Raw genomic sequence first — 43793 nt, 5'->3', positions numbered from 1 at the left:
GCGCATCGACCCGCGGCTGACCCGCCCCAGCGCGGTGCGGATGGCCGAATCTCAGGTGCATGCGCTGCTGCGCGGCATCGCCGCGCCCACCGCCCTGCTGCTGGCGCAGCCGGCCACGCCCTACCTGCCTGCCGCGATGATGCAGGCACGCGCCGCCTGCGTGACGGACATCGCGGTCAGCCACATGGAAGGCGGCCATCATCTGCACCTCGAACACCCGCAAGCCGTCGCCGACTGGATGCTGGGCCACCTGCCCCCGCCGCGCTGAGTTCCCGCTCGCGGCGAGTCCGTTACCGTTGGCACATTCGTCCGCCATGCACGGCCGTACACTGCATCCATGCAACACTTGGCACGCACCAACTTCGGCCGGCCCGAACGGCTGCACACGAGCGGCGGCCTGCGCGTGTCGGTGACCAATTATGCCGGCGACTCGGCGCTGCCCTGGCACGAACACGACGACCCCTACCTCTGCCTCGTCGCCGCCGGCGGCTACACGCAGCGCGCCGCCGGAGGCGATACCGAGTGCAGCAGCGGCCTGTTGCTGGTGCATCCGCAGGGCCATCGCCACGCCAATCGTTTCGCCAGTTTGGGCGCGCGCTGCCTGAGCATGTTTCTTTCGGCCGAACTGGCCGCCGACACCGGCGTGCGGCGCCTGCTCGGCGATCATCGCCTGCTGCAGCTGCCCGATGCGGTGCACCTGCGGCAACGGATCGAACGGGAGCTGGCCGCCGGCGACGACGCCGCGGCGCTGGCCCTGCATGCGGCAGTACTCGAACTCGTCGCCCACGCCTGCCGGCAAGGTCATGCGCCGAACCGCCCTGGCTGGCTGCCGCGCGTGCTCGAACGCCTGCACGACGATCCGCTCGCGTCGCCGTCGCTGCAGGAGCTGGCGACACTTGCCGGCGTGCACCCGGCGCATCTGGCGCGGCGCTTTCAGCAAACCCAGGGGGTCTCGGTGGGCGAATACCAGCGCGGGCTGCGCATCGCCATCGCGCGCAAGGCACTGGCCGAAGGCAGCCGTCCGATCGCCGCGGTAGCCGCCGAGGCCGGCTTCGCCGACCAGAGCCATTTCGCCCGCGTGTTCAAGCGGATGACCGGGCAGACGCCACGTGATTTCCGCCGGGGCGTGCAAAAAGCGTCCTGATCGGTCAAGCGCGTCCTAGACGGCTTTTGTGCCGCCGCGCCAGCATGAGATACCCCATGGAGATTCCGACCATGCCGCACCGGCCATCGTCATTGCGTATCCGTCTGTTGCTGTTCGCGGGGCTGTTGCTGCCGGTCGCCTTGCCAGCCGTTCCGGCCAGCGACGGCGCCATCGCATTGTTGCAGCAGTTGCGCCAGGCCCATGGCGGCGCCCGCTGGAACGCCATCGGCGCGCTGATCGCCGATGGCCAGGAGACCGGCGAGGGACTGAGCGGCCCCGTGCACGCCGCCGTCGACCTGCGCACCGGCCACTTCGCCATCCGCGCACGCAACCCGATGTATCCGCGTGCTGATGGCCTCGACGCGCAAGGCCGCTGGCACCAGGACAGGTCGGGACTGATCCATCCCCTGGATTCCGCCGAAGCCCGGGCGATGGCGATCACCGAGAGCTGGGTCGAGCGCTTCGGCGTGCTCACCGCGCCGGCCGCCGCCAGCTACCGCGCCGTGCCCGACGCGACGGAGAACGGGCGCCGCTTCGCCCGCGTGGAGGCGACACCACCGGGCGGCCGCCCCGCCACGTTGTGGATCGACAAGGCCACCCACCGGCTCGATCGCGCGGTGTGGTCCGGTTCGTTCCTGGTAATGACCCGGCGCTACGCGGATTACCGGACCGCGCAGGGTCTGCAGCTGCCGTTCCGCATCAGCAACGTCGGCGCCACCCTCGGCGGCGCCACCGACAGCGACAGCGACGACGTGATCGAACGCTACCAGGCGCTGGCCACCATGCCGGGCAATGCGCTCGAACGGCCCGACGGCACGGTCCGCGACGTCAGCATGCGCAACGGGGCGAGCCGCGCGATCACGCCCATGCATTTCCAGGGCAGCGTGGTGCTGGTGGAGGCCAGCATCAACGGCAGCCGGCCGATGCCCTTCATCCTGGATACCGGCGGGCACGCCATCCTCACCGAAGAGACGGCTAAGCAGCTGGGCCTGGCCAGCCAGGGCAAGGGCGTCAGTACCGGTTCCGGGCCGGGCTCGATGCGCCTCGCCTACACCCGGGTCGCGATACTGACGATGGGTGCGGCGGATATCCGCGACCAGCCGTTCCTGGTGATGCCCTTCGGCTACGGCTTCGCCGAGCGCGGCGACCAGGCACCGATCGCCGGCATCCTCGGGCTGGAGATCTTCGAGCGCTTCGCGGTGACCTTCGACTACGACCACGGGCAACTGGTGTTGCAACCGTTCGACCACGGCACGCCGCCGCCCGCGGTGAAAGGCAATGCCCTGCCACTGCGCTTCACGTTCGACATGCCGCTGGTCGACGCCAGCGTGGACGGCAGGCGCGGCGTCTTCGGCATCGATACGGGCAACTCGGGCTTCCTGCTGCTGTTTCCGCAATGGGTCGAGCGCGAAGGTCTGCTCGCGCACTACGCCGAGGGCTACCCGCAGCCCACCGGCGGCGTGGGCGGGGCCTTTGTCTCGCGCATCGCGCACGTACGCTCGATGCGTCTGGGTGGGGTCGAGCTCGGCGATCCGCTGGCGCAGCTGACCCGCGCCGATGCCGGTGCCGTCGGCAACCCGACCGAGGCCGGCAACATCGGCCAGGACCTGCTGTCGCGCTTCAACGTGCACTTCGACTACCGTCGCCAAACCATGACCCTGCTGCCGCGCAGCCAGCCATCGCCGCGCCGCTTCGCCACTGCCGGGTTGCGTGCGGCCAAGGTCGACGCGCAGCACGGCGACCGCTTCACGGTGAGCTGGGTGGTGCCCGGTGGCCCCGCGGCCGAAGCAGGCCTGCACAAGGGCGACGAAATCGTCGCGGTCGATGGCCAGCCGGTGCGCGCGATCGGCAGCGAAAGCTTTCGTCAGGCCAGCCATGCCCAGGCCGAAGGCACCATGCTGACACTGAAGCTCGCCGACGGACGCAGCCTGCGCATCGCGATGCGCGACCTCGCGCCGCGCTGAACGCCAGGACGCACGCTGGCGGCCATGGCGCCCTGCGCGCCGCGGCCGTCCACACTACGGCTGCTTCAGGCCCAGCACGGCCAGACCCTGCTCGAAGCGGATATCGACCGGGATATGCGCCTGGTCGAGCCGCTTCAGGTCACCGGCCAGTTCGGCGTCGACGGCGCCCATCTGATCGGTGAGCTGTTTCGCGGCTTCGTAGTCGCCGTTGCCCTGGATGGTCAGCAGTTTCGCCGACAGTGCGTTCATCGCCGCGGTCATCTTGTCGAAGTCGACGCGGTAGCGGCCGGTGTTCTCATCGCGACTGAACGCGCCCTGCTGCTTGAAGAAGTTGAAGCGCACCATGTTCGCCTTGGCGTGCGCGTCGGACGCGCCGAAGCGCACCGAGCGCAGGATGCCGGCGAGGAAGGTGACGTAGTTGTCCATCAGCTTCGCCTTGTCCAGCTCGCCCTTGTCGGCGAGCTTGGTCACCATGTACAGGCCGAGGATGTCCGCCTTGCCTTCCTCGAAGCTGGAGGCCTGGTCCTTCAGCGCCTTGCGCACGGTGCCCTTGCCGTCCAGTGTCTCCTTGATGCCCAGGCCGTGCGCCACCTCGTGGAACATGGTGTTCTGGAAGAACGCGTCGAAGCTGAGGTTGTGCTGCTGGTCGTCGGCGATCAGCTCCCTGGCGATCGGCAGCATGATCTGCTCGAACTTCGCCTGCATCACGTTTTCCAGCTGCAGTCGGCGCGTGCCCTTCTTCAGCTGCACCTGTTCGTCGTTGGGCAGGTTGATCGCGATGGTCTTGGCGCCGGCGTTGGCGTCGCCGCCGTAGTAGACCGCGAAGTAGGCGTTGAGGTCGGCGTCGGCGCCGGGCTTTTCGGCCTTGTACTTGTCGGCTACCGGCAGCTCGCGCTGCAGCTCGGGCAGGTATTTGGCGAAGCGCGCCAACTTCGCGCTCCAGGCCTGGTCCTTGATCAGCACATAGGACTCGTAGCTGGCCTTGTAGCCGTACAGCTGGTCCTCGTAGGTCTCGATCGGGCCGATCACGAGGTCGATCGGGTTGTGCTTCATGTCCATCCAGGCGAAGTCGCTGGCCTGGTAGTCATCGCTCAGCAGTGCGTCAGCGCGCAGCATGAGGTATTTCCTGAAGCCGGCATCCTTCGCCAGCTTCGCGGCCTGGCGCAGCAAGCCGGCGGTCTTCTCCAGCTCGGCCTTGTACGCCTCGTGGTAGGGCACGGTGACCAGCTGCCCCTGCGCGTCGCGGCGCAGCAGGGTGTACAGCGCGGTCTTGTCCTTCAGCGGGGAGGCGTCGAACTCGGCCTTGGTCATGTCGGCCGGGTAGAACTGCGCGCCGAGTGGACGCGCGCCGACACCATCGACGAACGGCTTGTCGTTGTCCAGCCGGTTCCACGGGCCGTAGTTGATCTCGGCGAACTCGCGCGTGGCCGGGTCGGCGATCTTCTGCAGCAGCGCGTCGCGGTCGCCCCACGCCTGCTTCCAGTACAGCGCGTTCATGCTGTCGGCCGCCTCGACCAGCAACGCGATCATCTTCTTCTGCCGCGCGTCGAACTTCGACAGGTCGGCAGTGAGCTTCACCGTGGCGTAGTCGGCCAGGTGCTTCTGCACGGCAGTGCTGGTGCCGGCCGGTACTACCGGCGCGCTGGCCGCCGGCGCTGGCGCCAGTTCCTCCTTCGACACCGGTGCCGTGGCGGTGGCGCCCTGGTTGGAGGAACAGGCGGCCAGTGCCAGCAGCAGGCATGCGGGGAGCAGACGTCGGAGCATGGCGATTCCTTGGCGAAGGGTTTGCCCATGGTATCGCGCCGCGTCGGCGCGCGATGCGCGACGGGGGTGCACGTGCCGCGCCGCGGCCGTTCGGCTATCGTGCCCTCCCCATCGCCGCGCCATGCCCATGGACCCGTCGCCGCCGACCGCCGCCGCACCACGCCACCGGGCCGCGCTGGCCTTCATCTACGTCACCGTGCTGCTGGACATGCTGGCGTACGGCATCATCATCCCGGTGCTGCCGCACCTGGTGGAACAGCTGGCCGGTGGCGGCATCGCGAACGCGGCGTGGTGGGTGGGCATCTTCAGCACGGTATTCGCGATCGTGCAGTTCGTGTTTGCGCCGGTGCAGGGCGCGCTGTCGGACCGTTACGGCCGTCGGCCGGTGATCCTGATCTCCAACCTCGGCCTGGCGGTGGACTTCGTGGTGCTGGCGCTGGCGCCCGCGCTGTGGCTGCTGTTCCTGGCGCGCATCCTGCTCGGCATGACCGCGGCCAGCTTCAGCACCGCCAACGCGTACATCGCCGACATCACACCGAAGGAAAAACGCGCGGCCGCGTTCGGCATCCTGGGCAGCGCGTTCGGGCTGGGCTTCATCATCGGTCCCGGCGTGGGTGGCTTCCTCGGCGGCATCGCGCTGCGCCTGCCGTTCTGGGTGGCGGCCGCGCTGGCGCTGTGCAACTTCCTGTACGGCTGCTTCATCCTGCCCGAGTCGCTGCCGAAGGAGCGCCGCACGGCCCGCCTCGAACTGCACAGCGCACACCCGTTCGGCTCGCTGAAGCTGCTGCGCAGCCATCCGCAGGTGCTCGGCCTGGCGGTGGTGCTGTTCCTGGTCTACCTGGCGCACTACGTGCTGCAGACGGTGTTCGTGCTGTACGCGGATTACCGCTACCACTGGGGCCCGCAGGCGGTCGGCTACGTGCTGATGCTGGTCGGCGCCTGCGACGGCGCGGTGCAGGCGCTGCTCACCGGCCGGCTGGCGCCGCGCTTCGGCGAACGCCGCGTGCTGCTGGCCGGCATGCTGTTCGGCGTCGGCGCGTTCCTGGTGATGGGCGCGGCCGACACCGGCAGGGTGTTCCTGCTCGGCGTGCCGCTGCTGGCGCTGTGGGGGCTGGCGATGCCGCCGATCCAGTCGATCATGACCCAGCAGGTCGACCCTTCCGAGCAGGGCCGGTTGCAGGGCGCGATCGGCAGCCTCGGCAGTTTCGCCGGCATCTTCGGGCCGTACCTGTTCGCACAGATTTTCGCGCTGTCGATCGCGCCGTCCTCGCCGGTCCATCTGCCGGGTGTAGCCTTCGCGCTTTCGGCCGCGCTGATGCTGGCTGGCCTGGTGATCGCCGCCCGGGTCACCCGCCGGCTGCCGCCGACTGCGGCGCCGACGCCCGGCGAAGCCGCTCCCCGCGTGCTTCCCGGCGAGCCGCTGGCGCTGCTGACTGCCGCCGCTTCACCCGAACACCCCCTCAAACCAAAGGAAGATCACCCATGACACTTTCCATGTACCAGGTCGCCGTTCCCGTCTTCGTCCGCGCGCTGGGCAACCTCGCCCACGTGCTGAAGAAAGGCGAGCAGCACGCGAAGTCGAAGAACGTCAGCGACGAAGTGCTGCTGCAGACCCGGCTGATCCCGGACATGCTGCCGTTGATCAAGCAGATCCAGATCGCCTGCGACATGGCCACCCGCGGCGCCGCCCGCCTGGCCGGAGTGGAGCCGCAGGGGTTCGAGGACAACGAGACCACGCTGGAGCAGGCCTACGACCGCATCGAGCGCTCGATCGCGTACATCAAGAGCTTCGCGCCGGCGCAGATCGACGGCAGCGAAACCCGCTCGATCCACCTGAAGATGCGCAACGGCGAGATGAACTTCGAAGGCCAGGCCTACCTGCTGCACTTCACCATCCCGAACCTGTTCTTCCACTGCACCACCGCCTACGACATCCTGCGCCAGGCCGGCACCGACATCGGCAAGACCGACTTCATCGGCAACGCCTGAGAGGGTGGCATGGCGGCGAGTCGGAGCAAGGGTCGTCGCCACCAGATCGCAAAAGTGTGATGCAAAGCACATTTTGCGGTCGGCCCATGGCCTGTGTCCTGCAGGAAGGGGAAGCAACTCCCCCACATCCCCCTTTCCCGGAGCAAACGTCATGGAACAGATCAAGTGCATCATCGTCGGTGGCCCGCAGCACGGCTTGGTGCTGCGTCACCCGTGGGACGGGCGCCGCCCGGCCCCGTTGTGCGTCACCGCCGCCGACGGCGAGCCGTGCGTCGTCGCCGCCCGCCGGCACGACCGCAACCGGCGCCCGCAGTACCTGCTGCTGCACCCGCGCGCCACGGGCGAACAAATTCTGACCATGCTGGCGGCCTGAACTGACCCAACGGGTCACTTTCGGGCCGCGCCGCCCGCATTGGCACCGCCCTTGGTCGCAGACAGGATGTCGCAGGCCGGAGCTCCTTGTCGGGCACGCGACGTCGCATCGACAATAGTCCACCGGGCCAGCGCCCCTCGCCGATCGACCCCACCGGGCTCCCATGCTGCGACTGTCCGACCTCAAGCTGCCGCTCGACCACGGCGAGGCCGCGCTCAGCGCCGCGATCCTCCGGCGGCTGGACATCGGCGCCACTGAACTCACCGGCTACACCATCGCCCGCCGCGGCTACGACGCCCGCAAGCGCGGCGCAATCGTGCTGATCTACGCGCTGGACATCGACACCCCGCGCGAGGCCGAGCTGCTCAAGCGCTTTGCCGACGATGCGCACGTGCAAGCCACGCCGGACACCAGCTACCACTTCGTGGCCAAGGCGCCGCCGCGGATCGAACACCGCCCGCTGGTGATCGGCTTCGGCCCCTGCGGGCTGTTCGCGGGACTGATCCTGGCGCAGATGGGTCTGCGCCCGATCATCCTCGACCGCGGCAAGCAGGTGCGCGAGCGCACCAGGGACACCTGGGACCTGTGGCGCAAGCGCCAGCTGCACCCGGAATCGAACGTGCAGTTCGGCGAGGGCGGCGCCGGCACGTTTTCCGACGGCAAGCTGCACAGCCAGATCCGCGACCCGCAGCATCACGGCCGCAAGGTACTCACCGAATTCGTCGAGGCCGGCGCGCCGGAGGAGATCCTCTACGTCAGCAAGCCGCACATCGGCACCTTCCGCCTGGTCTCGATGGTGGAGAACATGCGCGCCACGATCGAGTCGCTGGGCGGGGAGATCCGCTTCAGCCAGCGCGTGGACGATCTGCTGATCGACACCAACGCCAGTGGCGAGCGCCGCGTGCGCGGCGTCACCCTGCCCAGCGGCGAACAGCTGCGTACCGACCACGTGGTGCTGGCGCTCGGCCACAGCGCGCGCGACACGTTCGAGATGCTGCATGCACGCGGCGTGCATCTGGAAGCGAAACCCTTTTCGATCGGCTTCCGCATCGAGCATCCGCAGTCGGTGATCGACCGCGCCCGCTTCGGCCCGCAGGCCGGTCACCCGATCCTCGGCGCGGCCGACTACAAGCTGGTGCATCACGGCAAAGGAATTCAGGGCGGACGCGGGCGTTCGGTCTACAGCTTCTGCATGTGTCCCGGTGGCACCGTGGTGGCCGCCACCAGCGAACCCGGCCGCGTGGTCACCAACGGCATGAGCCAGTACTCGCGCAATGAGCGCAACGCGAACGCTGCGGTGGTGGTCGGCATCGAGCCCGCCGACTTCGCGCCGTTCGATGCCAGCGGCAGCCCGCTGGCCGGCATCGCGCTGCAGCGCGCGCTGGAAAGCCAGGCCTATGTGCTGGGCGGCGAAAACTACAACGCGCCCGCGCAACTCGTCGGCGACTTCCTCGCCGGCCGCGCCTCGCGTGAATTCGGCGACGTGCAGCCTTCGTACCAACCGGGCGTGACTCTCGGCAATCTCGACAGCGCGCTGCCCGACTACGCGATCGCCGCGATCCGCGAGGCGCTGCCCGCATTCGAGCGGCAGCTGCGCGGCTACGCGATGCATGACGCGATCCTCACCGGCGTCGAGACGCGCACCTCCTCGCCGGTGCGGATCACGCGCGACGACAGCCTGCAAAGCCTCAACATCCGCGGCCTCTATCCCGCCGGCGAAGGCGCCGGTTACGCCGGCGGCATCCTTTCTGCCGCCGTGGATGGCATCAAGGTGGCCGAGGCCATAGTTCGAAACATCATGAAAAACTGAAGCCTGTCGGATATTGTCAACGAGCGACGACATAGCTATATTGTCAACGATCGCTGACATTTCGTAATGTCGCCGTACGGCGACTCCGAGGCCATCATGTTCATCCGAACCTCGCAGGACATCGGCGCCCTGCTGCGAGAGAGCCGCAAGAAGGCCGGGCTTGGCCAAGCTGAGCTGGCCCGCCGCATCGGTGTCAGCCGGCAATGGGTGGCGGAGGTCGAGCGCGGCAAGCCACGCGCGGAAATGGGCCTGGTGCTGCGTGCCCTCAACACGCTCGACAACCCGCTGCAAACCGGCTTGGCAACACCTTCCTATGGTCGCGTCGCCGATACGCCGGATATCGACATCGACGCCATCATCGACGCCGCACGGCAGCCGCCGCAGTGACGGTCGACACGCTGGTCGCCATGATGGACGGCACGGCCATTGGCACCGTCGCCCGCGAACGCAGCGGCCGCTTGCGTTTCGACTATGCGGACGCGTGGCGCCGGCATCCTGACGCCCTGCCGCTGTCGCTGTCCATGCCGTTGGTACGAGCGACGCATCCGCATGCCGTGATCGACGCCTTCCTGTGGGGGCTGCTGCCCAACAACGAGCAGACCCTGGCGCACTGGGCCAGCCGGTTCCACGTCTCCGCTCGCAACGCGTTCGGCCTGCTGACGCACATCGGGGAGGATTGCGCCGGTGCGGTGCAGTTCGTGCCAACCGGGCGCCTGTCCGCGCTGCAGGATCAAGTCGTCGATGACATCGGCTGGCTGGACGAAACCGAGATCGGCGAACGCCTGCGCGTCCTGCGACACGACCCTTCCGCCACCCGCCGCGCCACCGACCACGGCCAGTTCAGCCTTGCCGGCGCGCAACCGAAGACGGCGCTGCTGCGGCGCGATGGCCGCTGGGGCGTGCCCGCCGGGCGCACACCCACCACGCACATCCTGAAGCCGGCGACCGCCGCGTTCGATGGTCACGCCGAGAACGAACATTTCTGCCTCGCCCTGGCCCGCCGGCTCGGCCTGCCGGCGGCGCAGTCCGAATTGCACCGGTTCGACGGCGAGCCCGCCATCGTGGTGGCCCGTTTCGATCGTATCGAGCATCAGGGCCGACTGCTACGCGTACATCAGGAAGACCTGTGCCAGGCACTTGCTGTTTCGCCAACACGCAAATACCAGAGCGATAGCGGCCCCGGCCCGCTAGCCATCATCGACGTATTGCGCACCCATTCCAGCGCCCCTTCCGAAGACGTGGATACCTTCATCGATGCGCTGGCGTTCAACTGGCTGATCGCCGGCACCGATGCACACGCGAAGAACCACGCATTGTTGTTTGGTCGCGGCGGCCGCGTTCGCCTGGCGCCGCTGTACGACCTGGGCAGCGCGCTTCCCTACCCGGCGCTGCGCCAGGACAAACTGGCGATGGCGATGAAAATCGGCAGCACCTACCGCCTGCGCGACATCCGCCGGCACCACTGGGAAACGCTGCTGCGCGACGCGCGTGTGGATATCGAACCGGCGCTGGCGCGCATTGCCGGCATGGCCGAGGCCTTGCCCGATCATGCCAGCGAGCTGGCTCGACGCATGCGTGACGACGGCCTCGATCATCCGATCCTGCAATCCCTGCCAGCCCTGCTCGCCGACAGCGCTCGCGAGAAAGGCGGCCGGCTTGCGCAATTCCCCGGCCACGATGATTGACACGAAATAACGTTCAATGAGCGCGATGGCTCATGTCTGTCACGCGACTCCAATCCCCACCCGCTGCCGTAGGAGCCCGCTGGCGGGCGATACTTCTGGGCCGGGATTCGGGATTCGCAAGAGCAGAAGCACCGCCCGCCAGCGGGCTCCTACAAGGGTGGATTCGCAGGATTCCGCTCACGCGGCAGAACCATCACTCCGCCGTCCGACACATCGGATCGAACCACTCATCCGCTTGCCATTGAACGAATGTTCGCCCACGCCACATCCCAGCCAATCCGCTCCTGCTCCAGCCGCACGCGCACGCCCCAGCGGTCGCCGCGCAGGTCCCGGTACAGCGCCTGCTCGGGGGTATCCAGGTACTCGATCGCGTCGGCGCGGTGCGGTTGCGGTTCGGTCACCCACAGCGCGCGATGGGCCAGCAGGGTTGTCTCGTCCATCAGCAGCGACCGCACTTGCGGCAGGTGGCCGCGCAGGTGGCCGAGGATGGCCAGGCCGTGGGTGTCCAGGTCGCCCCAGTAATGCACCGCATCGGCAGCACGCAACCACGGTAGTTCATGCAGGCGATCGACCGCATAACCGCGCGCCATCAGCACCACGGCGCCGGGCAGGTCGTCGAAGGCCAGGCCGGTCTGTTTGTTTTCGACGATGAACACGCGGCGCGCCGGCAACGCCAGCGCAGCCAGCTGGTCGAACGGCGCATGGATGTCACCCAGGCCGCCAGCGCGGGCGCGCAAGGCGGGATCGAGCACGCGCAGGCGCAGTCGATCGGGCTCGCGGCGCAAGCCGCTGGCTCGCCAGAAATCGGTGTCACGGGGCAGATCGGCCAGTGTGCGTAGCCAGTCGCCGAGCAAGCCGGTACGGGTCTCCAGCCACTTGCTGTCGAGCCCGGCCACCGGTAACTGGCGGGCGAACAGGTTCGACGCACGGTGTGCCTGCAGCCACGCCAGCATGTCGCCGAGGCGGATGAACTCGGTTTCCCCGGTGTCGGCCAGCAAAAGGTATTGGCGGCGCAGCCCGGTGGCCAGCGATGGCCAGCGTTGCGTCCACGTCGCGAACCGCGCACAGGCACGCTGCCAGCGCACGGTTTCGCCGAGCAGGGCGGCCAGTGCATTCGCGTCGGGCAGCAACAGCGCTTCCGGCACCACCTGGCGACCGAGCAGGGGCCAGCGCCGCTCGATCCAAATCACCTCACCGCCCGGCCAACTCTTCCACGCCGATCGCCACGCCTCGAACGCCACCCAGTGCGCGCTGGCCTGCTTTTCACCCGGGACCGCCAGCAATACACGCAGCGGCCACTCGCCGCTGCCGCCCAGCCAATCACCGGCTTGGCGCGGCCATTGGCCGCGCAGCAGGGCGACCGCCTGCTCAGGGCTGCGCATCGTCGCCCCCGGGCACACTACGGGGCAGGTCCAGCCGCTGGCTGGCGGCGTCGTATTCGATCATCAGCACGGCGGAGTCGTGGCGCCCGTTGATCTCGACGAAGCAGGCACCACCGATGAACGGCTCCAGCGTCATCACCGATTTCAACGGCGTGGCCACGATCATCTGGAAGCCGAAGTTCTCGAAGATGCGCATCGCCATCGCGGTGAATTCGTTGTCGGCCTTGTCGAACGCTTCGTCCAGCACCACCGCCGCGTATTGCGGCACGCCGCCGTCCTCGTCGCCCAGCTGGTAGCGCAGCGCGGCGGCCAGGCAGGTGGTGGCCAGTTTCTGGCGCTGGCCGCCGGACTTGCCGGCGCCACTGCGGTAGACCTCCAACTGCTCGCCACTCACCGCATCGCGTTCCTCGCCGATGAACTCCACGTGCAGGCGCACGTCCAGCACCTGTTCGCGCCAGCGCTTGTGCTCGGGGTCGGTCGAGGCCAGCCGGGCGACCAGTTTGCGCAGGCCTTCGAACTGCGCCTCGGCGCGTTCGCGGTCGTCGGTGCGCTGGTGCGCCAGCACGTCGCGCAGCTGCTGGCGGAACTCGATCACCTCGGGCAGGCGGCGATCCTCGGGCCGGATCTGCAGGACGCTGCCGCGGTTGAACGGCACTTTCTCCAGGCTGGCGTTGACGTCTTCCATGCGTGCGCGGATCGCCTTGTGTGCCTGCGCGATGTGCGTCTGCAGCGCCACCAGGTTCTGCCCGCTCTGCGTGCGCAGCATGTCGAAGAAACGCGCCTCGTGGGCCGGCAGGCCGTCGCGTTCCAGCCGCTCCAGCCGGGCGAAGAAATCCGCCGCGCTCTGCAGATCGGCCTGCACGTCGCCGGCATCCTGCGGCCAACGGCGGCGGAACGCCTCGAAACCGCTGACGATGCGATGGGACTGCGCACCGGCCTCGGTCTCCAGCGTGCCGATGCCCTGGTTCAGCGCACGCTCCATCACAAGCGTGCGCTCGGCCAGATTGCCAAGGGTGAACGCCGCGCCGGCTTCGCAGCGCGCGTCCAGGCCCTGCTGCTGCAGCGGCGTCAGCGGCTTGGCCGCCACGTCGTCGACGCAGCGGGCGCGCTCCTTGTCCAGCCGTTCGTGTTCGCGCCTATGACCATCGCGTTCGACGCGCACGTCATTCAGAAGGCGCTGCGCTGAAGTAACTTGTTTTTCCTTCGTGGCGATGCGTTCGCCCAGGTCGCGCAGGGTCACATTGGCTTCGGACAACTCGCCCAATTCGATTGCGATGGCATCCAGCCGCGTGAGCAGCGGAGCGACGTCGATATCGCTCCAGCGCAGGTTGGCCAGCGACTGCGCGGCGGCGGCGTGGCTGGCCCGCTGCCTGCGCTCGACGTGGATCGCCGCGATCGCATGGTCGGCATCGGCAATCTGCTGCGCCAACGCGCCAGCTTCGGCCTTGTACAGCGCCAGCTTGTCGCGATTGTCGAAGCCCAGCACCCACTGGCGACGATCGTCGACGGCGTGGCGGTCGTCCTTCTCGTGGCGGCTGCGGCCGTGCTTGATCTGGCCTTGTGCGGTGATCGCGCGATCGCTGCGCTGCAGCGCCTGCACGCTGTCCACGCAGGCGTAGTCGTAGCGGCGCAGCAGTTCCGCGTGCAGCCATTCCTGGTGTGCATGTGGCGCCAGTTCTAGCTTGTACAGCAGCGAGCGTGGTGGCGGCGCGGACACGTTCAGTCCATCCGCAGCGCCGATGCGGTGGTACACCAACTTGCCGCCCAGATGGGTGGCGTCGACCCACGCCGCCACCTTGGCGTAATGCCGCTCGTCCACCAGCAGCGACAGCGCGAAGCCGTGCAGCAGGCGTTCGATCGCGCCGCTCCACGCCGCTTCGTCCGCGCGTACCTGGATCAGCTCGCCGGCGAACGGCAGCGCGGTCTCGGCCAGGCCCACCGCGGCGCACAGCCGGCTGCGCAAGGTCTGCATGTATTCGGGAACGTTCGACGGATGCTTTTCCAGCGCGGAGATCTCGGCACGTGCCCTGGCAAAATCAAGCTCGGCCTGCTTTTTCTGCATGCCCAGTTCCAGCATGCGCTGGTCGGCACTGGCGGCGGCGTCCTGGCCGGCATCGAGCAGGCGGCGCGCCTCGGCGAGCTGTTCGGCGAAACCTTGCGGGCTGGCGGCGAGCTGCCAATCCAGTTGCCGGCACGCGCTCTCGGCCACGCCGCGATGGCGCAGGCAGGCATCGCGCTCGCGCGACACGCTGTCGTGGTCGCGTTGCAGTTGTTCGATGCGGTCACCGCCCTGTTCGCGGTGGCGTGCCTGCAGGTCGCCCAGTTCACGCTGGTGCTGTTCCCATGTCTGTTGACGGCGGCCCTCCTCGCCTTCGAGGCCGCGGTCGAGCGTGTCCAGCTCGGCCAGCCGCGCGTCGAGCAGGCGCAGCCGCCGGCGCTCGCGGTAGCCGTCCATGCCGGCCAGCAGCTCGTCCAGTTCGCTGCGTTCGCGGCGCACGTCCATCAGCCGGTCGTGCGCCGTGCGTGCGGGGCGCAGGGTTTCGATCTGCTCGCGCGCGGTGACCACCGCCTTGTGCGCTTCGTCCAGTTCGGCGAACTCGGCCACCAGCCGTTCCGCTACGGTGAAGGTTTCCGGTCGCTCCAGCATGAAGTCGCGCAGGAAATGGTTGAGGTCGCCCAGGTTCTTCGCCGACTGGGTCTTGTGCAGCAGGCGCAGCGCGGTGTCGTTGCCGATGCCTAGCAGGCGACGGAAGCGTTCGGCGTAGGCGCTGAAAGTCTCGTGATAGTGGACATCGGAAATGCGCTGCTTGAGGCGCCGGATGTCCAGGTCGAAGCCGGCCAGTTCCGTCGCCAGGTCGAACGGCCGCTCGGCGATGATGAAATACTTCTGCACGTCGGCCGCGCTGGAGCTGTTGCCGCGGATCCACAGCAACCGCACCAGCGTGACGCAGCGGCCCAGCGCGTTGCGGTATTCCAGCGCCAGCGCCGACCAGGTGGCGCCGCGACGCAGGTACTGGGTGGCGACCTCGCCCGAATCGTCGTCGTGGCGGTCGGCCCAGGCGCCGCGCACGTAGGACACCAGCGAGCGGTCGCGACCGCTACGCTCGGCCTCCCGCGCGGCGGCGTTGAAATCCACCAGCGCCGGCGGCACCAGCAACGCCGACATCGCGTCGAGCAGGGTCGACTTGCCCGAGCCGGAACGGCCAACGAACAGGAAGCCGCGCTCGGCGATCGGCACCTCGTGCAGGCCGGAGAAGGTACCCCAGTTGAGTACCTGCAGGCGGCGCATGCGGAACTGCTCCTCGCGCGGCGTGGGCAGGTCGGACAGGAACAGGGTAGGAGCGCCATCGGACTTTTTCATTCCTCGTCCTCCTCGCTCTCCACGTCCGCGCCACCATGCCGGCCGGCCAGGTGCTCGCGATAGACCGCACCCAGCGCCTGCACGTCCTCGGCGGAGAACAGCAGCTTCAGCGTGGGCGATACCTCGTGGCGACCCTCGCTGCCGCGGATCGGCTGCAGCACGTTGTTCTTCTTCATCTTCTCGATGGCTGCGTTGAGCTTCCGGACGAAGCCGGCGCGGTCGGTGCCCTGCGGCGGTTCGTACACGGCCAGTTGCGCATGCAGTTCGTCCTCCTCCACCACGGCGCGCTGGCCGTGCGCCTCGGCCTCGGCCAGGCGTTGGCGCAGGGCCAGCAGCAGCACCGAGTCGATGAAGGTAAGCGGACTGGAACGCAGCAGGGTCGGCGTTTCCAGCTCGCCGGTGTCGGCCTGGCGCACGAAGGCCACGCGCAGGTCGCGGTCGAGCACCAGTTCCAGAAACAAGTCGCTCAGGCGCGCGCGGATGGCGGTTTCCTCGCGCAGCAGCACCGGCCACAGCAGCGCATGGCGCTCGGCGTCCACGCTGGGGCCGGCCAGCAACTGGCACAGCACGCGGCGCGCCCCGAACGGCAGGCTGCCGCTGTCGCCGGGAAACAGCGCGGGATCGCCCACGCTTTCCGGCAACGGGTTTTCCGGGGTCGGTTCGTCCCTGTCTTCAGACCAGTTCATCGCGTTTTTCCTTGAGGAAGTACAGCAGGGGAATGCGCGCACGGCGTTCGCGGCCATCCTCGCCGCGCCAGCTCACCGATTCGTGGCGATCGGCCACCAGCATGCCGTGGCGGCTGCCCAGCGCGACGTAGCCGACCACGCTGCCCAGGCCCTGTTCGGCCGGATAGTGTTCGAGCACGGCACCGACCGAGCACTGCGCTCGCTCGGCCAGCAACGCCCGCACGCGCTGCTTCAAGCTGCGGAAGTCGATCTCCGACTGCGCCACCAGCTCGCCCACGCTGTCCAGCGAGATCGCCGCGCCGTCGGCGCGGACGATGCTGCCGTCGACCTGGCCGGTGCGCGGATCGTTGAGCCGCCAGCGCGACAGCGAATGCAGCCGCGCGCTGCTCAGGGTCAGCGTGTAGTCGATGCCCTGGTTGCTGCGTACTCGGTCGCGCAGCTTCAGCGCCTCGGCCTGGGCCTGTTTCAGCAACTGGTGCAGGCGGCGCTGTTCCAGGTAGGCGCGGCTCTGCACGAAGCCCTTCAGGCTGCGCGCGAAATGCTGCAGCACGTCGTGCACGTGGCCGCCGCGATCGAGCAGGGTACGGGTGAGGTGCAGCAGGAAGCTGCGTTCGCGCCGGTCCAGCGCGCGGGCAAACGGGCGGCTGGTCACCGCGTCCACCGCCGCTTCCAGCTGGCCGCTCTGCTCGGCGTCGGTGAGCAGCCGCCAGAACGCGTCGAAACTGCGCCCGGATTCGCTTTCGGCGATCACGTCGACGCCGGCGAACAGCGCCTCCAGCATCTCGCCGCGCTGGCGCTCGTCGTCGATGATGCGTTCGCGGAACTCGCGATCCAGCTGCTGGAAATCGTCGCGCACGTGGCGGAAATCCTCCGCCAACTCGTCGGCCAGCGCGATCACCTCGCGGGCTCGCTCCAGCGCGCGGGTGTCGTCCAGCACGTCGACCCGGCCCTCGCTGACCGCGGCGATCTGCGCATCGATGCGCTCGCGCTCGGCGAGCAGTTCGCCCAGGCGGCTGTGCGGGTCGGCATCGGTCTGCCGCGCCAGTTGCACCAGTTGCTGGATCACCAGCGCCAGCCGGCTCTCGGTGGCCACGCTGCGGCTTGCGTCCAGGCTGCCCAGGAAGCGCAGCGCCGCGATCGCCGGCGCGGTCAGCTCGTACTGTTCCTCGCTGGCCCCGGCGGGAAAGCGCCGCTCCAGCCAGCCGGCCGCCAGCCATTCGGCCACGTAGGCCTGCGCCGCGCGCGGCGCCGCGTGGCCATGCGTGCGCAATTCGTCCAGTTCGCGCGCCAGCCGCTCGTGCAGCAGCGAGGCCGGCAACTGGCGTTCGCCATCGAGTAGCAGCGCCTGCAGCAGGGCGCCAATCAGCGGCGCGTTGTCCGCCGCCAGAAGTTTCCAGGTGGGCTGCTGGCGCAGCCGCTGCCAGGTAGCAATGCGTGCGCGGGTTTTCATCGCGACACCGAATGTCCAAAGGCAACCCCGCCCGCGCCGGACGGAATCTGGTGGATGATTCGACGATGTGACATGTACCTGCCCGCTGGTAGCTGCAAGAATCGCCCGGACCTGGGGTCTGTCCGGGAAACCTTCAGTGTAATCGCTGGTATCTCATCCCGTGCGACGTGCGCCGCCGTACGCCTGACGCGACGGATTGAAGAGACTTGTGCCGCCCCCATCTTTTGCACCTCTCCCGCTTCGGCAGACAACCCATGACCAAGCCCGCTTCCGTCCGCATCGACTTCGTCTCCGACGTCTCCTGCCCGTGGTGCGCTATCGGGCTGGCTTCGCTGCAGCAGGCGCTGGCGAAGCTGGACGGCGAGATCAGCGCCGAGATCCATTTCCAGCCGTTCGAGCTGAACCCGCAGATGGCGGCGGAAGGCGAGGATGCGGTCGAGCATCTGGTGCACAAGTACGGCAGTTCAGCCACACAGATCGCCGCGAACCAGGAAATGATCCGCGAGCGCGGCGCGGCGCTCGGCTTCACCTTCGACATGGAGCGGCGCAAGCGCGTCTACAACACCTTCGACGCGCACCGGCTGCTGCACTGGGCCGGGCTGGAAGGTCGCCAGCTGGTACTGAAGCAGATCCTGCTGTGCGCCTATTTCACCGACGGCGAGGACGTGGGCGCGCACGACACGCTGGTGCGGCTGGCCGTCGAAGCGGGGCTGGATGGCGAACGCGCGCGACAAATCCTCGCTGGCGACGAGTTTGCCGACGAAGTGCGCGCGCAGGAGCAGTTCTTCACCTCGCGCGGCATCCGCTCGGTGCCGGCCACCATCGTCAACGGCCAGCACCTGATTTCCGGCGGACAGCCACCGGAGACGTTCGAGCAGGCGCTGCGGCAGATCGCCGCCGGCGCCTAGAACCGCTCATGCGCCGACGCTGCCCGGCGCCCGCCACTGCGCGATCGGCGCCGGGCGGCCGAGCAGGTAGCCCTGGCCCATTTCGCAGCCCATCGCCATCAACGCATCGCGCTGGGACGGCGTCTCGATGCCCTCGGCGATCACCTGGATGCTGAGCGCACGCGCCAGCGCCAGGATCGCCGCCACCACGGTGGTACTGGAGGTGTTGGCGTCCTTGTCCAGTTCCTGCACGAACGCGCGGTCGATCTTCAGGATGCGCAGCGGCAGCGAGTGCAGGTAGCTGAGCGAGGAGTAGCCGGTGCCGAAATCGTCCAGCGCCGCGCCGATGCCGATCGCGCGCAGGCGCTCCAGCGTGGCGCGCACATGCTCGGGATTGTCCAGCAGCGCGCCCTCGGTGACTTCCAGCACCAGCCGCTGCGGCGGCAGCCCGGTACGTTCCAGCAGCTGGACCAGGCGCCGGTCGAAATGCGCATGGCGCAGGTGCAGCGCCGACACGTTCACCGTCATGAAGCTGTCGTCACGTCCGTGCTGCAGCAGCAGCCGGCAACTCAGCTCGAACATGTGCCAGTCGATCGTCTCGATCAGCCCGCTGTCCTCGGCGATCCTCAGGAAGTCGCCTGGCCGCAGCAGGCCGCGTTGCGGATGGTTCCAGCGGATCAGCGCCTCGTAGCCAAGCGTGCGCCCGCTGCCGTCGAGCGCGCAGATCGGCTGGAAGTACGGCTCGAACAAGCCTTGTGCCAGCGCCTGCCGCAGTTCGCCTTCCAGCGCGAGCACGTCGACCACGTTCTGCGCCAGCCGCTCGTCGAACAACTCGTAGCGCTTGCGGCCCAGCTGCTTGGCCCGGTACAGCGCGATGTCGGCATCGCGCAGCAGCTCATCGGCGGTGGCGTAGCGGGCGTCGCCGATCGCGATGCCCACGCTGGCGGTTACCGGCAGTTCCTTGCCGGCCACCGGCATCGGCGCGTCCAGCGCGTCCAGCACGCGCTGCGCCACGGCGGTGGCCGCCCACGGCAGTTCGTCCTGTTCCAGCAGGATCGCGAACTCGTCACCGGACAGCCGCGCCACCAGATCCGGATGGCGCACGCAGCCGGCCAGGCGCCGCGCCACCTCCTTCAGCACCTCGTCGCCGGCCAGGTGGCCCAGGCTGTCGTTGATGATCTTGAAGCGGTCCACGTCTAGGTACAGCAGCGCGCAGGGGTGCTGCGGCTCACGCCGCATGGCGTCCAGTGCGCGGTCGATGCGCTCGCGCAGGTAGCCGCGGTTCGGCAGCCCGGTGAGTGCGTCGTGCATGACCTGATGGCGCAGCTGGTCCTGCATGCGCTCGCGTTCGCTGATTTCCCTGCGCAGGGCCAGCGTGCGCTCTTCCACCCGCTGTTCCAGTTGTTCGTAGGCACGCCGGAGCGACTCGGCGGAGCGGCGCCGGGTGAGGCTGTTGGCGACCTGCGAGGCGACGAAGCTGAGCAGCTCCTGGTCGGCCGCACCGTACACCACGTCGGCGCGGTAGCTCTGCACGGCAACCAGCCCGATGACCTCGTCGGCCACGATCAACGGCACGCCGAGCCAGTACATCGCGGGAGAACTCATCCGCCCCGGCGCGATCTCGCCGCGCTGCTCGAGTTCCTCGATGTCCGCGTTGTCCACCCGCAGCGCGCGCCCCAGGCGCATCACATATTCGCTCAGGCCGCGGGTCAGCACGCGTTCGGCCGGCGGCGCCAGCACCGCGTCCACCGAGTAGGGAAAGGTCAGCTTGAGCCGGTCGTCGGAGAGCAGCCCGATGAAGAAGTTCTGCGCGTTCAGGAGCTCGGCCACCACCGCATGCACGCGCCGGTAGAACGTGCCCTGGTCGATGTCCTCGGTGGCCAGCTCGGCGAGCTGGAACAGCGCGGCCTGCAGGTGCTCGGCGCGCTGGCGCTCGACGATCTCCTGCTGCAGCCCGCGGTTCGCTTCGGCCAACTGCAGCGTGCGCCGCTGCACCCGCTGCTCCAGTTCGTCCTTGCCCTGTTTGCGCTCCAGCGCGGTGAGGATGTGGCTGCCGACGAACTCCAGCAGGGCAAGGTCCTCGTCGGTGAAGCCGATGTCGCGGCAATAGCTCTGCACCACCAGCGCGCCGCGCGGCTGACCGTCGCGCAGCAGCGGCACGCCGAGCCAGTCGTAGCTGTCCGGACCGATCAGGGTCACCGGCCCCACCACCTGGCGGCGCAGCTCCTCGGCATTGCCCATGCGCGCCTTGCCGTCGCGCATCACGTACCAAGTCAGCGTGTGCTCGATCGCGCCCAGCGGCATGTCCTGGCCGCCGCCCGGGGGGACCGGCTCCTGCTCGTCGACGAAGTACAGGAAGCGGATCGTGTCCTGCACGGCGTCATGCAGCACGATGAAGAAATTCTCCGCATACATCAGCGTGCTGACGATGGCGTGGATGCCGCGCAGCAGGTCGGGCATGTCGCGCTCGGAGCCGGCCAGGTCGGAGATCGCGAACAGCGCACGCTGCAGGTTCTCCGAGCGTTCGAGCTGCTCGTGCGAATCCTTCAGCTCGGCCCACTCCAAGGCCCAGCGCAGGTGCTGGCCGGCCAGTCGCAGCGGCGTTTCCAGCTCCGCGAGGAGGCGCTCGTCGGCATGGCCGGGCTGCCATTCCAGCAACAGCAGTGCCACGTCGGGCTGTGTGCACAGGCGAACCGCCACACGTCGCCCGTCCGGGTGCCGCAACGGCCCGGCCGTGCGGGCGGCCGCCACCAGCCACGACGCATCGGCCGGCGCGAACGACATCGGCGGGCGGCCTTGCGCGGCAACGACCTCGCCCTGCCCCCAGCGCACGCTGGCAGCAACGCAGCCCGGACGCGCCTGCACCAGGTCGGCGATCGCCGCAGCCACCTCTTCCGGCGCATGCGTGCCGATCAGCCGGGCCAGCCAGCTCAGCTGCAGCGATCCACCTTGCGGCGGCCCCGCTTCCATGGCATCGGCATCCTTCATCGAATCCCCAAGCCCGCGCCCGCCAACGCCGGCGGACGGCCCCCGGTCGAAACCCCGCGGCAACGCCGGCATCGGACATGGCGAGCCTGCCCCCATGCGGGCCAACACGCAATACCGATAAACTGCCCCATCGCGTCCGGCTGGCCAACGCCATGAGTCGGCGCCGCCGTGTTTCGGCGTCATCCGCAGCGCAGGTCCCCGCTTCCATCCATGCTTACCGACACCACCAAGGACGCCATCCGCACCGCCTACGCACGACTGAAGGACGGCCTGCCCGGCTTCCGCGCGCGCGCCTCGCAGGGGCGCATGATCGCCGAGACGGCCAAGGCGTTCGCCCGCGCCGGCGGCGTAGCGGCGGTCGAGGCGCCCACCGGCACCGGCAAGTCGATGGCCTACCTGATCGCTGGCGTCGAGGTGGCACGCTTCCAGAAGAAAAAGCTGCTGATCGCCACCGCCACCGTGGCGCTGCAGGAACAGCTGGTGCAGCGTGACATCCCGCTCTACCTCCGGCTCAACGGCATCGAGGCGAAGGTGGCGCTGGCCAAGGGCCGCGGCCGTTACCTGTGCCCGCGCAACCTGCTGATGGCGGCCAACAGCATCCACGACGCGCAGCTGGGCCTGGCCGGGTTCGAGGCGGACCTGCTGTTGTGGGACAAGCCGCCGCAGCCGCGCGACAAGCAGGCGCTGGCGAAGCTGCGCGACGCGTTCGACCGCCGCGAGTGGGACGGCGACATGGACAGCGCGCCGGAGCCGGTCAGCGAGTTGCTGCGCCCGATGATCACCACCAGCGCCGGCGGCTGCACCAACCGCAAGTGCGGCCAGTTCATGGTCTGCCCGTTCTTCGTCGCGCGCCGCGCGGTGGACGACGCCGAGATCATCGTGGCCAACCAGGACCTGGTGCTGGCCGACCTCACCATGCCGGGCGAGGCCGACGGCGGCGCCGAGCCGGGCTGGGGCGGGGTGATCCTGCCGCGCCCGGACGAGACGCTGTACGTGTTCGACGAAGCCCACCACCTGCCGGGCAAAGCGGTCGACCGCGGTGCGGCCGAGGTCCACATGACCGCCAGCGTGCGCCAGCTGAGCCGGCTCGGTCGCCAGGTGCACGCGGCGTACTCGCTGACCGACAAGGAAAGCCTGGGCCGGCTCACGCTGGACGCCGGCGACGCCAGGCTGCAGGAACTCAGCGACGCGCTGGAAGAACTGGAGAAAGCCATCCGCCTCAGCTGGCTGCCTGACCCGGCCGAAACCGAGCCGATGTACCGCGGCTCGCTCGGCCAGCTGCCCGAGCCGTGGGTGGAACAGGCGCGGGCGCTCAGCCTGCTCACCGGCGAGGTGCAGCGCTGGCTGGGCGCGGTGCGCCGCGCGGTGGTGGAGATGACCGACGGCGGGCCGACCCAGGAGGCGCTGTCGCGCGAGCTGGGCATCGCGCTGGAACGCATCGGCCGGCAGGCCGCCTGCTGGCGCGCCTGGTCGGCGGACGATCCGGATGACGCGCCGCCGTTGGCGCGCTGGATCACCCTGGGCGCCGATCAGCAACTGGTTTGCCACGCCTCGGCGGTATCCGCCGCCGGCCTGCTGCGCGAGGTGCTGTGGGGCAACGCCAGCGGCGTGCTGCTGACCTCGGCCACGCTGAGTGCCGGCGGCAATTTCCGCAACTTCGCCGATGCGGTGGGCCTGCCCGACGACGCGCTGACGCTCAGCCTGCCCTCGCCGTTCGACCTGTCCGCGCAGGCGCGGCTCGAAGTGCCCTCGATGCGCACGCTGCCCGACGCACGCGAGGCGCACGCGGAGGAAATCAGCGAGTGGCTGGCGGAAAACCTGGACTGGGACGCCGGCAACCTGGTGCTGTTCACCTCGCGCGCCAAGCTCGACCGCGTGCTGCAGAAGCTGCCGATCGCGCAGGTGCGCAAGGTGCGCGCGCAGGGTTCGCTGGGCAAGTCGCAGCTGGTCGCCGAGCATTGCGCCGACATCGAAGCCGGCAAGGGCAGCACGCTGTTCGGGCTGGCCTCGTTCGGCGAAGGCCTCGACCTGCCGGGCAAGCTGTGCGAGACGGTGGTGATCACCCAGCTGCCGTTCGCCGTGCCCACCGACCCGGTCGGCGCCACCTATGCCGAATGGCTGGAGTCGCGCGGGCGCAATCCCTTCATTGAAGTGAGCATCCCGGAGGCCACCCGCCTGCTCACCCAGTACTGCGGTCGCCTGATCCGCAACGAGAGCGACCATGGCCGCATCGTGCTGCTGGACCGCCGCGTGGTCACCAAGCGCTACGGCAGCGGCATGCTGAAGGCACTGCCGCCGTTCCGGCGCGTCATCGAGAGGACCGCATGATCATCCGCCTGGCCGACCGCCCGCCGCAGCCGTGGAAGAACGGCCTGGGTCGCACGCGCGAAATAGCCGTCCAGCCGTCTGGCGCCGGCATGGACGATTTCCTGTGGCGGGTCAGCGTGGCCGAGGTCGACAGCGCCGCGCCGTTCTCCAGCTTCCCCGGCATCGACCGGGTGATCGTGCTGCTCGACGGCGACGGCTTCACGATGACGCTGGACGGCGCGCGCACGCACGCGTTGACCACGCCGTTCGCGCCATTCGCGTTCCCCGGCGAGGCAAGAGTGGATGTGACGCTGGCCGGCGGCCCCACCCGCGACTTCAACCTGATGCTGCGCCGCGGCCGCGTGCGCGGCGCAGTCGACGTATGGCAGAAGGCGGGAACGCAGATGACGGACACTGCAACCATGCTGGTGTACTGCGCGCGCGGCGCGATCGACAGCGTCGACGGCAGGCTGCACGCGGGTGACGCCTGGCTGCCGGCGTCCGCTGCCGCGACGCTGGACCTGCAACCGGGCGCACTGGCGCTGGTCGTGCGGGTCGAAGCCGTCACCTGACGATTGTCACTATGGCGCCGCACTGCAGCCATCTATAGTCGGCGCTTGCCGTCGCCACCGGAGTCCCGCCATGCCCGTGCTGATCCTCGGCCTGCTGATCTTTCTCGGCATCCACTCGCTGCGCATCTTCGCCGACGACTGGCGCAACCGGCAGCGGGCGCGGTTTGGCGAACTGGGCTGGAAAGGCATCTACTCGCTGATCTCGATCATCGGCCTGGTGCTGATCGTGTACGGCTTCGGCCTGGCAAGGCAGCATCCCGTGCCGCTGTACGTGCCGCCGCTGTGGCTGCGTCACCTCAACGCGCTGTTCGCCCTGCTCGCCTTCGTGCTGGTGGCGGCCGCGTACATCCCGCGCAACCATCTCAAGGCGAAGTTCGGCCATCCGATGCTGCTGGGCGTGAAGATCTGGGCGGTGGGTCACCTGCTGGCTACCGGCATGCTGCACGACGTGCTGCTGTTCGGCGCATTCCTGCTGTGGGCCGTGCTGCTGTTCATCGTGTCGCGCCGACGCGATCGCGCCGCTGGCGCGGTCTATCCGGCCGGCACTCTGGCCGGTGACCTGCTGGCGCTGGTGATCGGCATCGCCGGCTGGGCCGTGTTCGCGCTGTGGCTGCATCTGGCATTGATCGGCGTGAACCCGATGGCGTGAACTTGCGGTGCGGGGGTGCCGAGAGTCACCTGCGCGCGGGTGTCGCGCTGCGCTAAAGTCAGTATCCACCCCACCCCTCCGCGAGGGTCACCGCATGGCTGGTTTCCTGCTCTGGCTGTTGCTGCTGGTGTTCTGCTGGCCACTCGCGCTGCTGGCGCTGGTGCTCTACCCGATCGTGTGGCTGCTGTTGCTGCCGCTGCGGCTGGTCGGCATCACGGTAAGCGCCGTGTTCGCCTTCCTCGGCGCCCTGCTGATGCTGCCCGCGCGCATGCTGCGTGGGCGCCCGGTCTGACCCGCGCGCAAACTTTACAATCCGGAAGAGTAACTTTCCAATCGGCGTGAGTTACTTTACAGTGCCGGCATGGCCCGACCCAGCCGTTCGGCGGAAATCGACGCAACCCTGCTGCGCCTGGTGCAAAAACACCCGGACGATCTCGTCCGGATCGTCGCCGGAAAGCTCGGGCTCAGCCGCGCGGCCGTCGCCACGCGCGTACGCGCGCTGATCGGAGACGGCTATCTTGCCAAGGCCGGTACGACACGTCCGACCTACCGCCCCGGAAACTCCAGACGTGCGGGTTTCCGCCATGCACTCCGTGGCTTGGCCGAGGACCGCGTGTGGTCGAGCGACGTCGCGCCCCTGCTGTCAGGCCTGCCCGCGAACATCTTCGACATCTGTCACCACGGCCTGACCGAAATGGTGAACAACGCGATCGACCACTCCGAAGGGAAACACCTCACGGTCCACGTCGACCGCAATGCCCACCGGGTCGCGATGATGGTCGCGGACGACGGCATCGGCATCTTCCGCAAGATCACCCGTGCGCTGGATCTTCCCGACGAACGACTGGCCCTGCTCGAACTTTCCAAGGGAAAGCTGACCACCGATCCACGGCGCCATTCCGGCGAAGGCGTGTTTTTCACTTCGCGCATGTTCGACCGCTTCCGGATCGCTTCCGGCGATCTGGTCTTCGACCATGCTGACGGGCAGGACGATGACCCGCTGTTCGACACCGACATGCACCAGTTCCGCCACGGTACGACCGTGCTGATGGAAATCCGCACCGACACCACCAGGACGGCCAAGGAGGTTTTCGACCAGTACTCCGGCGGGCCCGACGACTACACCTTCGCCAAGACGGTGGTACCGGTGAGACTGGCCCGGGTCGGTGACGAAAACCTGGTGTCGCGTTCGCAGGCCAAACGCCTGATGCAGCGGGTGGAGCGGTTCCGTACCGTGGTGCTGGACTTCGATGCGGTAACCAGCATCGGCCAGGCTTTTGCGGACGAGGTGTTCCGCGTCTTCGCGCACGATCATCCCGAAGTCGCGCTCGTTCCGGTCCATGCGGTGCCGGCAGTACAGCAGATGATCCGCCGCGCCGAAATCGCCCGCAATGAGGAAAGCGGCCAGTTGCCGCTGCGCTGAGCATGGCCGAAAAACCCTACTCGCCTTCCTGCGAACGCAACCGCGACCCGATCCTCGGCGTGCTGCGCGAACATTTCGCCGGCCGCCGCCACGTGCTGGAGATCGGCAGCGGCACCGGCCAGCACGCGGTGCATTTCGCCGCGGCGCTGCCGCGGCTGAGCTGGCAAAGCTCCGACCGCGCGGAAAACCTGCCCGGCATTCGCGCCTGGCTGGACGAGGCGACGCTGCCGAACACCCCGCCGCCGCTGGCACTGGACGTCGGCAGCGCCTGGCCGCCCGGCCCGTTCGACGCGGTGTTCAGTGCCAACACCCTGCACATCATGGCGTGGCCCGAGGTGCAGCAGCTGTTCGCGCATTTGCCCGCGGTCACCACTGGCGATGCCGTGCTGGCGATCTATGGCCCGTTCAACCGGCAGGGCCACTACAGCAGCGACAGCAACGCCGCGTTCGACGCATCGCTGAAGGCGCGCGGCGCGCACATGGGCATCCGCGACGCCGAGGCGGTGGATACGCTGGCCGCGGCGGCAGGCTTCGCGCTGGTTGACGACGTGGCGATGCCGGCCAACAACCGCTGCCGCGTGTGGCGCCGCCACGGCTGAGCCTCCGCCTGCACGGCACACCTGCACGCCACCGCCGAACCGGGTACAAAGGCGGCATGAAGTCGATCGACACGCTGACCCCCTGCCCCTGCGGCAACCCGGCCGGTTACAGCCAGTGCTGCGGGCCGCTGCACGACGGCGCCACCGCCGCCACCGCCGAACAACTGATGCGCTCGCGCTACAGCGCCTACGTGCTCAAGCGCGAGGACTATCTGCTGGCCAGCTGGCACGCCGACACCCGCCCGGCCTCGTTGCGGCTGGCCGCGCAGCAGCCGCCACCGACCTGGCTGGGGCTGGAAGTGCGCCGCCAGCAACGCGTCGACGACGACCATGCCATCGTGGAGTTCGTCGCCCGCTACCGGCTCGGCGGCGGCCGCGCGCAGCGCCAGCACGAGACCAGCCGCTTCGTACGCGAGGATGGCCGCTGGTACTACCACGACGGCGAGCTGAAGAGCTGACGCTCAGAAACCCTGCACGCCGGCCGCCCGCAGTCGCGCGGCCAGCGCGCGAACTTCGGGACAGGCGAAGAACACCACCAGCTGGTTCGCGCGGCCGGCGCCGATGCCCTCCAGCGTCTGCCAATCGTCCGCTCCGCGCGCGCTCAGCGCGGCCCAGTCGGGCAGCCCGCCCGCCACGTTGGAGGGCGCGCCCAACGCCTGCAGCCAGCGCGCGAACGGACGCTCGCGCGCCGCGGCGAAGCTGCGCGCCAGCAGCGCCGCGCGGCTGGCGCCCAGGCCGGGCACGCTCGCCAGTTGTTCCGGCGTGAGCTCCATCCAGTCCAGCAGGTCATGCACCAGCCCGGCGTCGATCAAGGCCTGCCAGGTATCCGCGCCCAACCCTTCCAGTTGCAGACCCTGCCGACCACCCAGCCACACCAGCCGTGCGCGGAACTGCTGCTCGCAGCCGGGCATCGGCGACCAGCAGCTGAGCGCGTCGTGTGCCGCCGGATCGGGCGGCGTCACAGCCACTCGCTGCTGCGCGCGCCACGCCACCGACTGCAGGCGCGGAATGGTCAGCCCGGCCAGCACCACCTCGACCTGATCGCCGGGGCGGATGTCGAGCTCGCGCCAGCGCTTCAACGAACCGACGCTGACCCGCTGCACGCGATGGTCGTCCAGTTGCACCGGCTCCAGTTCCAGCACCGGGGTGATGCGGCCGCTGCGGCCCACGGTGAACTCCACCGCGTGCACTTCGGCCAGCGCCGAAGCGGCCGGATACTTCCATGCCACCGCCCAGTCCGGCGGAACTGCCTGCCAGTCCGTGGCCGGCGGCCGATGGCCCTGGCGCAGCACCGTGCCGTCGGTGGCAAACGGCATGGCGTGGCGATACCAGCGCGCGCGCCAGCGCTTCACCTCGTCCAGCGTGGTCGCCGGCTGCGTGTACGCCACGCTGTCAGCCAGCCCCATCGCCGCCAGCCCGGCCAGCCGTGCCGGCATGTCGGCGGGGCCGCTGGGCCAGTCCCACACGAACAGGCCGATCTGCGCGGCGCTGCCGGCGTCCAGCGTGCTGCGCGCCAGCGCGCCGGCCACCGCCGAGCGCGCGTTGGCGCCCCCATCATCGGCCTGCACGTGACCGGGCAGGTGCCAGACCAGCTCGCCCTGCAGCACCACGCGCGGCGGCGCATGGGGCAGGCTCTTGGGAATCGCATCGATCGCCTGCGCCAGCCGCATCCAGTCCGAACCGTGCACACCGTCGCCGCGGCTGCTCGCCTGGCGCAACTGGCCGTCAACGTACAGTAGGGTGACCGCCACGCCGTCGGCCTTCGGCTGCACCCACAGGTCGCGGTCGCCGTGCGCGTGCATCCAGGCGCCGACTGCGGCGGCATCCGGCAGCTTGGCCAGGCCGGTCTGCGCCACCGGCGCACGTACCTGGCCGCCGGCGTCGGCGAGCTGCGCCAACGCCGCCGATGCCTGCGCGGGGAAACAACGCTGCCACCCGGCGAGACGCTGCATCGCCTGGTCGTAAACCGCATCGCTCACCGGTGATTGGCCTTCGACGCGGTACGCATGGTTCCAGCCGTCCAGCCGGTCATGCAGCGCGGCCAGCTCCTGCCGCGCCCGCGCCGGCGACCAGTCCGGGCAAGCGGCCGCGTGCACGGGGCCGAGGCCCAGCACGATCATCGGCAGCAACAGGCAGATCGTGCGCATGCGACGCTCCGTTCCGTGGATGGCGTCGGCGAAGCTAGCCGACACACCGCACGACGGTCAGGCGGCGGGGCACGCGGCAGCACGTAGGCCTACGGCGTCAGTCGGTGGCGGTCGGCGACGCGCCGAAGCGCAGCAAGGTCTGGCCGTGGTAGCGGCCGTTCGGCCCGAAGCGGCGCTCCACGATCACCCCGCCGCCGTCGCGGCCGATCGCCACCACGGTGCTGGCGCGGGTGCCGTACTGCTCGCCGCGGATGAACGCCGGCGACAGCAGGCGCTCGCGCTCCAGTCCCACCCCGGTGTCGGGCAACTGCGCGTCCGGCGCCCGCCGTTCATCGGCAAGCGCCTCGAACAGTGGCGCGAAATCCGTGTCGTCGCCAGCGTCGATCCACTGCTGCAGGCGCTGCATCAGCGTGCGGGTCTTCGGCCATGGCGTGTTGAAGTCGGCGTTGGACAGGCCGTGCACGCCGGCGCTCACCGCCTGCGCACGCGACTCGGGTCGGTTGCCGAGGTAGAACGCGGCGTGCGCGTCGAAGGTGAGCAGGTTGAACGGCCGGTAGTCGGCGGCCGTGCGCAGCAGCTGTTGCGCATGCGTGGCGGCATCGGCGTCGCCGCGCAGGAAGTCGGTAGCCAGCAGTCCGCGCGAGGCGCCGAGTTGCGGGTCGCGCGGGTCGCGCACGTTGGTCACCACGCAGCAGCGCCCATCGTCGGTGACGCCCAGCCAGGTGCCACCGGCTTCGAGGTCGCGCCCGCCGACGATCGGCGCATCGTCCCAGCGCGCCAGCGCCGCGCTGGGACGCGCGTGGAACTCGTCGCGGTTGCCGGCCAGCAGCAGGCGCCAGCGCGGGTGCGCATTCCAGGCGAAGGCAATCAGGCACATGCGCGGAACTTACGCCACGCAGGCCATCGCTTCCAGCGGAAGCTCGCCGAGCATCCGCGCGATCGACGCGGCCGCCTCGCGCCCGTCGTGCACCGCGCGCACCACCAGGTCGGCGCCGCGCATGTTGTCGCCGCCGGCAAAGATCTTCGGGTGGCCGGTCTGGAACGGCAGCGCACCCTCACCACTGGCCAGGATACGGCCGCCGGCATCCAGCGCGATCCCGTGTGTGGCGCACCACGCGGGTGGACTGGGGCGAAAGCCGAACGCCTGGATCACCACGTCGGCACGCAGCTCGGTTTCGCCGCCCTCGACGTGCTGCAGCCGCGCGCGACCGTCCGCGTCGCGGCCCACCTCGGTACGCACCAGGCGCACGCCACGCACCCGGCCCTGCTCGCCGAGCAGGGCCAGCGGCTGGTGATGGAACAGGAAACCCGCGCCTTCCTCGCGGCTGTAGCCGACCTCGCGCCGCGAGCCGGGCATGCTGGCCTCGCCGCGCCGGTACACGCAGGTGACCGAAGCAGCGCCCAGGCGCACCGAGGTGCGGTTGCAGTCCATACCGGTGTCGCCGCCGCCGAGCACCACCACGTGCTTGCCGTTGAGGTCGAGCGCGGGCGGCACCGGCCGGTCGTCGAGCAGGCGCTCGGCGTTGGCGACCAGGAACGGCAGCGCGTCGTGCACGCCCTCCAGCTCGCGCCCGGGCAGCTCGCCGTCGACGAAGGTGTAGGCGCCGGTGCCGAGGAATACCGCGTCGTAGTCGGCCAGCAACTGTTCGAACGCGATGTCGCGGCCGATCTCCACGTTGAGGTGGAAGCGCACGCCCATGCCTTCGAGCACCGCGCGGCGGGTGTAGATCACCGTCTTGTCCAGCTTGAACGGCGGGATGCCGAAGGTGAGCAGGCCGCCGATCTCCCGTTGCCGATCGAACACGTCCACCGCGATGCCTGCGCGGCGCAACCGGTCGGCGCACGACAGCCCGGCCGGCCCGGCACCGACTACCGCCACGCGCCGGCCGGTCTCGACCACGCCGGACAGGTCCGGGCGCCAGCCCTGGCGGAACGCCTCGTCGGTAATCGAACGCTCGATGCTGCCGATGGTCACCGCGCCGAAGCCACCCTGCTCCAGCGTGCAGGCGCCTTCGCACAAGCGATCCTGCGGGCACACGCGACCGCAGATTTCCGGTAGCGGATTGGTCTCGTGCATCAGCGTGGCCGCCTCGAACAGCCGCCCCTCCTGCACCAGCTTCAGCCAGTCCGGAATGTAGTTGTGCACCGGGCAGGCGTGCTCGCAATATGGGTTGCCGCAATCCAGGCAACGCTCCGCCTGGCCGGTGATCGCCGGCGGCGTGAAGTCGCCGCTGATCTCGCCGTAGCCAAGCACGCGGACCGCCACCGGCACCGCCTTGGGCGGCTGGCGCGGGAGATTGAGGAACTGGAAGAGTTTGTCGCTCATGGGCGCTGGGAATCGGAAATAGGGAATAGGGAATAGGGCACCATCGAGGCAATGAGGCGGGGAGCGGGTTTCGGCTTCGATCGGCCACCGCCGCGCATCGTGCGGAGGCGCGCGACGCCGCTGCTTTCCCTATTCCCTATTCCCCATTCCCGATTCCCAGCTCTGTTCATGCCGCCCTCCGCAATTCATCGGCCAGCGCGGCGAGGCTCGCCGCCTTCGGCTTGACCAGCCAGAAGCGCTGCAGCAGGCCGCGGAAATCGCCCAGCAGATGCTTCGCCCAGGCGCTGCCGGTGAGTTCGGCGTGGCGCGCGATCAGGCCGCGCAGGTGCTGCATGTGGTGCTCCATGCCTTCCGGCGTGACACGCACGATGTCGACCAGCTCGTGGTTGTAGCAATCGACGAAATTGCGCTCCAGGTCGAGCACGTAGGCGAAGCCGCCGGTCATGCCGGCGCCGAAGTTCAGCCCGCAGGCACCGAGCACGGCGACCACGCCGCCGGTCATGTACTCGCAGCAGTGGTCGCCGGCGCCCTCGATCACCGCCAGTGCACCGGAGTTGCGCACGCCGAAGCGCTCGCCCGCGCGGCCCGCGGCGAACAGCTCGCCGCCGGTGGCGCCGTACAGGCAGGTGTTGCCGAGAATCGCCGCGTCCTGGCTGGCGAAGCGCGCGTCCGCCGGCGGCCGCACCACGATGCGCCCGCCGGCCATGCCCTTGCCGACGCCGTCGTTGGCCTCGCCGGTGAGGTCGATCTGCACGCCGCCGGTGTTCCACGCACCGAGGCTCTGCCCCGCGCTGCCCTCCAGCTGCAGGGTGATCGGCTCGGCCATGCCGTGGTCGCCCCAGCGCCGCGCCACGTCGCCGGACAGCCGCGCGCCGATCGCGCGGTCGGTATTTTCGATCGCGTAGCGGAAGGTGCCGCCCGCGCCCAGTTCGACCAGCGGCGCAGCATCGCGGGCGATGCGCGTGGCCAGCGCCGCCTCGTCGCGCAGCGGGTTGCGTGGGAAGGTGCAGGCGCTGTCCACCGCTACGCCAAGACCGTCCGCGGCGATCAGCCGTGACAGGTCGAGCTGCTTCTGCACGGGCGTGCTGCCTTCGGCCTGGCGCAGCAGCTCGCTGCGCCCGATCAGTTCGCCGAGGCTGCGCACGCCGAGCTTCGCCAGGTGCTCGCGCACGTCTTCGGCGAGCAGGCGGAAGTAGTTCATCACCATCTCGGGCAGGCCGGTGAAGTGCTCCTGGCGCAGCGTCTCGTTCTGCGTGGCGATGCCGGTGGCGCAGTTGTTGAGGTGGCAGATGCGCAGGTACCTGCAGCCCAGCGCCGCCATCGGACCGGTGCCGAAGCCGAAGCTCTCGGCGCCCAGCAGCGCGGCCTTGATCACGTCCAGCCCGGTCTTCAGGCCGCCGTCGGTCTGCAGCCGCACGCGTCCGCGCAGACCATTGCGGCGCAGCGTCTGCTGCGCCTCGGCCACGCCCAGCTCCCACGGCGTGCCGGCGTACTTGATCGAGGTGAGCGGGCTGGCGCCGGTGCCGCCGTCGTGGCCGGAGATGGTGATGAGGTCCGCACCCGCCTTCACCACGCCGGCGGCGACCGTGCCCACGCCGGCATGCGAAACCAGTTTCACCGAGATCAGCGCGTCGGGGTTCACTTCCTTCAGGTCGTGGATCAGCTGCGCCAGGTCCTCGATCGAGTAGATGTCGTGGTGCGGCGGCGGCGAGATCAGGCCGATGCCGGGCTTGGCGTAGCGCAGCCGCGCGATCAGCTCGTTGACCTTGTGCCCGGGCAGCTGGCCGCCCTCGCCGGGCTTGGCGCCCTGCGCGATCTTGATCTGCAGCACCTCGGCGTTGACCAGGTACTCGGCGGTGACGCCGAAGCGGCCGGAGGAGACCTGCTTAATCTTCGAGCTCTTCTCGGTGCCGTAGCGCGCCGGGTCCTCGCCGCCTTCGCCGGAATTGCTGCGCGCGCCGAGCCGGTTCATCGCGATCGCCAGCGCCTCGTGCGCTTCCGGCGACAAGGCGCCGAGCGACATGCCGGCGGAATCGAAACGCCTGAGGATCGCCTCGACCGGCTCGACTTCGTCCAGCGGAATCGCCGCGCCGGCCGGCCGCGGCAGCAGCAGGTCGCGCAGTGCGGACGGCGGGCGCGCATCCACCTGCTGCGCGTAGCGGCGGTAGTCGGCCATCGCGCCGCTGCGCACCGCGACCTGCAGCGTGTCGATCACCTCCGGGTTGTACATGTGGTACTCGCCGCCGTGCACGTACTTGTAGATGCCGCCGGCGCGCAGCGGCTGCGCCTCGTTCCACGCCTCGGCAGCGAGCAGGCGGGCGTCGTGCTCCAGTTCCGCGAAGGCGGCGCCGCCGATGCGCGAGGGCGTGCCGGCGAAACACAGCGCCACCACTTCCGGCGCCAGCCCCACGATCTCGAACAGCTGCGCGCCACGGTAACCGGCGATGGTGGAGATGCCCATCTTGGAGAGGATCTTCAGCAGACCCTTGCGGATGCCGCGCCGGTAGCTGCGGCCGATCTCGCGCGGCGTGCCGTCACCGCGCCGGATGTGGCCGTCGCGGCCCAGCTCGAACAGGCTCTGGTAGGCCAGCCACGGGTAGATCGCGGTGGCGCCGAAGCCGATCAGGCAGGCGAACTGGTGCGCGTCGCGCGCCGTGGCGGTTTCCACCAGCAGGTTGCACTGGCAGCGCAGGCCGCGCTCGACCAGGTGCGCGTGGATCGCGCCGACGGCGAGCAGCGCATGCGCCGGCAGCGTGTCCCGGTTCGGATAGCGGTCGGTGATGAAGACCATCCCGGCGCCCCCGCGCACACCTTGTTCTGCCTCGAGGCAGAATCGGCGCAGTGCCGCTTCCAGCCCTTCCTCCGGCGCATAGCACAGGTCGATCTGCACGGTGGCGTTGACGAACTGCGGCAGTGCCAGCAGCTGGCGCAACTTGCGCTGCGAGCAGACCGGCGAGTTCAGCAGGATCTGCTTCGCGTTGTCCGCCGACAGCTCGAACAGGTTGCCCTCGCGACCGAACTGGGTGACCAGCGACATCACCAGCCGCTCGCGCAGCGGGTCGATCGGCGGGTTGGTGACCTGGGCGAAGCCTTCGCGGAAGCGGTCGAACAGCGGCCGCACCTGGCGCGACATCGCCGCCATCGGGGTGTCGTCGCCCATCGCGCCGGTGGCTTCGGCCTCGGTCTCGGCCAGCACCTTCAACACGCTCTCGCGTTCCTCGCGGCTCAGGCCGTACAGCTTCTGGTAGCGGCGCAGCACCGTGGTCGGCAGTGGCTCGGCGGCGAGACTGGGGTCGATCAGGTCCGATTCCAGGTAGCTCACGCCGGCGCGCAGCCAGTCGCGGAATGGCGCGCGGCTCTTGTTAATCGCGTCGATGTCGGCGTCGTGCAGCAGGCGCTTGCCGGCGAAATCCACCGCCAGCATCTGCCCCGGCCCGAGCCGGCCCTTCGCCACCACGCGCGACGCAGGCACGTCCCACAGGCCGGCCTCGGAAGCGACGATCAGGTGGTTGTCGTCGGACAGCGCCCAGCGCGCCGGGCGCAGGCCGTTGCGGTCCAGCGTGCACGCCGCGTAGCGGCCGTCGCACATCACCAGCCCGGCCGGACCGTCCCACGGCTCGCTGTGCAATGCGTAGTACTCGTAGAAACCGGTGAGGTCCTCGTCCAGGTCCTCGCGCGCCGCATACGCCGGCGGCACCAGCACGCGCATCGCGGTGAGCATGTCGAGGCCGCCGGCCAGCAGCACTTCCAACGCGTTGTCCAGGCTCTCGGAATCGGAGCCGTCCTGGCGCACCAGCGGGCCGATGTCGGTCAGGTCGACCCGCGGCGAGCGCAGCACCGCCTCGCGCGCCTGCATCCAGCGGCGGTTGCCGCGGATGGTGTTGATCTCGCCGTTGTGCGCCAGCAGGCGGAACGGCTGCGCCAGCCGCCATTGCGGCGTGGTATTGGTGGAGAAGCGCTGGTGGAATACCACCGCGTCGCTGGCCAGCGCAGGATGCTGCAGATCCGCGAACACCTCGCGCAGCCGGCCTGGCGCGGCCATCGCCTTGTAACCGATCACGTGCGCCGACAGGCTCACCACGTAGAAGTGCGGGTCGTCCACCAGCGCGGTTTCGGCGCGCCGGCGTGCGCGGAACAGCGCCTGCTCGAACGCGTCATCGTCCATGCCGGCTGCTGCATTCACGAACACCTGGCGCACGCGCGGACGGCTGGCGCTGGCGAGGGGGCCACAGGCCTCCGCGTCGACCGCCACTTCGCGCCAGCCGGCCAGCGCCAGGCCCGCTTCGGCCAGGTGCTGTTCGAACGCGATCGCTGCCGCCTCGCCGCCGGCCGGATCGAGGAACACCAGCCCGGCCGCAAAGCGCTCGCCCGGCACGATGCCGTCCGCCGTCGCCAGCGCGCGCAGCCAGTCCGCCGGACGATGGATCAGCACGCCGCAGCCGTCGCCGCTGACGCCGTCGGCGTTCACGCCGCCGCGATGGGAGAGTTTCGCAAGCGCCGCGAACGCGGTGTCGACCAGCCAGGCGCTGGCGCGGCCGTCGACCTGCGCAACCAGGCCGAAGCCGCAGCTGTCGTGTTCGAACGCCGGGTCGTACAAGGTCGCCGTGCCGCTTGTCGCCATCTCACCCCTCCGGGCTGCGCAGGCTGCCGCGATGCCGGGGGCACCGATCGTTTTGCGCAGGAGCGGCCCTGACTAAAGCACAATTGTTGCGACGCGTCAAAATATTTGTTTGGACGGCTAAACTGCCATCCAGAAAGCATGGCCGTTCGAGGCAGCCGCGAGCCAAGCCGAACCGCCCCGATGCCGGCACCGATCGGCGGGCGTGCGGCCGGCGCGCCGAAACGAGCCAGGACACCATCGCGGCGGGTGCCGCCTCGTCGGCATCCGCTGCCCCCGGCCCGGCCACCATCTCGCCCCGTCCGTCCCGCTCGGGGATAATCAGCCGCATGCCCATACCCGCCCGTGCCGCCGTCCGCCCCGTTCGCCGCCTGATCCTTGCCGTGCTGCTGGGTTGCCTGGCCATCACTCCGCTGCACGCGCGCCAGGACGGCAAGAGCCGCAGCGAGCAAGCCGCGGCCAAGCACAAACTGGCCGAGCTGCAGCAGAAGATGGAAGCACTGGCCCAGCAGCAGGCCGATACCGCCAGCCGGCGTGACCACGCCAACGCGGAGCTGGCCAGGCAGGCCAACGCCCTGGCCAACGCGGCACGCGCGGTACATCAGACCGACGCCGAACTGGCGGCCAAACAGCAGCAGCTGGACGAGTTGCAGCAGCAACGCACGACCCTCAAGCAGGCCCTGGACGGCCAGCGCGCCGCGATCGCCGAGCTGCTGCGCGCCACCTACGCGCTCGGACGCGGCTCGGACCTGCGCCTGCTGCTGGGCGATGAGGACGTGGCGCGCATCGCCCGCGCGCTGGTGTACTCGAAGTACTTCCAGCAGGACCGCGTGCAGCGGGTGCAGCGCCTGATGGACGACCTGGCCCGACTGCAGGAACTGGAGCAGGCGATCAGCGCCGAGCAGCAGGCATTGCAGGCAACCCGGGCCCAGCGCGAGCAGCAGGCCGCCGTGCTGGCCGGGCAACGCGCCGCGCAGCAGAAGCTGGCTGCCGAGACCGACGCTCAATACAAGGACCAGGCGCAGCGCCTGGCCGCGCTGAAACAGGACGCGCAGGCGCTCAACCGCCTGCTCGACAAACTGCAGAAGGCGATCGACGAAGCCGCCGCCCGCGCCGCTGCCGAGCGCGCCGCGGCGATCCGGAAGCACCCCGGGCACAAGCCGCCACCGCCGCTCGAGGTCGGCGGCGCCAGCGCCAACATCCGCGGCAACCTGCCATGGCCGGCCAGCGGGGTGGTCAACAGCTACGGCAACGGCGTGCTGATCAAGGCTTCCGGCGGCAGCGAGATCCACGCCGTGGCCCGCGGCCGGGTGATCTACGCCGGCTTCCTGCGCGGCTACGGCATGCTGCTGATCCTCAACCACGGCAACGGCTGGATGAGCATGTACGGCAACAACGAGACCCTGCTGCACGGGGTCGGCGACCAGGTGGAAGCCGGTGCGGCGATCGGCACCGCCAGCCCGCCCACCGGGGTCAACACCGGCGTCTATTTCGAACTGCGCCGGAACAACCAGCCGGTCGATCCGCGCAGCTGGCTGAGCCAGCACCGTTGACGCGATCGTCGCCGCATCGCAGGCTAGCCGCACGTTCACACTGAATTACCCCGGCCTCTGGTTGTCTCATGCCTGACCACTTTTCCCGTCGCGCTCCGGCGCGACGCTGTTCGCTGCACGGAGTCACACGCATGCGTCTTTCCCCCTCTGGCGCGCCGCTGGGCCTGACGGCCCTGCTGCTGGTCGCGCCATTCCTGCTGGCCGCGCCGAGCCTCTGCGCGCAGAACCCACCGGCCAGCCCGGCCGCGCCGGTCGAGCTGCCGGCCGCCACCAGCAGCGCCGCCGTTCCCGCCACTGCCGGCAGCGTCGACCAGGTGGATCTGGACGACATCCGCAACTTCAGCCGCGTCTACGAGGTAGTGCGCCAGGCCTACGTGGAGAAAGTCGATGACAAGACGCTGATGAAGGCCGCCATCACCGGCATGCTCAGCGGACTCGACCCGCACAGCGAATACCTCGACAAGGAAGGCCTGACCCAGCTCAACGAGGACACCACCGGCCAGTACAGCGGCCTCGGCATCGAGGTGCTGCAGGTCGACGGCGGCCTGCGCATCGTCTCGCCGATCGACGACACCCCGGCGGCGCGCGCCGGCATCAAGCCGGGCGACAGCATCGTCAAGATCAACGGCATCGTGGTCGACGCGCAGAACGTGGACGGGATGTTCAAGGAGTTGCGCGGCAAGCCGGGCAGCAAGGTCGACCTGACCATCGTGCACCAGAACAGCGACAAGCTGATCGACCTGCACCTGGTGCGCGAGAACATCGCGATCAGCAGCGTCAAGGTGCGCGAGCTGGAACCGGGCTACGCCTACGTGCGGATCAGCCAGTTCCAGGACGACACCGCGGGCGACCTGGAGCGCAAGCTGGGCCAGCTGATCGCGAAGAACGGGGCGCCGAAGGGCGCCGTGCTCGACCTGCGCAACAACCCCGGCGGCCTGCTCACCGCGGCGGTGGGCGTCAGCGACGACTTCCTCGACGCCGGCACCATCGTCACCACCCGCGGCCGCCTGCAGGATGCGAACATGAGCTTCAAGGCGCATCCCGGCGACCAGCTCGCCGGCGCGCCGATGGTCGTGCTGACCAACAACGGCACCGCCTCCGCCGCGGAAATCGTCTCCGGCGCGCTGAAGGACAACCACCGCGCGCTGATCATGGGCCAGCGCACGTTCGGCAAGGGCGTGGTGCAGACGGTGTTGCCGCTGGACGCCGACCATGCGGTGAAGATCACCACCGCGCGCTACTACACGCCGAACGGCACCTCGATCCAGGCCGAAGGCATCAAGCCGGACATCGCGCTGGCCGAGCTCACGGTGAACCCCTCCGACCACGGTCCGGTGCTGATCAGCTCGGAAGCCGACCTGCCGAATCACCTGGCCAACGAGAAGGCCCAGGCCGGCACCGACATCAATGACGACGGCAGCGCTGCCGACGCCAAACTGGCCACCAGCGACTACGCGTTGTCGCAGGCGCTGAACGTGCTCAAGGGCATGGCGCTGCGCCAGCCCGCCGCCGTGCGGCGCTGAGCGGCACACGCCAGAGAGGCGGAAATGAAAACGGCCCCTCGCGGGGCCGTTTTCGTTCGACCATGACTCGATGCTCCGGCTCAGGCCGCCGTCGCAAACAGGCCACGCATCTTCTTCATCGCGTTCGCCTCGATCTGGCGGATGCGCTCGGCGGACACGCCGTACTCGTCGGCCAGGTCCTGCAGCGTGGCCTTGCTGGAATCGTCCAGCCAGCGCCGCTGGATGATGTCGCGCGAGCGCGGGTCCAGGTGGGCGAGCGCGTCGTTCAGTGTTTCCATCTGGTTGTCGGCGTAATCCTCATCGGCCACGTTCTGGTACGGGTCGGCGCCATCGTCGACCAGGAACGCCGCCGGCGCCGGCTTGGCGTCGTCGTCGGCATCAACCGGAGCCTCGAAACCGATGTCGCGGCCGGACAGGCGCGATTCCATCTCGCGCACGGTTGCCTCGGGCACGCCCAGGTCCTTCGCCACGGTGCTCACCTCGGCCGCGTTCATCCAGCCCAGGCGCTTCTTGCTTTTGCGCAGGTTGAAGAACAGCTTGCGCTGCGCCTTGGTGGTGGCGACCTTCACGATGCGCCAGTTCTTCAAGATGAACTCGTGCATCTCGGCGCGGATCCAGTGCACCGCGAAGCTGACCAGGCGCACGCCCTGGTCGGGATCGAAGCGCTTGACCGCCTTCATCAGCCCGATGTTGCCTTCCTGGATCAGGTCGGCCAGCTGCAGGCCGTAGCCCGAGTAACCGCGCGCCACATGCACCACGAAACGCAGATGCGACATCACCAGCTTCTTCGCGGCGGCCAGGTTGGCCTCCTCGAGGTAGTCGCGCGACAGCGCCTGCTCCTCTTCCTGGCTCAGTACCGGAATGCGGTGAACCGCGGAGATGTACGCGTCCAGGCTGCCGACGACGCTGGGCAGGTTGCTGGGGGTGATCGCCAAGGCTTGGGACATGGATGGAACCTCCTGCATGACGTCAAAGTTTAGCACTCGGGTGGTTGGAGTGCTAAAGCGCGGGGTTGGTTCCGCGCTTTTAATGAACCGAATAGTACAGATATTTTCCACCCTTGTCCAGCGCCCCATCCGAGTCCACATGAGGTTGCCCGGGCAGCGTTCAAGTGGGCGTGAATTGGCCCTGCAATGCGGCCCGCGGCGGCAACGACCAGTCCACCGGCGCGTGGCCATGCGCCTCCAGGTAGCGGTTGGCGCCGGAGAAATGCCCGCAGCCGAGGAAGCCGCGATGGGCGGACAACGGCGAGGGATGCACGCTCTTCAGCACGCCGTGGCGGCGGGTGTCGATCAGCTGGCCCTTGCGCTGGGCATAGTTGCCCCACAGCAGGAACACCAGACCCTCGCGCTCGCGGTTGAGCGCGTCGATCGCCGCATCGGTGAAGCCTTCCCAGCCCTTGCCCTGGTGGGCTCCGGCGCGGCCTTCCTCCACCGTCAGCACGCTGTTCAGCAACAGCACGCCGCGATCGGCCCACGGCGTGAGGCAGCCGTGGTCGGGGCGCGCGACGCCGAGGTCGCGCTGGATTTCCTTGAAGATGTTCTCCAGCGACGGCGGCACCCGCACGCCGGGGCGCACCGAGAAGCACAGGCCGTGCGCCTGCCCGGGGCCGTGGTATGGGTCCTGGCCCAGGATTACCACCCGCACCGCGTCGAACGGGGTATGCGCGAACGCGGCGAAGATCTCCGGGCCTGGCGGGTAGATCCGCTTGCCGGCCTGCTTCTCCGCACGCAGGAACGTCGCCAGCGCCTGCATTTCGGGACGCATCAGATAATCGCCGATGCGCGCCTTCCACGACGGTTCCAGCCGGATCTGCGCCGCGTCGCTCATGCCCCGGCGGCGTGTTCGCGCAGGTGCCTGGCCACGCGCAGCTGGAACAGCAGCTTGGTCACCAGCAGTTTTTCCTCGACCGGCTTCTCGACCAGGTCGTTGGCGCCAGCCTTGATCAGCGCGGCCTGGTTGGCGGGGTTCTCGTCGCCGGTCATCACCAGCACCGGCAGCCGGCCCTTGCCGTAGCCGAACTCGCCGCGGACGTGCTTGAGCAGGTCGCCGCCGGTGAGTTCACCCTTCAGGCTGACGTCGGTGAGCACCACGTCGGCACCCACCACGCCCTGTGCCTTCGAGGTCTCCAGCAGCGCCAGGGCGTCTTCCACGCTGACTACGTGGCGCACGGTGAGTCCGATCTTCTCCAGCATGCGGCGCGTCGCCAGCGCCACCACGCGGCTGTCCTCGACGTACAGCACCACGCCCTCGGCGGTGTCGTCCGGTCGCACGTAGCCGCGGATGAACTCGGCCAGCGCCTGGAAGCCCAGCGCCTTGTCGAAATAATCGGTGACATGTTCGCCCAGCGAGCGGCGATGCAGCCGGTCCTCGACGTCGCCGGAAACCACCACGATCGGCACGTACGCCTGCGGCGCCGACTCGCGCACGAAGCGCGCCAGCTCCAGCCCGTCCATGTCGGGCAGGCGCAATGCGATGGTGATGAAATCAAACACGCCTTCGCCCAGCACCTGCTGCGCCTCGGCGCCACTGCCGCAACCAGTCACCTCGACCCCGGGCAGCTCGGCCAGCAGCACGCGGGTAATCAACTGGCGCACCACGCGCGAGCCGTCGACCACCAGCACCCGCGGCGCCTCGGTCAGCAGACGGCTGCTGATATTCGTACTCATTCCTTAACTCACCCACCCGACTCGTGGCAGTCCTGCGCCGATGAACCCGCAGGCGCACCTCCTGCACCCGCCGTAACTGGGGATAGTGCACCGGATACGGCACCGGCGGCTGCGATTCACGTCACCCCGGCGCAAGACCGTCACACCGCCTTGCGCAATTGCCACGCGCTGACCAGCCGCGCGCCCAGCCAGCCCAGCGCCGCGGCGACCAGCGGCACCGCCAGCAGCAGCCACGGCGGCAGGCCGCCGACCTGCAGCTTGCCATCGTAAGCCTGGCTCAACCGCGCCACCGGCGCGGCCAGCGCCAGCTCGATCAGCACTGCCAGCAGCGCCGCCAGGATGCCGCTGAACAGGCCGTACCAGATCCCCGCATACAGATAAGGCCGGCGCACGAACGCGCCGCTGGCGCCGACCAGCAGCAGCACGCCGATCTCCTCGCTGCGGCTGGCGATGTCCACCCGCACCGTGTTGCCGACCACCAGCAGCGCCGCCAGCGCCAGCAGCGAAGCAAGCACCAGCACCACGCGATTGCCCACGCCGAGCAAGGCGTCCAGCCGCTGCCGCCAGCTGCCGCTGTCCTGCACCAGGTCGACGCTGCGCAGCGTGCGCACGTCGGCCACCAGCTGCTCCAGCGCCTGCGCGCTCACACCCGCGCGCGGCTGCAACTGCAGCACGTACGGCAGCGGGTTGTCGTCCAGCGTGTGCAGGGCGCCGGAGAAGCCCTGCATCTGCGCCAGTTCGTCCATGCCCTGCTGCGGTGTCTTCACCGTCACCGCGGCCACCTCGGGGCGATTGCCCAGTTGCTGGGCCAGCAGCTGCGCCTGCGGTGCAGCCTGACCCGGCTGCAGGAACACGCTGATCGCCTGGCTCTGGCCCAGCGCGTTGCCGAGTTGCTGCACGTTGCCCAGCAGCAGGTAGAACGCCAGCGGCAGCGCCAGCGCCAGGCCCATCACCGCGATCGTGAGCAAGCTGCCGAACGGGCGCGCGGCAAGCCGGCGCAGGCTCGATCCCGCACTCCAGCGATGGTGTTCCCACCAGTTGCCGATGCGGCTGCCGCGGCTGTGGGTGTTGCGGCCTGACGCATCCGCCGGCGCGTGCAGGGTCTGCGTCGACGCGTTCACAGCACCTCCTGCGCGGCCAGGTCGGCGACCAGGCGGCCGTGGTCGAGCACGATCACCCGCCGCTTCATGCGCTTGATCAGCGGCAGGTCGTGGCTGGCGATCAGCACGGTCGTGCCGAGCTGCTGGAACTCGCTGAACAGGCCCATGATTTCCACCGCCAGCTGTGGGTCGAGGTTGCCGGTGGGCTCGTCGGCGATCAGCAGCGCCGGTCGCGCCACGATCGCGCGGGCGATGCCCACGCGCTGCTGCTCGCCAGTGGACAGGGTGGCCGGCAGTTGGCGCTCGTAGGCCAGCAGGCCGACCTTCTCGAGCGCGGCGCGCACGCGGCGGGCACGCTCGGCGCGCGCGATGCCGCCGATCACCAGCGGCAACTCGACGTTGGCGAACACACTGCGGTCCAGCAGCAGGCGGTGGTCCTGGAACACCATGCCGAGGTGCCGGCGCCACTTCGGGATGCCGCTGTGGCGGATCTTCGCCAGGCTCTTGCCGTCCACGCTGATGCTGCCGTGCGACGGCCGCTCGATCAGCCCCAGCAGCTTGAGCAGGGTGCTCTTGCCGGCGCCGGAATGCCCGGTGACGAAGGCCATCTCGCCACTGGGCACCTCGAACGAAAGCTGCGAGAGCGCCTCATGGCCACCTTCGTAGCGTTTGCTGACTTGATCGAACTGGATCACCGAGCGTCCCCGAGCCTGCGTGTCGTCGTCTCCACGCAAGGATAAGGGAAGCCGGCCGCAAGGTGCGGACTTCCCCGATCGCCGCGATCCGGCACGCGGCGATCGCGGCGCTCAGAGCTTGTGAAGAAA

At 69.2% G+C, this 43793-nt stretch carries 34 protein-coding genes; 19 read left to right on the top strand and 15 right to left on the bottom strand.

From position 1 onward, the window contains the following. The 3 genes from UUA_RS01550 to UUA_RS01540 form a co-directional block, all read left to right on the top strand. A partial coding sequence (locus tag UUA_RS01550) for an alpha/beta fold hydrolase (protein WP_008433664.1) occupies positions 1–268 on the top strand: 268 nt, incomplete at its 5' end. A 69-nt stretch (positions 269–337) separates the two neighbouring features. After that, positions 338–1144: a helix-turn-helix transcriptional regulator gene (locus tag UUA_RS01545; RefSeq protein WP_039953395.1), complete on the top strand. Its 807-nt coding sequence runs from the start codon at positions 338–340 to the stop codon at positions 1142–1144. 56 nt (positions 1145–1200) lie between these two features. Next, a complete protein-coding gene (locus tag UUA_RS01540) occupies positions 1201–3108 on the top strand; it encodes an aspartyl protease family protein (protein ID WP_008433661.1) in 1908 nt (635 codons plus the stop codon). A gap of 54 nt (positions 3109–3162) precedes the next feature. On the opposite strand, the gene UUA_RS01535 is transcribed toward UUA_RS01540, so the two are convergent. Then, positions 3163–4872, bottom strand: a complete 1710-nt coding sequence (locus UUA_RS01535) for a dipeptidyl-peptidase 3 family protein (RefSeq protein WP_008433660.1) — start codon at positions 4870–4872, stop codon at positions 3163–3165. Between the two features lie 127 nt (positions 4873–4999). Here UUA_RS01535 and UUA_RS01530 point away from each other — a divergent pair, with 127 nt between their 5' ends. From UUA_RS01530 to UUA_RS01505, 6 genes are all read left to right on the top strand, one after another. Further along, positions 5000–6358 (top strand): TCR/Tet family MFS transporter, encoded by a 1359-nt coding sequence (locus tag UUA_RS01530; protein ID WP_008433658.1) that lies wholly within the window; start codon positions 5000–5002, stop codon positions 6356–6358. Then, positions 6355–6861: a DUF1993 domain-containing protein gene (locus UUA_RS01525; RefSeq protein ID WP_039953394.1), complete on the top strand. Its 507-nt coding sequence runs from the start codon at positions 6355–6357 to the stop codon at positions 6859–6861. Before UUA_RS01530 ends, UUA_RS01525 begins: the two co-directional genes overlap by 4 nt. A 151-nt stretch (positions 6862–7012) precedes the next feature. After that, positions 7013–7234 (top strand): hypothetical protein, encoded by a 222-nt coding sequence (locus tag UUA_RS01520; RefSeq protein WP_008433655.1) that lies wholly within the window; start codon positions 7013–7015, stop codon positions 7232–7234. Between the two features lie 163 nt (positions 7235–7397). After that, positions 7398–9044 (top strand): NAD(P)/FAD-dependent oxidoreductase, encoded by a 1647-nt coding sequence (locus UUA_RS01515; RefSeq protein ID WP_008433654.1) that lies wholly within the window; start codon positions 7398–7400, stop codon positions 9042–9044. 66 nt (positions 9045–9110) lie between these two features. After that, positions 9111–9431 (top strand): helix-turn-helix domain-containing protein, encoded by a 321-nt coding sequence (locus UUA_RS01510; RefSeq protein WP_008433652.1) that lies wholly within the window; start codon positions 9111–9113, stop codon positions 9429–9431. Further along, positions 9428–10729: a type II toxin-antitoxin system HipA family toxin gene (locus tag UUA_RS01505; RefSeq protein WP_008433649.1), complete on the top strand. Its 1302-nt coding sequence runs from the start codon at positions 9428–9430 to the stop codon at positions 10727–10729. The genes UUA_RS01510 and UUA_RS01505 overlap by 4 nt, the downstream gene beginning before the upstream one ends. A gap of 227 nt (positions 10730–10956) precedes the next feature. On the opposite strand, the gene UUA_RS01500 is transcribed toward UUA_RS01505, so the two are convergent. From UUA_RS01500 to UUA_RS01485, 4 genes are read right to left on the bottom strand one after another with little or no spacing between them, the layout of a single operon-like run. Further along, positions 10957–12111, bottom strand: a complete 1155-nt coding sequence (locus UUA_RS01500) for a Wadjet anti-phage system protein JetD domain-containing protein (RefSeq protein WP_008433647.1) — start codon at positions 12109–12111, stop codon at positions 10957–10959. Next, on the bottom strand, positions 12098–15472 hold the full coding sequence (locus UUA_RS01495) for an ATP-binding protein (RefSeq protein WP_008433645.1): 3375 nt from the start codon (positions 15470–15472) through the stop codon (positions 12098–12100). The genes UUA_RS01500 and UUA_RS01495 overlap by 14 nt, the downstream gene beginning before the upstream one ends. Beyond that, positions 15469–16158: a DUF4194 domain-containing protein gene (locus UUA_RS01490; RefSeq protein ID WP_008433642.1), complete on the bottom strand. Its 690-nt coding sequence runs from the start codon at positions 16156–16158 to the stop codon at positions 15469–15471. The genes UUA_RS01495 and UUA_RS01490 overlap by 4 nt, the downstream gene beginning before the upstream one ends. Further along, entirely contained in the window at positions 16145–17608 is a 1464-nt protein-coding gene (locus tag UUA_RS01485; protein WP_008433640.1) for a DUF3375 domain-containing protein, read from the bottom strand. The genes UUA_RS01490 and UUA_RS01485 overlap by 14 nt, the downstream gene beginning before the upstream one ends. A gap of 254 nt (positions 17609–17862) precedes the next feature. Here UUA_RS01485 and UUA_RS01480 point away from each other — a divergent pair, with 254 nt between their 5' ends. Beyond that, positions 17863–18516 (top strand): DsbA family oxidoreductase, encoded by a 654-nt coding sequence (locus UUA_RS01480; protein ID WP_008433637.1) that lies wholly within the window; start codon positions 17863–17865, stop codon positions 18514–18516. A 6-nt stretch (positions 18517–18522) separates the two neighbouring features. Here the strand turns inward: UUA_RS01480 and UUA_RS01475 are convergent, their stop codons facing one another. Next, positions 18523–21483 carry a bifunctional diguanylate cyclase/phosphodiesterase gene (locus UUA_RS01475; protein WP_039953393.1) on the bottom strand — a complete coding sequence of 987 codons (2961 nt, stop codon included), beginning with the start codon at positions 21481–21483 and terminating at the stop codon, positions 18523–18525. A 210-nt stretch (positions 21484–21693) separates the two neighbouring features. Here UUA_RS01475 and dinG point away from each other — a divergent pair, with 210 nt between their 5' ends. The 7 genes from dinG to UUA_RS01440 all read left to right on the top strand — a co-directional run bounded on the left by dinG (position 21694) and on the right by UUA_RS01440 (position 27491). Continuing rightward, positions 21694–23811 (top strand): ATP-dependent DNA helicase DinG, encoded by a 2118-nt coding sequence (dinG, locus tag UUA_RS01470; RefSeq protein WP_008433633.1) that lies wholly within the window; start codon positions 21694–21696, stop codon positions 23809–23811. Next, entirely contained in the window at positions 23808–24362 is a 555-nt protein-coding gene (locus UUA_RS01465; RefSeq protein ID WP_008433631.1) for a HutD/Ves family protein, read from the top strand. The genes dinG and UUA_RS01465 overlap by 4 nt, the downstream gene beginning before the upstream one ends. A gap of 70 nt (positions 24363–24432) precedes the next feature. Further along, positions 24433–25011 (top strand): NnrU family protein, encoded by a 579-nt coding sequence (locus tag UUA_RS01460; protein ID WP_008433630.1) that lies wholly within the window; start codon positions 24433–24435, stop codon positions 25009–25011. 94 nt (positions 25012–25105) lie between these two features. Further along, positions 25106–25303 (top strand): hypothetical protein, encoded by a 198-nt coding sequence (locus tag UUA_RS01455; RefSeq protein ID WP_008433628.1) that lies wholly within the window; start codon positions 25106–25108, stop codon positions 25301–25303. Between the two features lie 69 nt (positions 25304–25372). Continuing rightward, positions 25373–26434 carry an ATP-binding protein gene (locus tag UUA_RS01450; RefSeq protein ID WP_008433626.1) on the top strand — a complete coding sequence of 354 codons (1062 nt, stop codon included), beginning with the start codon at positions 25373–25375 and terminating at the stop codon, positions 26432–26434. Between the two features lie 2 nt (positions 26435–26436). Beyond that, positions 26437–27033, top strand: a complete 597-nt coding sequence (locus tag UUA_RS01445; protein ID WP_008433625.1) for a DUF938 domain-containing protein — start codon at positions 26437–26439, stop codon at positions 27031–27033. 56 nt (positions 27034–27089) lie between these two features. After that, on the top strand, positions 27090–27491 hold the full coding sequence (locus UUA_RS01440; RefSeq protein WP_008433623.1) for a YchJ family protein: 402 nt from the start codon (positions 27090–27092) through the stop codon (positions 27489–27491). A 3-nt stretch (positions 27492–27494) separates the two neighbouring features. On the opposite strand, the gene ligB is transcribed toward UUA_RS01440, so the two are convergent. The 4 genes from ligB to gltB form a co-directional block, all read right to left on the bottom strand. After that, positions 27495–29180: an NAD-dependent DNA ligase LigB gene (gene ligB, locus UUA_RS01435; protein ID WP_008433621.1), complete on the bottom strand. Its 1686-nt coding sequence runs from the start codon at positions 29178–29180 to the stop codon at positions 27495–27497. A gap of 97 nt (positions 29181–29277) precedes the next feature. Further along, the gene (locus tag UUA_RS01430) at positions 29278–30057 is read right to left on the bottom strand and encodes an NRDE family protein (protein ID WP_008433619.1); all 780 of its coding nucleotides are present in this window, start codon (positions 30055–30057) and stop codon (positions 29278–29280) included. Positions 30058–30066: 9 nt separating this feature from the next. Further along, the gene (locus tag UUA_RS01425; protein WP_008433618.1) at positions 30067–31506 is read right to left on the bottom strand and encodes an FAD-dependent oxidoreductase; all 1440 of its coding nucleotides are present in this window, start codon (positions 31504–31506) and stop codon (positions 30067–30069) included. Positions 31507–31672: 166 nt separating this feature from the next. Continuing rightward, the gene (gene gltB / locus UUA_RS01420; protein WP_008433616.1) at positions 31673–36127 is read right to left on the bottom strand and encodes a glutamate synthase large subunit; all 4455 of its coding nucleotides are present in this window, start codon (positions 36125–36127) and stop codon (positions 31673–31675) included. Between the two features lie 326 nt (positions 36128–36453). Between gltB and UUA_RS01415 the strand changes: the two genes are divergently transcribed. Both UUA_RS01415 and UUA_RS01410 read left to right on the top strand, forming a co-directional pair. Further along, positions 36454–37677 carry a murein hydrolase activator EnvC family protein gene (locus tag UUA_RS01415; RefSeq protein ID WP_039953392.1) on the top strand — a complete coding sequence of 408 codons (1224 nt, stop codon included), beginning with the start codon at positions 36454–36456 and terminating at the stop codon, positions 37675–37677. A gap of 131 nt (positions 37678–37808) precedes the next feature. Further along, positions 37809–39200 (top strand): S41 family peptidase, encoded by a 1392-nt coding sequence (locus UUA_RS01410; protein WP_008433613.1) that lies wholly within the window; start codon positions 37809–37811, stop codon positions 39198–39200. A gap of 80 nt (positions 39201–39280) precedes the next feature. Here UUA_RS01410 and rpoH read toward each other — a convergent pair whose 3' ends face one another. The 5 genes from rpoH to ftsE all read right to left on the bottom strand — a co-directional run bounded on the left by rpoH (position 39281) and on the right by ftsE (position 43664). Next, positions 39281–40147, bottom strand: a complete 867-nt coding sequence (rpoH, locus tag UUA_RS01405; RefSeq protein WP_008433610.1) for an RNA polymerase sigma factor RpoH — start codon at positions 40145–40147, stop codon at positions 39281–39283. Between the two features lie 160 nt (positions 40148–40307). After that, positions 40308–41030 (bottom strand): uracil-DNA glycosylase, encoded by a 723-nt coding sequence (gene ung / locus UUA_RS01400; protein ID WP_008433608.1) that lies wholly within the window; start codon positions 41028–41030, stop codon positions 40308–40310. Beyond that, complete coding sequence (locus UUA_RS01395; RefSeq protein ID WP_008433607.1) at positions 41027–41869, bottom strand: response regulator; 843 nt, start codon at positions 41867–41869, stop codon at positions 41027–41029. The genes ung and UUA_RS01395 overlap by 4 nt, the downstream gene beginning before the upstream one ends. A gap of 140 nt (positions 41870–42009) precedes the next feature. Beyond that, positions 42010–42990: a permease-like cell division protein FtsX gene (gene ftsX / locus UUA_RS01390; RefSeq protein ID WP_008433606.1), complete on the bottom strand. Its 981-nt coding sequence runs from the start codon at positions 42988–42990 to the stop codon at positions 42010–42012. Then, positions 42987–43664, bottom strand: a complete 678-nt coding sequence (gene ftsE / locus UUA_RS01385; RefSeq protein WP_008433605.1) for a cell division ATP-binding protein FtsE — start codon at positions 43662–43664, stop codon at positions 42987–42989. Before ftsE ends, ftsX begins: the two co-directional genes overlap by 4 nt. Positions 43665–43793: the final 129 nt, after the last annotated feature.

This window comes from Rhodanobacter thiooxydans LCS2 (assembly GCF_000264375.1).
Taxonomy (GTDB): Bacteria; Pseudomonadota; Gammaproteobacteria; order Xanthomonadales; family Rhodanobacteraceae; genus Rhodanobacter; species Rhodanobacter thiooxydans.
Note: the sequence above shows the minus strand (reverse complement) of the source record. Positions and strands in the feature narration are given on the sequence as shown.

What these genes read in the sequence shown, in the direction of transcription:
- UUA_RS01545 (WP_039953395.1), top strand. Translation starts at nt 338, where the DNA reads ATGCAACACTTGGCACGCACCAACTTCGGCCGGCCCGAACGGCTGCAC.
- UUA_RS01540 (WP_008433661.1), top strand. Translation starts at nt 1,201, where the DNA reads ATGGAGATTCCGACCATGCCGCACCGGCCATCGTCATTGCGTATCCGT.
- UUA_RS01535 (WP_008433660.1), bottom strand. Translation starts at nt 4,872, where the DNA reads ATGCTCCGACGTCTGCTCCCCGCATGCCTGCTGCTGGCACTGGCCGCC.
- UUA_RS01530 (WP_008433658.1), top strand. Translation starts at nt 5,000, where the DNA reads ATGGACCCGTCGCCGCCGACCGCCGCCGCACCACGCCACCGGGCCGCG.
- UUA_RS01525 (WP_039953394.1), top strand. Translation starts at nt 6,355, where the DNA reads ATGACACTTTCCATGTACCAGGTCGCCGTTCCCGTCTTCGTCCGCGCG.
- UUA_RS01520 (WP_008433655.1), top strand. Translation starts at nt 7,013, where the DNA reads ATGGAACAGATCAAGTGCATCATCGTCGGTGGCCCGCAGCACGGCTTG.
- UUA_RS01515 (WP_008433654.1), top strand. Translation starts at nt 7,398, where the DNA reads ATGCTGCGACTGTCCGACCTCAAGCTGCCGCTCGACCACGGCGAGGCC.
- UUA_RS01510 (WP_008433652.1), top strand. Translation starts at nt 9,111, where the DNA reads ATGTCGCCGTACGGCGACTCCGAGGCCATCATGTTCATCCGAACCTCG.
- UUA_RS01500 (WP_008433647.1), bottom strand. Translation starts at nt 12,111, where the DNA reads ATGCGCAGCCCTGAGCAGGCGGTCGCCCTGCTGCGCGGCCAATGGCCG.
- UUA_RS01495 (WP_008433645.1), bottom strand. Translation starts at nt 15,472, where the DNA reads ATGAAAAAGTCCGATGGCGCTCCTACCCTGTTCCTGTCCGACCTGCCC.
- UUA_RS01490 (WP_008433642.1), bottom strand. Translation starts at nt 16,158, where the DNA reads ATGAACTGGTCTGAAGACAGGGACGAACCGACCCCGGAAAACCCGTTG.
- UUA_RS01485 (WP_008433640.1), bottom strand. Translation starts at nt 17,608, where the DNA reads ATGAAAACCCGCGCACGCATTGCTACCTGGCAGCGGCTGCGCCAGCAG.
- UUA_RS01480 (WP_008433637.1), top strand. Translation starts at nt 17,863, where the DNA reads ATGACCAAGCCCGCTTCCGTCCGCATCGACTTCGTCTCCGACGTCTCC.
- UUA_RS01475 (WP_039953393.1), bottom strand. Translation starts at nt 21,483, where the DNA reads ATGAAGGATGCCGATGCCATGGAAGCGGGGCCGCCGCAAGGTGGATCG.
- dinG (WP_008433633.1), top strand. Translation starts at nt 21,694, where the DNA reads ATGCTTACCGACACCACCAAGGACGCCATCCGCACCGCCTACGCACGA.
- UUA_RS01465 (WP_008433631.1), top strand. Translation starts at nt 23,808, where the DNA reads ATGATCATCCGCCTGGCCGACCGCCCGCCGCAGCCGTGGAAGAACGGC.
- UUA_RS01460 (WP_008433630.1), top strand. Translation starts at nt 24,433, where the DNA reads ATGCCCGTGCTGATCCTCGGCCTGCTGATCTTTCTCGGCATCCACTCG.
- UUA_RS01455 (WP_008433628.1), top strand. Translation starts at nt 25,106, where the DNA reads ATGGCTGGTTTCCTGCTCTGGCTGTTGCTGCTGGTGTTCTGCTGGCCA.
- UUA_RS01450 (WP_008433626.1), top strand. Translation starts at nt 25,373, where the DNA reads ATGGCCCGACCCAGCCGTTCGGCGGAAATCGACGCAACCCTGCTGCGC.
- UUA_RS01445 (WP_008433625.1), top strand. Translation starts at nt 26,437, where the DNA reads ATGGCCGAAAAACCCTACTCGCCTTCCTGCGAACGCAACCGCGACCCG.
- UUA_RS01440 (WP_008433623.1), top strand. Translation starts at nt 27,090, where the DNA reads ATGAAGTCGATCGACACGCTGACCCCCTGCCCCTGCGGCAACCCGGCC.
- ligB (WP_008433621.1), bottom strand. Translation starts at nt 29,180, where the DNA reads ATGCGCACGATCTGCCTGTTGCTGCCGATGATCGTGCTGGGCCTCGGC.
- UUA_RS01430 (WP_008433619.1), bottom strand. Translation starts at nt 30,057, where the DNA reads ATGTGCCTGATTGCCTTCGCCTGGAATGCGCACCCGCGCTGGCGCCTG.
- UUA_RS01425 (WP_008433618.1), bottom strand. Translation starts at nt 31,506, where the DNA reads ATGAGCGACAAACTCTTCCAGTTCCTCAATCTCCCGCGCCAGCCGCCC.
- gltB (WP_008433616.1), bottom strand. Translation starts at nt 36,127, where the DNA reads ATGGCGACAAGCGGCACGGCGACCTTGTACGACCCGGCGTTCGAACAC.
- UUA_RS01415 (WP_039953392.1), top strand. Translation starts at nt 36,454, where the DNA reads ATGCCCATACCCGCCCGTGCCGCCGTCCGCCCCGTTCGCCGCCTGATC.
- UUA_RS01410 (WP_008433613.1), top strand. Translation starts at nt 37,809, where the DNA reads ATGCGTCTTTCCCCCTCTGGCGCGCCGCTGGGCCTGACGGCCCTGCTG.
- rpoH (WP_008433610.1), bottom strand. Translation starts at nt 40,147, where the DNA reads ATGTCCCAAGCCTTGGCGATCACCCCCAGCAACCTGCCCAGCGTCGTC.
- ung (WP_008433608.1), bottom strand. Translation starts at nt 41,030, where the DNA reads ATGAGCGACGCGGCGCAGATCCGGCTGGAACCGTCGTGGAAGGCGCGC.
- UUA_RS01395 (WP_008433607.1), bottom strand. Translation starts at nt 41,869, where the DNA reads ATGAGTACGAATATCAGCAGCCGTCTGCTGACCGAGGCGCCGCGGGTG.